The 57,671-nt window shown below is 55.4% G+C and carries 40 protein-coding genes (1 of these 40 running past the window's edge); 20 read left to right on the top strand and 20 right to left on the bottom strand.

The genetic code is table 11. The annotated features are described in order from the left end of the window. Positions 1 to 1,782: SusC/RagA family TonB-linked outer membrane protein (locus M3089_RS11680; protein ID WP_249084281.1), on the bottom strand; the 1,782-nt coding region annotated here is incomplete at its 3' end. 611 nt (positions 1,783 to 2,393) lie between these two features. Between M3089_RS11680 and lysS the strand changes: the two genes are divergently transcribed. The 4 genes from lysS to M3089_RS11700 all read left to right on the top strand — a co-directional run bounded on the left by lysS (position 2,394) and on the right by M3089_RS11700 (position 7,387). After that, positions 2,394 to 4,124 carry a lysine--tRNA ligase gene (lysS, locus tag M3089_RS11685; protein ID WP_205108275.1) on the top strand — a complete coding sequence of 577 codons (1,731 nt, stop codon included), beginning with the start codon at positions 2,394 to 2,396 and terminating at the stop codon, positions 4,122 to 4,124. 76 nt (positions 4,125 to 4,200) lie between these two features. Next, entirely contained in the window at positions 4,201 to 5,196 is a 996-nt protein-coding gene (locus M3089_RS11690) for an NAD(P)H-dependent glycerol-3-phosphate dehydrogenase (RefSeq protein WP_205108273.1), read from the top strand. A 79-nt stretch (positions 5,197 to 5,275) separates the two neighbouring features. Continuing rightward, positions 5,276 to 6,634: a glucose-6-phosphate isomerase gene (locus M3089_RS11695; RefSeq protein ID WP_249084283.1), complete on the top strand. Its 1,359-nt coding sequence runs from the start codon at positions 5,276 to 5,278 to the stop codon at positions 6,632 to 6,634. Between the two features lie 18 nt (positions 6,635 to 6,652). After that, positions 6,653 to 7,387 (top strand): HAD family hydrolase, encoded by a 735-nt coding sequence (locus tag M3089_RS11700; RefSeq protein WP_249084284.1) that lies wholly within the window; start codon positions 6,653 to 6,655, stop codon positions 7,385 to 7,387. A gap of 304 nt (positions 7,388 to 7,691) precedes the next feature. Here the strand turns inward: M3089_RS11700 and M3089_RS11705 are convergent, their stop codons facing one another. Continuing rightward, positions 7,692 to 8,240, bottom strand: coding sequence for a DUF4738 domain-containing protein (locus tag M3089_RS11705; protein ID WP_249084285.1), 549 nt, complete (start codon positions 8,238 to 8,240; stop codon positions 7,692 to 7,694). 380 nt (positions 8,241 to 8,620) lie between these two features. Next, positions 8,621 to 9,091 (bottom strand): DUF4890 domain-containing protein, encoded by a 471-nt coding sequence (locus tag M3089_RS11710; protein ID WP_249084286.1) that lies wholly within the window; start codon positions 9,089 to 9,091, stop codon positions 8,621 to 8,623. Between the two features lie 354 nt (positions 9,092 to 9,445). On the opposite strand from M3089_RS11710, the gene M3089_RS11715 reads away from it, so the two are divergent. Both M3089_RS11715 and M3089_RS11720 read left to right on the top strand, forming a co-directional pair. Continuing rightward, positions 9,446 to 10,120: a DUF4230 domain-containing protein gene (locus M3089_RS11715; protein WP_249084287.1), complete on the top strand. Its 675-nt coding sequence runs from the start codon at positions 9,446 to 9,448 to the stop codon at positions 10,118 to 10,120. Beyond that, the gene (locus M3089_RS11720) at positions 10,117 to 10,722 is read left to right on the top strand and encodes a DUF4230 domain-containing protein (protein WP_249084288.1); all 606 of its coding nucleotides are present in this window, start codon (positions 10,117 to 10,119) and stop codon (positions 10,720 to 10,722) included. Before M3089_RS11715 ends, M3089_RS11720 begins: the two co-directional genes overlap by 4 nt. A gap of 7 nt (positions 10,723 to 10,729) precedes the next feature. On the opposite strand, the gene tsaA is transcribed toward M3089_RS11720, so the two are convergent. The 3 genes from tsaA to M3089_RS11735 form a co-directional block, all read right to left on the bottom strand. Beyond that, positions 10,730 to 11,410 (bottom strand): tRNA (N6-threonylcarbamoyladenosine(37)-N6)-methyltransferase TrmO, encoded by a 681-nt coding sequence (gene tsaA, locus M3089_RS11725; protein WP_249084289.1) that lies wholly within the window; start codon positions 11,408 to 11,410, stop codon positions 10,730 to 10,732. Between the two features lie 316 nt (positions 11,411 to 11,726). Further along, positions 11,727 to 13,925, bottom strand: coding sequence for a glycoside hydrolase family 3 C-terminal domain-containing protein (locus M3089_RS11730; protein WP_249084291.1), 2,199 nt, complete (start codon positions 13,923 to 13,925; stop codon positions 11,727 to 11,729). Positions 13,926 to 13,944: 19 nt separating this feature from the next. Further along, positions 13,945 to 16,854 carry a TIM-barrel domain-containing protein gene (locus M3089_RS11735; protein ID WP_394802283.1) on the bottom strand — a complete coding sequence of 970 codons (2,910 nt, stop codon included), beginning with the start codon at positions 16,852 to 16,854 and terminating at the stop codon, positions 13,945 to 13,947. A 675-nt stretch (positions 16,855 to 17,529) separates the two neighbouring features. On the opposite strand from M3089_RS11735, the gene M3089_RS11740 reads away from it, so the two are divergent. After that, positions 17,530 to 18,696 carry a glycoside hydrolase family 88/105 protein gene (locus M3089_RS11740; protein ID WP_249084295.1) on the top strand — a complete coding sequence of 389 codons (1,167 nt, stop codon included), beginning with the start codon at positions 17,530 to 17,532 and terminating at the stop codon, positions 18,694 to 18,696. Between the two features lie 245 nt (positions 18,697 to 18,941). On the opposite strand, the gene M3089_RS11745 is transcribed toward M3089_RS11740, so the two are convergent. The 6 genes from M3089_RS11745 to nusB all read right to left on the bottom strand — a co-directional run bounded on the left by M3089_RS11745 (position 18,942) and on the right by nusB (position 23,477). Continuing rightward, on the bottom strand, positions 18,942 to 19,961 hold the full coding sequence (locus M3089_RS11745) for a LacI family DNA-binding transcriptional regulator (RefSeq protein WP_249084297.1): 1,020 nt from the start codon (positions 19,959 to 19,961) through the stop codon (positions 18,942 to 18,944). Between the two features lie 142 nt (positions 19,962 to 20,103). Further along, positions 20,104 to 20,568: a DUF5606 family protein gene (locus M3089_RS11750; protein WP_205108249.1), complete on the bottom strand. Its 465-nt coding sequence runs from the start codon at positions 20,566 to 20,568 to the stop codon at positions 20,104 to 20,106. Positions 20,569 to 20,577: 9 nt separating this feature from the next. Then, positions 20,578 to 21,132: a dephospho-CoA kinase gene (gene coaE, locus M3089_RS11755; protein WP_249084298.1), complete on the bottom strand. Its 555-nt coding sequence runs from the start codon at positions 21,130 to 21,132 to the stop codon at positions 20,578 to 20,580. Further along, positions 21,129 to 22,109: a YbbR-like domain-containing protein gene (locus M3089_RS11760; RefSeq protein ID WP_205108245.1), complete on the bottom strand. Its 981-nt coding sequence runs from the start codon at positions 22,107 to 22,109 to the stop codon at positions 21,129 to 21,131. The genes coaE and M3089_RS11760 overlap by 4 nt, the downstream gene beginning before the upstream one ends. Next, positions 22,110 to 22,430, bottom strand: coding sequence for a preprotein translocase subunit YajC (yajC, locus tag M3089_RS11765; protein WP_205108243.1), 321 nt, complete (start codon positions 22,428 to 22,430; stop codon positions 22,110 to 22,112). 15 nt (positions 22,431 to 22,445) lie between these two features. Then, positions 22,446 to 23,477: a transcription antitermination factor NusB gene (gene nusB, locus M3089_RS11770; RefSeq protein WP_205108242.1), complete on the bottom strand. Its 1,032-nt coding sequence runs from the start codon at positions 23,475 to 23,477 to the stop codon at positions 22,446 to 22,448. 827 nt (positions 23,478 to 24,304) lie between these two features. Here nusB and M3089_RS11775 point away from each other — a divergent pair. The 13 genes from M3089_RS11775 to M3089_RS11835 all read left to right on the top strand — a co-directional run bounded on the left by M3089_RS11775 (position 24,305) and on the right by M3089_RS11835 (position 40,931). After that, a complete protein-coding gene (locus M3089_RS11775) occupies positions 24,305 to 24,907 on the top strand; it encodes a 50S ribosomal protein L25/general stress protein Ctc (protein WP_205108241.1) in 603 nt (200 codons plus the stop codon). Next, on the top strand, positions 24,907 to 25,476 hold the full coding sequence (pth, locus tag M3089_RS11780; RefSeq protein WP_249084299.1) for an aminoacyl-tRNA hydrolase: 570 nt from the start codon (positions 24,907 to 24,909) through the stop codon (positions 25,474 to 25,476). Before M3089_RS11775 ends, pth begins: the two co-directional genes overlap by 1 nt. Then, positions 25,477 to 25,896 carry an RNA-binding S4 domain-containing protein gene (locus tag M3089_RS11785; protein ID WP_205108239.1) on the top strand — a complete coding sequence of 140 codons (420 nt, stop codon included), beginning with the start codon at positions 25,477 to 25,479 and terminating at the stop codon, positions 25,894 to 25,896. Between the two features lie 39 nt (positions 25,897 to 25,935). Next, complete coding sequence (locus M3089_RS11790) at positions 25,936 to 27,045, top strand: hypothetical protein (protein WP_249084300.1); 1,110 nt, start codon at positions 25,936 to 25,938, stop codon at positions 27,043 to 27,045. Next, entirely contained in the window at positions 27,045 to 27,617 is a 573-nt protein-coding gene (gene purN, locus M3089_RS11795; RefSeq protein WP_249084301.1) for a phosphoribosylglycinamide formyltransferase, read from the top strand. Before M3089_RS11790 ends, purN begins: the two co-directional genes overlap by 1 nt. A gap of 304 nt (positions 27,618 to 27,921) precedes the next feature. Beyond that, a complete protein-coding gene (locus tag M3089_RS11800) occupies positions 27,922 to 28,185 on the top strand; it encodes a hypothetical protein (RefSeq protein ID WP_249084302.1) in 264 nt (87 codons plus the stop codon). 82 nt (positions 28,186 to 28,267) lie between these two features. Beyond that, positions 28,268 to 28,957, top strand: a complete 690-nt coding sequence (locus tag M3089_RS11805; RefSeq protein WP_205108235.1) for a queuosine precursor transporter — start codon at positions 28,268 to 28,270, stop codon at positions 28,955 to 28,957. A gap of 39 nt (positions 28,958 to 28,996) precedes the next feature. Further along, positions 28,997 to 29,488 (top strand): preQ(1) synthase, encoded by a 492-nt coding sequence (gene queF, locus M3089_RS11810; protein WP_249084304.1) that lies wholly within the window; start codon positions 28,997 to 28,999, stop codon positions 29,486 to 29,488. Between the two features lie 121 nt (positions 29,489 to 29,609). Beyond that, on the top strand, positions 29,610 to 31,880 hold the full coding sequence (locus tag M3089_RS11815) for a patatin-like phospholipase family protein (RefSeq protein ID WP_249084306.1): 2,271 nt from the start codon (positions 29,610 to 29,612) through the stop codon (positions 31,878 to 31,880). A gap of 343 nt (positions 31,881 to 32,223) precedes the next feature. Continuing rightward, complete coding sequence (locus tag M3089_RS11820; RefSeq protein WP_249084308.1) at positions 32,224 to 33,999, top strand: oxaloacetate decarboxylase; 1,776 nt, start codon at positions 32,224 to 32,226, stop codon at positions 33,997 to 33,999. 235 nt (positions 34,000 to 34,234) lie between these two features. Beyond that, complete coding sequence (locus M3089_RS11825; protein WP_249084311.1) at positions 34,235 to 34,780, top strand: HDIG domain-containing metalloprotein; 546 nt, start codon at positions 34,235 to 34,237, stop codon at positions 34,778 to 34,780. A 920-nt stretch (positions 34,781 to 35,700) separates the two neighbouring features. Next, a complete protein-coding gene (locus tag M3089_RS11830) occupies positions 35,701 to 38,628 on the top strand; it encodes a putative LPS assembly protein LptD (protein WP_249084312.1) in 2,928 nt (975 codons plus the stop codon). Positions 38,629 to 38,669: 41 nt separating this feature from the next. After that, positions 38,670 to 40,931, top strand: a complete 2,262-nt coding sequence (locus M3089_RS11835; protein ID WP_249084313.1) for a cation:proton antiporter — start codon at positions 38,670 to 38,672, stop codon at positions 40,929 to 40,931. Between the two features lie 117 nt (positions 40,932 to 41,048). On the opposite strand, the gene M3089_RS11840 is transcribed toward M3089_RS11835, so the two are convergent. From M3089_RS11840 to M3089_RS11875, 8 genes are all read right to left on the bottom strand, one after another. Then, a complete protein-coding gene (locus tag M3089_RS11840) occupies positions 41,049 to 43,043 on the bottom strand; it encodes an FG-GAP repeat domain-containing protein (RefSeq protein WP_249084314.1) in 1,995 nt (664 codons plus the stop codon). Positions 43,044 to 43,497: 454 nt separating this feature from the next. Beyond that, on the bottom strand, positions 43,498 to 45,159 hold the full coding sequence (locus M3089_RS11845) for a RagB/SusD family nutrient uptake outer membrane protein (protein ID WP_249084315.1): 1,662 nt from the start codon (positions 45,157 to 45,159) through the stop codon (positions 43,498 to 43,500). A gap of 13 nt (positions 45,160 to 45,172) precedes the next feature. Next, complete coding sequence (locus M3089_RS11850; protein ID WP_249084316.1) at positions 45,173 to 48,280, bottom strand: SusC/RagA family TonB-linked outer membrane protein; 3,108 nt, start codon at positions 48,278 to 48,280, stop codon at positions 45,173 to 45,175. Between the two features lie 16 nt (positions 48,281 to 48,296). Beyond that, a complete protein-coding gene (locus M3089_RS11855) occupies positions 48,297 to 49,865 on the bottom strand; it encodes a fasciclin domain-containing protein (RefSeq protein ID WP_249084317.1) in 1,569 nt (522 codons plus the stop codon). A gap of 6 nt (positions 49,866 to 49,871) precedes the next feature. Beyond that, positions 49,872 to 51,698: a fasciclin domain-containing protein gene (locus tag M3089_RS11860; protein WP_249084319.1), complete on the bottom strand. Its 1,827-nt coding sequence runs from the start codon at positions 51,696 to 51,698 to the stop codon at positions 49,872 to 49,874. Positions 51,699 to 51,729: 31 nt separating this feature from the next. Further along, the gene (locus tag M3089_RS11865) at positions 51,730 to 53,268 is read right to left on the bottom strand and encodes a RagB/SusD family nutrient uptake outer membrane protein (RefSeq protein ID WP_249084323.1); all 1,539 of its coding nucleotides are present in this window, start codon (positions 53,266 to 53,268) and stop codon (positions 51,730 to 51,732) included. A gap of 12 nt (positions 53,269 to 53,280) precedes the next feature. Further along, a complete protein-coding gene (locus M3089_RS11870; RefSeq protein ID WP_249084324.1) occupies positions 53,281 to 56,598 on the bottom strand; it encodes a SusC/RagA family TonB-linked outer membrane protein in 3,318 nt (1,105 codons plus the stop codon). Positions 56,599 to 56,602: 4 nt separating this feature from the next. Next, positions 56,603 to 57,671, bottom strand: partial view of a fasciclin domain-containing protein gene (locus M3089_RS11875; protein ID WP_249084326.1) — the final stretch only. The gene runs 1,484 nt beyond the window's last position; only the last 1,069 of its 2,553 coding nucleotides appear in the window; its start codon lies off the right edge, out of view — the gene reads right to left on this strand; it ends in the stop codon at positions 56,603 to 56,605.

Genomic DNA, 57,671 nt, shown 5'->3' on the forward strand with positions numbered 1-57,671 from the left:
GTTAGAGTTTGTCGACGAACCCGTCCACAGGTTGGCGCCCATCACGTTTCTGATGCTTGTGCCCAGATATGCTATGGGGTTGTCGGCGTCGGTTCGGTCGTCTTGCCTAACGCTGAAGTCGCTGTTGTATTCGAAGTCGTAGCCGGCCACGGCGTTTAGGTTCAGCTTGTCGGTGAGGTCGCGGTCGTATGTGGCCGTGGTCGACCAGTAGGCGTCGTAGCCGAATCCCGATGCGCGATAGGCGTTGATTGCATTGAGGTAAGGCGTCGACTTGTTGCCCGTGGCGGCAGAGCCAAATAGGTAGGCCGACTGATAGTAGTCTGTTTTCTGCGAGTTTGTGGCGAAGTCGACGGCCGACCTCACTGTGAGGTGCCTGGCCGGCTTGATTTCAACGTAGGCGTGGGTGAGCGTCCGCAAGGCCCATCTGTCGTTGTTGTTCTCGAGCAGGTTGCACACAGGGTTGCGCAGTTGCATGTTCAGTCCGTAGTCGGGTGTCCCGTTCTTCCCGGCGTAGTGCTGTGCCATCTGGGTGTAGTCGCCGTTTGGCTGGTATACGGGCAGTATCGGCGGGTACGACAGAGCCTCGGCAATGATGCCCTTGGCGTCTTCGGTGTTGCCTCCCGATGGCTGCTGCGAGCGTTTCTTGTTGTAGCTGGGCGAGAAGCTGGCGCCCACCTTTACGTGCTTGCCCAGCCTGGCGTCGAAGCCAGCCTTGATGTTTATTTTCTTGAAATAAGAGTTCAGCAGAATGCCGTCTTCGTTCTGGTAGTTCACCGACAGGCTGTAGGTCACCACGTCGTTGCCCCCCGTCACCGTGGCGTTTGCCCGGTAGTTTAGCGCATTGCGGAAAATGGCATCCTGCCAGTCGGTGTTGCAATAGTTGCCCGACTCGCGCAGTTTCACCAAGTCCGGGTAGTTGTTTATGGTGCCGTTGTTGGTCCGGGCCTCTATTACCATGTCCAGGAAATCGTCGGCTTCAAGCACGTCGACCTTGCGTTGCACCTGGCTTATGCCAACCTGCGTCGACAGGCTCACCGTGGGCTTGCCGGCCTTGCCCCTCTTTGTGGTCACGATGATCACACCGTTGCCGGCCTTCGAGCCGTAGATGGCCGACGAGGCCGCGTCTTTCAATATCTGTATGTCGTCGATGTCGCTTGGGTTGAGGTTGTTGAACAGTTCGGCATCGGTGGTCGGGTAGCCGTCGATAACGTACAGGGGGTCGTTGCCACTGTTTATCGAGCCCGCCCCGCGGATGCGTATCGAGGGCGCTGCCCCGGGCTCGCCGCTGGTCTGTTGCAGGCTTATGCCCGCCGAGAGCCCCGAAAGGCTTTGCGTGACATTGGACGTTGGCATGTCTGAAATGCTTGCCCCCTTGACGGTAGACATGGCTGTCGACACCGAGCGCTTGGTAATAGAGCCGTAGCCCACCACCACCACTTCGTCGAGCACAGCGTCGTTTGCCTTCAGCGTCACAGTCAGGGTGGTGTTGTTGCCAATGGTCATGGTTTGGGTGGCGAAGCCTACGTAAGACACGGCTATGGCCTGGTCGGGCTTCACCTTGGCCAGGGTGAACCTGCCGTCGATGTCGGTCACGCATCCCGTGCCGGTGCCCTTCACCGCCACGCTGGCCCCAATCACGGGCTCGCCATGCTCGTCTACCACTCTTCCTGTCACCCGTTGTTGGGCATTGGCCACAATGGCCGTCAGTGCAAACACGGCCGATGCAAGGAGCCTTGCATTGCAGTTTGCCCCTTGCCGGATAGTTGTTTTGGTTTTAGTCATGTAAAAATTTAAAATAATTATTGGTAATTGATTGGTCTGTTAATAATGGCAAAGTAACGAAGAAAAAGCAGGTTTGGATGCTAAAATTTGATTGGTTGGCATTAGTTTTTGTTAAAATATATGCCAATTGTGAGCTTGCTCGTCATATCGAACAATCGCGGTTGCATTCCGACTTGTGCTATGTGGCCGTATGCAGGCCGGTTTATTGCCGGTTCGGCAGATATGCCCGGCCCAAAAGCGCCTCGGCCGTTTGCTTGCGGGCCAGGCTGTGTGGTGGGGCGGGGTGGGCATTGCCTGAGGTTGCCTTGCGCGGTAATATAACCGTACAAACGCACGGTGGCTATGAGCCCGATGCCACAATGCGTTGCAAAACGGGCCGAACGGCAGTGCCAAACGGCACATTCCATGCTGCCGTACGGCCTGTTTTGCACTGCCAAACGGGCGGGATTGTAACATTGTGACAGTCACCGTGTTGCCGTTTTCTTGCCTCCGGGTAATGAAATATTACAAAAATGCCACTGCGGGTCAGGTGATAATAAAAGTAAAAAAGCGGGCACATTCAAAATAAATTCGTAAATTTGCAGCTAGAATAAGAAAGGCATTCAGACATTATGAACGTTTTAGAACTAAGTGAACAGGAAATCGGCAGGCGTCAGAGTCTGCAAGAGTTGCGTGACATGGGCATCGACCCATACCCCGCCGCGGAGTACCCGACCAATGCTTTCTCTACCGACATAAAGGAAAACTTTGTAGATGAGGGCGAGCCAAGGGAGGTTTGCATAGCCGGGCGCATGATGAGCCGCCGCGTGATGGGCAAGGCCAGCTTCGCCGAGCTCCAGGATTCGAAGGGAAGGATACAGGTTTACATCACCCGCGACGATATTTGTCCGGGCGAAGACAAGGACTTATATAATAAGGTATTCAAGCGCCTGCTCGACATTGGCGACTTCATCGGGGTGCGAGGCTTTGTGTTCCGCACGCAGACGGGCGAGATTTCGGTTCACGCCCGCGAGCTGACGCTGCTGTCGAAGAGCCTCAAGCCGCTGCCCATAGTGAAATACAAGGACGGCGTGGCCTACGACAAGTTTGACGACCCGGAGCTTCGCTACCGCCAAAGATACGTAGACCTGGTGGTCAACGACGGCGTGAAGGACACCTTCCTGCAGCGCGCCACGGTGATACGCACCATACGCCGCGTGCTCGACGAGGCCGGTTACACCGAGGTGGAGACGCCCACCCTGCAGAGCATAGCCGGCGGGGCGAGCGCAAGACCGTTCATAACGCACTTCAATGCGCTCGACTGCGACATGTACATGCGCATCGCCACCGAGCTATATCTTAAGAGGCTGATTGTTGGCGGCTTTGAGGGCGTCTACGAGATTGGCAAGAACTTCCGCAACGAGGGGATGGACCGCAACCACAACCCCGAGTTCACCTGCATGGAACTCTACGTGCAATACAAGGACTACAACTGGATGATGTCGTTCACCGAGAAGCTTCTCGAGACGGTGTGCATAGCCGTCAACGGCAAGCCCGAGCGCGAAATAGACGGGCGGGTAATCAGTTTCAAGGCTCCTTACCGCCGCCTGCCCATTCTCGACGCCATAAAGGAGAAGACCGGCTATGACCTCACGGGCATGGACGAGGCCCAGATACGCGAGGTGTGCGGCAAGCTCGGCATGGAAATAGACGACACGATGGGCAAGGGAAAGCTCATCGACGAGATATTCGGAGAGTTCTGCGAGGGCACGTTCATACAGCCCACGTTCATCACCGACTATCCCGTCGAGATGTCGCCGCTCACCAAGATGCACCGCTCGAAGCCCGGGCTGACCGAGCGTTTCGAGCTCATGGTCAACGGCAAGGAGCTGGCCAACGCCTATTCCGAGCTCAACGACCCGATAGACCAGGAAGAGAGGTTCAAGGAGCAGATGCGTCTGGCCGACAAGGGCGACGACGAGGCCATGATCATAGACCAGGACTTCCTGCGCGCCCTGCAGTATGGCATGCCCCCGACAAGCGGCATCGGCATAGGCATCGACCGCCTTGTGATGCTCATGACCGGCAAGACGTTCATACAGGAGGTGCTCTTCTTCCCGCAGATGCGACCCGAGAAAAAGGCGCCGCGCAGCTCGGCCGAAGAGTGGGCAGCACTCGGCGTGCCCGCGGAGTGGGTGCCCGTGCTCAACAAGTGCGGCTATTACCTCGTGTCGGACATCAAGGAGGTGAACCCGCAAAAGCTGCAGATGGATGTCTGCGGGGTTAACAAGAAGTATAAGCTGGGCTACGACAACCCGAGTGTTGATACCTTTGCCGCATGGATTGAGGCTGCCGGCAAATGAACATATTAGGCATGGCCGGTGGCGGAGGGGCTCAGGCCCGCTCCACCCGGCCGCCTGACATCAAGCTGATCAAGAAATGTTTGACTGCGGAAAAATAGCAATCATCGGTGGCGGCAGTTGGGCTACGGCCATCGCCAAGATAGTGGTGGGGCACACTCATCACATCGGCTGGTATATGCGGCGCGACGACCGCATCGACGATTTCCGCCGTCTGGGCCACAACCCGGCCTATCTCATGGGCGTGCGCTTTGACATTGACGAGATATTCTTCTCGAGTGACATCAACAAGATAGCCGACAGCTACGACACGCTTGTGTTCGTCACGCCATCGCCTTACCTCAAAAACCACCTCAAGAAGTTGCGCGTCAGGCTCAAGGACAAGTTTGTGGTGACTGCCATCAAGGGCATAGTGCCCGACGAGAACCTTGTGTGCTCGGAGTATTTCCATCAGGTCTACGACGTGCCTTACGAGAATCTGGCTTGCCTTGGAGGCCCCTCCCACGCCGAAGAGGTGGCGCTCGAGCGGCTGTCTTACCTCACCGTGGGGTGCTCCGACCGCGACAAGGCGCAGGCTTTTGCCGATGTCCTGTCGAGCGAATACATAAAGACGAAGACCAGCGACGACGTGGTGGGCATCGAATACTCGTCGGTGCTGAAGAATGTATACGCCATTGCCGCCGGCATTTGCAGCGGACTGAAGTTCGGAGACAACTTCCAGGCCGTGCTCATGGCCAACGCCGTGCAGGAGATGTCGCGCCTGCTTCAGGCCGTGCACCCGCTCGAGCGCAATGTCTACGACTCCGTTTACCTCGGCGACTTGCTCGTGACGGGCTACAGCAACTTCTCGCGCAACCGCACCTTCGGTACGATGATAGGCAAGGGCTACAGCGTGAAAAGCGCCCAGATCGAGATGGAGATGATTGCCGAGGGATACTTCGGAACGAAGTGCATGAAGGAAATCAACCGCCACCTGCACGTCAACATGCCGATACTCGATGCCGTATACAACATTCTTTACGAGCGCATCAGCCCACAGATAGAGATTAAGCTGCTCACCGACTCGTTCAGGTGAGCCTCATAGCTGGGTGGCATGGCCGTGGCACAGGCGTGGAATAATTTGACAAGGTATAAACCATTTAAACATAAAAGCAATGAATACAATCTGCTTAGACATCACCAAGGCTGCACAGTTCCTGGCAGACGGTGCCGTGAATGCTTATGAAGCAAAAGTGAACGACGCGCGCAAGGCTCTCGAAGAAGGCACTTGCCCGGGCAACGACTTCCTCGGTTGGCTTCACCTTCCGACGTCTATCACTCCCGCATTCCTGCAGGAAATACAGGATTGTGCCAACGTTTTGCGTGACAATTGCGAGGCCATCGTTGTCGCAGGCATCGGCGGAAGCTACCTCGGGGCGCGTGCCGTGATCGAGGCTTTGGGCAATTCGTTCGGCTGGTTGGTCGGCGACAAGAAGAACCCCGTTATCCTTTTCGCAGGCAACAACATCGGCGAGGACTACCTGTCGGAGCTTACCGATTACCTGAAAGGCAAGAAGTTCGGTGTGATTAACATCTCAAAGTCGGGCACAACCACCGAGACTGCACTCACGTTCAGGCTCCTCAAGAAGCAGTGCGAGGACCAGCGAGGCAAGGAAGAGGCCCGCAAGGTCATCGTTGCCGTTACCGATGCCACCAAGGGAGCAGCCCGCGCAGCTGCCACCAAGGAGGGTTACAAGACGTTTGTCATACCCGACAACGTCGGGGGGCGCTTCTCTGTGCTCACCCCGGTGGGCTTGCTGCCCATTGCCTGCGCCGGTTTCGACATCACGAAACTTGTTGGCGGCGCCGCCGACATGGAAAAGGCATGCGGCATCGACGTGCCTTTCAGCGAGAACCCGGCAGCTCTCTATGCTGCAGTGCGCAACGCCCTGTATGCCGAGGCAGGCAAGAAGATTGAGATAATGGTAAACTATCAGCCCAAGCTCCACTTCTTCAGCGAGTGGTGGAAGCAGCTTTACGGTGAGAGCGAAGGCAAGGATGGCAAGGGCATATTCCCCGCATCGTGCGACTTCACCACCGACCTGCACTCCATGGGGCAGTGGATTCAGCAGGGAGAGCGCACCATATACGAGACTGTGATAAGCGTTGAGGAGCCCAACAGCCACCTGCTTTTCCCCTCAGACGAGGAGAACCTTGACGGTCTCAACTTCCTTGCCGGCAAGCGGGTTGACGAGGTCAACAAGATGGCCGAGCTCGGAACGCGACTCGCCCACGTTGACGGCGGTGTGCCAAACATACGCATCAGCGTGCCGAAGCTCGACGAATACTACATCGGCCAGCTCATTTACTTCTTCGAGATTGCCTGCGGCATCAGTGGCAACGTGCTTGGGGTGAACCCCTTCAACCAGCCCGGCGTAGAGGCATACAAGAAGAACATGTTCGCCCTTCTTGACAAACCGGGGTATGAGGCCGACAGCAAGGCCATCAAGGAGAGGCTTGCCAATGAAATCTAACCAATCGTTTTGTGTTTTATGTACGACGATGAGATAAGTCAATACATACGGAAGAACGGCTTTGGGGCGTTTTGCCCTAAAGCCGTTCTTTTCGATATGGACGGCGTTCTCTACGATTCCATGCCCAACCATGCCTATAGCTGGCACAAGGCCATGGCCGGTTTTGGCATCGACATGCCCGAGGCCGAGGCCTATAAGTATGAAGGCATGCGTGGGGTAGAGACAATCAAGCTGAAGGCGCGCGAGCAATGGCACCGCGAGATAGCAGATGACGAGGCGCAGAAAATTTATGACGAGAAGTCGAGGGTGTTCTCCACATGCCCCCAGGCCAAGGTGATGGACAGCGTGATGCAGTTGCAGCAGGAGCTGAAGTCGGCCGGCCTGAAGATTGTGGTGGTCACAGGCAGCGGGCAGCACTCACTGCTCGAGAAGCTCGTAGACGACTTTCATGGCCTTGTCGACAAGCGTCTTATTGTGTCGAGCTTTGACGTCAGCCGTGGCAAACCCCATCCCGAGCCGTATCTCAAAGGCCTTGCCAAGGCAGGGGTTGAGCCATGGGAGGCTGTTGTGGTCGAGAATGCGCCGCTTGGTGTGCGCGCCGCTGTGGCGGCCCGGATATTCACCGTGGCTGTCAACACGGGCCCGTTGCCGCCTGAGGCACTGTTGGCTGAGGGTGCCGGACTGGTATTCAACCGCATGGCCGATTTCCTTTCCAACTGGCGGAAGCTGATTTTGCGGCCGGCGGCAGTGTGATGCCGTATGCCGCCAATTCAGCCGATGGAGGCATGAAAAGGCTTGCCCGACGGCCGGCGAAATGCCGTTGGCCGTCGGGCAAGCCTCGTTTTCCATCCCTGAATGGCGTTGAATTCAGAACCGTCACCATGCCGTCGCCGTGCATGGCGCATGTGGCCACAGCCCGGGGCGTGGCGCGCCATTACGTTGCGAAGCCGCAAGCAAGGTGGCAGCATGCGTGTATTATCGTTTGACGGGCGTGGCATGGAGGCTCAGGCAGCCTTCTGCCGGTCTGGCAAACGACAGGAGGCAAGGTGGAGTTGCCTTATTCTTCCTCCTCGCTTGAGCTGGTGTCGAGCTGCGTGTCGCGCTCAATGCCCAACTTGCCAGCCTTAGATACGGTCACGATGAGTGGTATGTACTCATCCGTCTGTGGGTGGCTCACACTGGCGGCAAACCTCAGTGAGCTTTCGTCAACCCTGTCGAAGACGAGCCCTTCGAGTATTCCCGTCTTGCGGTAGTCGTTGTCCAGGTACTGGTCGAAGGCCTCTTTGGTGAACGTTTTCTTGAAGAAGACACTCCCGTCGGCCCTTCTCACCACGAGCTCGATGCTGTTGTCCACAAACTTCTGCCCTGTTTCGTCGGTCACCATGGCCAGGCTGTCGTCGGCCGTGCGGCGTATTTCGCTCACCAGCCTGCTCCCGTTCCATTCTATCTCACGCGTTTGCGTGTAATCTTGCATGCGTATCGGTGCCGATGGTTTCTTCTTTTCAAGTTTCGGGGCGATGATGGTGTCGCTCTCTTTCTTGCCGCCACATCCAGCGACGGCTGCCGCTAACAGTCCTGCTGCGAGCATGGGAATGATTCTTTTCATCTGGGTCTTTGTGTTTGTTTGTCTGGAACGGATGGTGCAAACGGGAACCCTGCCATTATGCCTGCCATGGCCCGAGTGCAGCAAAACCTGTGCAAAGGTACGAAAAAAAAGCGACACTGGCAATGCTTCATGCCATGCTTATGGCCTTCGGCTGGCCATTATGGGCATCGCACGGGCTTTTGCGGCCATGACCACAGGGTGGAATGTGGCAACAGCCTTGGCGTTGGCATGTAAAAATAAGTGCGCCCCACAATTGTGGGGCGCACCGTGAGTTATCCTAAAAATACATTTTTTCCTAAACAACTTCTACCGATAATAACCAATTCATGGCACGCTTGCCATCCTATAACATATAATTAACCTAAATCACTATGTTCCTTTTATTTCCTCGGCCTGCGCTGCAAGAGCTTTTCCATGTCGGCCGTGTAGCTTTTGTATTGTTCGTCAGACATTATCGCTTGCAGCTCCTTGTTGTAGGCTTCGCGCTGCTCTTTCATCTGCTTGCGCCTTTCGTCAAGCCTGGCCCTTTGCTCTTCGCTGAGCCTGAACCGCCCCAGTGCCGCCGAGTCGCCGTTTTCAGGCCGTGCCCCGAAGTTCGATCCGGGCCTTTGCCTCATTGCACCGCCATTGCCGCGGTTGCCGCGCATGCGCATCGACGGCCCCATAATGTCGGCATACTTGGTGTTGAGTTCGAGCAGCTTTTGCTTTTGCTCGTCGCTCAGTCCGTATTTCTTGGCTACCGACTCGGTGCGTTTCTGTATCATCTCGCTCCTGTCTGCAACCTGGCTTTGAGCCATTGCCGTAGCGCCAATCGTCATAGCGGCCATCAGTCCTAATATTATCTTCTTCATGACTTTGCTTTTTTATTCGTCAAATGTTCTTGTAAATTATATTGGCTGCAACCATTACTATGACGTTTATGGCTTCTATTGGTTTAACGTGAGATTCAAAAAATTATTGTATATGACCGAAAATGTTTTCCGTTTTTCTGTCTTTTGGCGCCCAGAACGGCAATAAATCATGGCTGGTGTGTGCCCGATACCGATATTTTCAGTATATTTGCAGTCAACAACCACGGCTTCGGCAGCAGTGCCACCCGGCCTTCCAGCTCCCCGGTTGCCGGCTTCCGGGCGTCATGCAGCCCGGCAAGCAGCGTGCCGCCGCCGGCCCGTTGCCGCCGGCCGTGCATCAACCAATGAATGAATATGAGACGTTTTGCACTTTATGCCATGGCGGTTGCCTTTGCGTTGTGTGGCTGCACGCAGCGCAAGGAGGCCAAGCCAAGCGCCGAATACAGGGCCATCGACACCATACCCATGCTAATCATGCAGGTACAGAAGTGCTCGCGGCTGTACACCGCCGAGTATAACATACACAAGATTGTGACTTACGACGACATAGTAAGGCTCAAGGGGAGCGTGCTCAAGCGCGACTTCAACGTGAAGCTGCCCCTCGGCGACCGCAAGATAGCCATCCCCATGGACGCCACACTGAAGGCATACATCGACTTTGAGGGCTTTTCAGAGCGCAACATCGAGCGCCGTGGCAACAAGATTACCGTGATACTGCCCGACCCGAAGGTGGCCTTGACAAGCAGCAAGGTAGACCACAAGAACACCAAGGAGTATGTTTCGTTCACACGTTCGCACTTCACCGATGCCGAGATGGCCAGTTTTGAGCAGCAGGGGCGGGCGTCGATAATTGCGAGCATACCGCGTCTGGGTATCATTGAGACGGCTCGCGACAATGCCGCACGCGTGCTTATACCCATGATAAAGCAGATGGGCTATGCCGAGAGCGACATCACTATAGCTTTCCGAAAGGATTTCACAGAGCGTGACATAAGCGTTTTACTTGACAACTCAACCGTTGAAAGATGAAAAAACTGCTCAATAACATATCAAAGGCCCGCATTGTGGCAGTGGCCGTCATTGCCGTGGCTGTGCTTGCAGCTTTCTTTTGGGTGGGCCACACGGCCCACAACAGCACGGTAAGCATAGGGTCGGACAAGAAGATTGACATAACGCCCGAGCAGATACGCTCAATCAAGGCCATAGGGCAGTGGGAGTTTCTGTCTGTGACAGACGAGGAGCTGGTGGACACCGTGCGTCGCGGCATTTTCAGCGACGACCACCTGGTGCGCATTTATTACGGAACGTTGCGCTTCGGCGTCGACCTCGGCCAGGCAAAGCCCGGCTGGATAGTGGCCAACGGCGACTCGGTCACGGTGACGCTGCCGCCCATCAGCCTTCTCGACCACGACTTCATAGACGAGGCCCGAACCAAGTCGTTCTTTGAAAGCGGCCGTTGGTCGGCAGCCGACCGCGAGGCCCTGTACCGCAGGGCCTACAGCCAGATGTTGAGACACGGGTTTACCGAGGCCAACATAAAGAGCGCAGAGAACAACGCCGACGCCCAGTTCCGCAACATGTTGCGCGCCATGGGCTTTGAGAACATCGTTGTCAGGTTTGCCAAGCAGTAGGCCGCCGTCACCGGCTTCCAACTATCTCGACTATTGTCAGTATGCCGTCGGCCACCCTGAAGCGCACGTCCCACTGCCCGTAGGGCATGCCGTAGATGCGCTGAGGGTCGTCGTGGTATTGCGGGCGCGGGTCTTGCTCGAGCACCCGCAGCAGTGCCTCGGCCTCGGCGCCGTCCATGCAGCCGAGCGTTTCCTTGTCGTATTCCACCTTCAGCGTGCCCCATCGCTCGGTGTCGGCAAAGCCGCTGCGTGCGGCGGCGTGGCTGTCGGTGAACGCCACGTAGGGCTTTATGTCGTAGATGGGCGTGCCGTCCATGAGGTCGGCGCCCGAAACGGTTATCACGGCGCCTTCGGCCGTGTCGACACTTATGCCTTCCAGTCTTACCGATGACAGGCCGAGGCCGTTTGGCCGGAATGGCGACCGGGTGGCAAACACCCCCATGCGCGCATTGCCGCCGAGGCGCGGAGGGCGCACCGTGAGGTGGACGGGGGCACCGGCGTTGGCCGAGAAGCCCCAGACGAGCCACAGGTAGTCGAATCCGTCGAGCCCGCGCAGTGCCTCGGCCGAGGCATATTGAGGCTCCATTATTATCCTGCCGCGCAGTTGCGGCACTATGCCGCTTTGGCGCGGTATGCCAAACTTGGTGGCGAAGGGTGAGCGGAAGTGTGCTATCGGTTTTATCTCCATTGCTTTATGCAGATGCTTTTTCGTGGTTTTCGCGTGCGGCCGGTAGCCGTCGGCGGTTGTTGCGGCCATGCAAAGTTAGTGATTTTCCACTTTAAATTTACATCGGTTGCCCCGATTTTTGTGTAAAACAGTTTCGCCATGGTTGTCGCAAGGATCAATGTGCTGATTGACAGTGGGTTGCGAAAAAGGCCGTTTTGACTTGCAAAACGGCCTTTCCCAGGGTGCCAAACGGCCTGTTTGGCGGGGCCACGGGGCCCGTTTGGCCCGGCAATGGGACCATGGCGGGGCCGCGGCGGCGTTGATGTTGTGTTTTTTCTCAGTGCAGGCTGAACCCTGCCGTGCCCCTGACGTCGGTCTGGCTGGCGCACACATAGGCCTTGAAGCGGCCGGGCTCGGCTGTCCAGCCATGCGTCTTGTCAGACCAGAAGCTCAGCATTTCGGCTGTGATGTCAAACCTTACGGTCTTTGTCTGGCCCGGTTCAAGCTCCACTTTCTCAAATCCTTTCAGCTCTTTGTCGGGCCTGTCAACGCTTGCTTCCTCGTCGCCTATGTACAGTTGCACTGTCTCTTTGCCCTTGCGGCTGCCCGTGTTGGTCACGTCGACGGTCAGCGTTATCTTGCCGCCGGCATCCATGCTGTCGGCCGAGAGCCTGGGGCGGCCATACTTGAAGGTGGTGTAGCTTAGTCCGAACCCGAATGGGAACTGCGGCTCCACGCCCTTGGTGTCAAACCATCGGTAGCCCACGTAGATGCCCTCTTTGTAATACACCTGCCCGTCGACGCCCGGATAGCCCTCGGCCCCATATCTGAAGCAAGGGTAGTCTGACTGCTCACGGGCAAACGTCACGGGCAGCTTGCCGCTGGGGTTGACCTTGCCCGACAGCACGTCGGCCAGCGTCTGCCCCGACATGGAGCCGAGATACCAGCAGTGTAACAAGGCTTTCACCTTGTCGAGCCATGGCGTGGCGTAGGCGTTGCCACCGTAGGTGACCACCACAATGTTCTTTTGCACGGCGGCCAAAGCCTCTATCAGTTCGTTCTGGCCGTAAGACAGGCCGTAGCTTTTGCGGTCAGAGTTCTCGCAGTCTTCATACCCGTTCTTGTTCATTCCGCCTATGAAGATTATCAGGTCGGCCTGCCTGGCTTTTTCAAGGGCCTCGTTGCGCAGTGCCGCCAGCGAGTCGGGATCCAGCTTGTCGGCCTTGGCATACAGCGCGCGCCCGGCATAGTAGCCTCTGGCGAAGTCTACCTTGTCGCCATATACGGCCCTGAGCCCTTCGAGGGGCGATATGTCCATGCGCGTCTTCAGCTCTGAAGAGCCGCCCCCCTCGCTCATGTTTCTCACGGCATTGTCGCCCACCACGAGTATGCGGCCATAGCGGTCGGCGTCGATTGGCAGCATCGAGCCCTTGTTGCGCAGCAGCACCACCCCCTCTTCGCCTATGCGGCTGCAGGCCTCATAGTGGGCTTCCGAGCACATGGAGCCCACGGCCTTCTTCGGGTTCATGGCCGTGCGGAATATCGTGCGCAGCACCCTTGCTGCCTTGTCGTCGAGCGTAGACATGGGCACCTTGCCCTCTCTAACTAGCTTCTCGAAGGCGTCGGCCAGGTAGTATGTGTTGTAGCCCAGGCTCTTGTCGGTGGTCTTGCCGTCGGTGCCCGTGCCCATCTCAAGGTCGAGCCCTCCCGTTGCCGCCTGCCAAGTGTCGTGGGTGCCGCCCCAGTCGCTCACCACGGCGCCGTCAAAGCCCCATTCGCGCTTCAGTATTCCGTTCAGCAGCGAGTCGTTGTGGCAGCAGTGTGCGTTGAGCCACTTGTTGTATGAGCCCATTATAGTCCACAGGCCGCCTTTCTTTACGCATTTCTCGAAGGCCGGCAGGTATATCTCGCGCAGGGCGCGCTCGTCGACGTTGACGTTCACCGTCATGCGCCCCACCTCCTGGTTGTTGAGCGCGAAGTGCTTCAGGCAGCATGCCACGCCGTTGGCCTGGGCCGCCCTTATGTAGCCGGAAGCCAGCTCGCCGGCCAGGAAGGGGTCTTCGCCCATATACTCAAACGCCCTTCCGTTGAGCGGCATGCGGGCTATCGTGGTGCCCGGGCCGAGCATGATGTCCTTTCCGCGGTATGCAAACTCCTCGCTCACGGCGTCGCCGTAGAGCGTGGCCAGGTCGCGGTTCCATGTAGCGGCAAGGCACGTCAGCGACGGGAACGCCACACACGAGTCGTTGGTCCAGCGCGCCGGGCTCCACGAGTTCCACTCTATCTCCTCGCGCACGCCGTGCGGCCCGTCGGCCATGTTAAGCTGCCTGATGCCGAGCCTGGGCACCCCGGCCGACGAAAACTTGCTCTGTGCGTGCAGTATCTGCACCTTCTCGTGCAGCGTCATGCGGCTCAGCGCGTCCTGTACGCGCTCCTCCACCGTGGCCCCGGGGTTGAGGTAGGTGGGCGTCTCGGTCTGTGCGGCGGCATGTAGCGTGGCTGCCGCGGCAATGATTTGCAATAATATTCTTTTCATATTGTGCATTGTTGTTGTTTCACAAGTCAATGGTCACCTCGCTGCCGCTGTATTCAGCCATCCTGCCTTCACTGGTGTCGGGATTCATGGGCACAGGTTTCCCGGCCGTCACATACACGATGCGGAAACTGCGGCGGCAGGGCATGCCGTCAAACGAGCCCTGCCTCGGCCCTATGGTAAGGCGCCGCGAAGAGTCGTCGTAGGCAATCCTGATGGTAGAGTAGAGCCCTTTCTCATAGTTGTAGTTGGTGCCTTCGTCTTCGTAGAGCATGAATTCGCCGTCGGCCCCGGCATATACGTAAAGGCATATCGTGTCGGCCTGTCGTTCGTCGCTCCACTGTATGGCCGGCCCGAATGGCACTATTGCGCCCTCACGCACAAAGACCGGTATGCGGCCGTAGGGGGCGTCGGCGGTCAGCTTTTGCCCTCCGGCTGTGCGGCGGCCCGTGTACAGGTCGTACCAACCGCATTGCCTTGGCAGGTAAACCTCGCGGCTGCGCGCCTTGTATCGGCTCACAGGGCATGCCATGAGCGCCGGGCCGAACATCCATTGGTCGGCAATGTTGCGCACGGCGGGGTCGTCGGCAAAGTCCATGGCCAGTCCGCGCATCATCGTATAGTCCTTCAGCCACACCCATCCGGCCATTGAGTAGAGGTAAGGCATGAGCCGGTAGCGCAGCCTGTGGTAGAAAGTGATGCTCTCGTAGGCCGGATGCCCTTCGGGGGCAATGTTCCACGCCTCGCGCAGAGGCCACTGGCCGTGGGCCCGGTAGAGCGGTATGAAGCAGCCAAACTGGTTCCAGCGAGCCTGCAGCTCGCGCCATTCGGCCAGGTCGGCGTTCTCCGTTCCGGTCTTGTCAAACAGTTTCTGTGCGGCCACATACCGTTTCTCGACGCAGAAGCCGCCCTGGTCCATGCCCCAGAACGGTATTCCCGACATGGAGAAATTGATGCCAGCGGTCATTTGCGCGCGCATGTCTTCCCACCGGGTGCCAATGTCTCCGCTCCATGTGGCGGTGCTGTAGCGTTGCAGTCCGGCGAAACCGCTGCGCGTAAGCAGGAACACGCGGCGGTCGGGGGCGGCAGATCGCTGCCCGTTGTAGATGGCGTCGGCGTTGACAATGGAGTAGGCGTTGAAGTATTCGTCGCTCGTTCCCAAGGCCGTGGGGCCGCAGAGGGCCTTGCGGTAGCCTATCGGGGTGCAGTCGCGCACGTTGGGTTCAGATGCGTCCATCCACCATGCGTCTATTCCCTTTGCGTATCTTGAGTATAGGTTGTCGTCCATCTGTTTCCAGAAAAGCCTGCGCGCCCCGGCCGAGTAGGCATCGTAGAACGAGCCGACATAGCCCGGCCCTACCCAGTCGCGTATGGAGTCGGCCACTGCCCGGCGGTATATCCAGCCGTTGGAGTCGAGCTGTCTGTAGTTGTCGGTGTTGCAATAAAACTTGGGCCAGACAGATATCATGAACCGTCCGTGCATGGCATGCACGCTGTCGAGCATCAGCTGCGGGTCGGGATAGCGTTTGGGGTCGAAGCGGTGGCTGCCCCACTGATCGTCTTCCCAGTAGTTCCAGTCTTGCACAATGTTGTCTATGGGTATGCGCCTGCGGCGGAACTCGGCGAGCGTCGACAGCACCTCGTCCTGCGTCTTGTAGCGTTCGCGGCTCTGCCAGAAGCCCAGCGCCCACTTGGGCATCACCTGGGCGCGGCCCGTAAGGCGCCTGTAGCCGCTGATGATGCTGTCCATCGAGCTTCCGGCAATGAAGTAATAGTCCATCGACGGCGACATTTCGCTCCATATCGACAGGCGCCCCTGCTGCTCGTCGGTGAGCGGGCTGGCAGCCCTCAGGCCGCAGTACGACGTGCCCCCGTCGGGCTTCCACTCTATGCGGAGCGCCACGGGGCGGCCCTGTGTGAGCCTTGCTGTAAACTTGTATGAGTTTGGGTTCCATGCCGTGCGCCACCGCTCGGCCACCGCCAGGCTGTCGTCGAGATACACTTTCACGTAGCCCGCGTAGTACAGGATGAAGTGATAGTTGGCTGTCGTTGGGGCTTCTATGGTGCCTTCGTATATCACCGACGACCCGTCGAGGTTGAATCCTTTCGGCAGGTTGCCTATCACGCCTGAGTGCTCAAAGTAAATCGAGTCTTCATGCCTTGTCAGCGTGCGCCCCCGTTTGTCGGTGTATGTGCCGGTGAGCGCCCCGGCCTGTCCGTCCTTGTCGCGCAGCTTGAAAGCCCGGCCCAGCTGTAGGTAGTCGTCGGGGTTGCCCCACCTGCCATACGAATAGCTGTCCCAGAGCAGGCCGTAGCCTCGTGTGCTCATTACAAACGGCACCGACACCTTGGTGTTATACTGGAAAAGCTCTTCGTTGCGACCCTTGTAGTTCATCTCTTCCGACTGATGCTGGCCCAGTCCGTAGAACGCCTCGTCGGCCGGACTGTCAAACAGCGCGTGCCAGGAGTAGCCCGTACGGTCGGCCTCGGTGAGCCGGTTGAGGTGCTCACGGCGGCCCCAGTTGACTTCGTCCGGCGCCGACGGTCGGTAGTTGGGGGGCAGCGTGGTCTGCGGCGACACGTATTTGGTGAAGCTCTTGCCGCCATTTGCCGTTTCGCGCAGCAGCACACGGCCCGATGCCCTGTCGCTGAACACGAGGGCGCCCGTGGCCTTGCTCACGCTGACGAGCAGCGTGCGGGTAGCCAAGTGTACGCTGTCGCCCCGCTCGGTGCAGTCGAATCGGCCGCAAGGCTCTTGCGGAACCACCATCAGGCTGGCACGCGGTGCTGGCAGGCTGTCGCCCGGCACGGCCTCCACGCGCACGATGTTGTCGGTTATAACGCTTAGTCTGACCACTCCGGCCGACGCGGACGAAGCGTCTGCCACGTAGATTTCAACGCCACGGTCGGTGGTCTTAACGTTGTCGGCCATTGCATGCGATGCCCCGGTGAACATCATGCAGGCCAGTAAGATTTTTCCTGTTTTCATTCGTTTTAGTCTTCTGTGAGCATAGTCATGGCTGATTATGCTTCTTGTTGTTTATGGTAGATAACAGTGCCGGCTGCCTGTCGGCCACTCCTGTGAGGGCCTTGCGGCTTAGGCTTCGGGCTCCTCTGCCGGGCACTCCGGCAGGCGCCGAAGCCCAGTCATGGCTGTAGGGCTGGTGTGCGGCAGCGGCTTATGCAGTTGCAAAGGTAGCAATTTTTCTGCAATGTGACCTCGTTGCCGTGGCTTTTTGTGGTGTTTTGCCGTGCCGTGCAGCCCACCGCTAAGCCGGTTGCCGTGCGTTTGTCTGCCCGAACTTGGTCATACAATATGATGTTGTTGCAAACAACGACGCGCTTACCGTCGTCTGTTATCGTTAAACAAAATTAAAAGCATCGCCTTTTTCCGGTGTTTGCAGGATTAAAGTAGTATTTTTGCAGAAAGAGCGGCCGTGCTGATGATGGTGCCATGTGGGGCATCTGGCGTCTGTGACGGGGCTCGGATGTAATGCAAATCAAAAAATGCCGGCTGCACACAGCTTAAGTGCGAGCCCGCCACATTATTATAATTATTAATCGGAAACTATAGAACAATAATATTATAAATGTTAATTCAATCGTTATGAAGCTGAAGAAAATCATCACTCCGGTGCTTTGTGCGACTCTGTTTGCCACGGCGTTGCCCGCCGCGGAGACCAATGAGGCAAAGCCGTCGAAAAAGAGCGTGATTACGGCCATGCGTGTGGCCAACGACTATTTCATGAATAAATGGAGCGATCCGGGGCAGGTCATACCTTATCCCTCGCGCAAAAAGAACTATGAGGCCAACCTCTGGACGCGCGGATATTATTTCGAGGGGCTCATGGACTTGTATGAAGTAGACCCGCAGCAGCGTTACCTCGACTACGCCATTGAGTGGGGCAACAAGCACAACTGGGGCTTGAGGGGCACTAAGAACGGGGTGCTGCCACGCAATGCCGACAATTTGTGCGCCGGGCAGACGTACATTTACCTGTATCAGCTCGACCCTAAGAAGCCCGAAAAGTATATCACTGCCATACGCTCGGCCATCGATTCGATGATGGCTACCAACAAGATTGACGACTGGTCGTGGATAGATGCGGTTCAGATGGCTATGCCGATATTCGCCCAGATGGGCAACCTCACGGGCAACAAGGCTTATTACGACCGTGCGTACGACATGTATATGTTTACCAAGACAAAGCACGGCGACAACGGTCTGTACAATCCGAAGGACTCGCTGTGGTGGCGCGACGCCGACTTCGACCCACCATACAAGGAGCCTAACGGCGAAGACTGCTACTGGTCGCGCGGCAACGGATGGATTGTGGTGGCCATGGCGCGCATGCTCGACCTGCTGCCCGAAGACGAAAAGCACCGCAAGGAATACGAGACTATGCTCGTGTCGATGTGCAAGGCTTTGAAGCCGTTGCAGCGTGAAGACGGTTTCTGGAACGTGAGTCTGCACGACCCGTCGAACTATGGCGGCAAGGAGCTAAGCGGAACGGCCATGTTTATATATGGCATGGCTTACGGAGTGAACCACGGTCTGCTTGATGCCGCAGAGTTCTCGCCTGTGATTTACAAGGCATGGAACGCCATGGTGAAGGACTGCCTGCACCCCAACGGTTTCCTGGGGTATGTTCAGGGCACTGGCAAGGAGCCCAAGGAAGCCCAGCCTGTGACTTACGACCGCGAGCCGGACTTCGATGATTTCGGGCTCGGGGCGTTCCTCATGGCCGGTTCGGAGATAACTAAGATGAAGTGACAATCACTGCATAAATGCCTTACAAGACAGCGGCAAGGGTCGTAAAACTGTTTGGTGGGCAGGATATAAATGTAGAGTAAAACCCCGGTGGCCTTATGGCCGATTCGTGGTAATTGCAAAATGGCTGCGCCATCTTGCGTGAAATGAGCGGCGACGTGCACAGTCCTGCTCGGTGTTCACGGCAGGTGGCGCAGCTTCGTTTTGTCGTGGCGCTGGTCGGCTTTGCTTTGGCAGGCCTTTGGCGTTTACCGTTTTTTGCAGCTGCTTTCGCGTACTCTCTGTATGGTCGGGATGATTTTCTTTACCGGGGCAGGCGACCCGTTGATGTGGTTGAGCAGAATCCTGCATGCCGTTTCGCCCATCAGGCGGCTTTGGTCTTCAATGGTTGATAGTGAAGGCGAGACGTATTCGGCATACTCGACATCGCTGAAGCCAATCAGTGTCACGTCGTCGGGCATGTCCAATCCCTTGTTCTTGATGGCTTTCATGGCCGCGAAGAGCAGCGTGTCGTTGAGTGCAATGATGGCGTCGGGCCTTTCTGGCATCGACAGCAGCCTCTCGGTGGCCTGCATGGCGGCCTGAGTGTTGATGTCGCTGTATGCCACGTATTCCGGCCTTACGAGCAGTCGGTTGTCGTGCAGCGCCTCGATGTAGCCGTGCTTTCGTTCGGTTACCATCTTCAGGCGGTTTGGGCCGCACAGTATGGCTATGCGCCTGCAGCCCTGTTCGATGAGGTGGCGCGTGGCCCTGTGGGCCGCCTCGACGCTGTCGGCCGTCACCGACGAGTAGTTGCGGGTGGGGATGTCGCGGGCAACGAAGACGACAGGAAGGTGCTCTTTGGCAAGCGCGTCGAAGTGGCTGAAGTCTTCCGTCTCCTGCGTCACGCTGGCTATGATGCCCGCAACATGCAGATTCTGCAAGCTTCTCACGTTGCATCGCTCTTCCTCGTAGCTCTCGTGGGAGTTCATGTTGATGACCGCGTAACCGTCTTGTGCCGCGACTTGCTCTATGCCGTCGAGCACAGAAGAGTAGAACAACGTGACGGCGTGGGGCACGATGACGCCTATCACCGGCAGCTGACCGCTTCTAAGGCTGTCTGCAATGAAGTTTTTCGAGTAGTTCATCTCCCTTGCCGCCTGTGCCACCCTTTCCCTCGTGGCCTTGCTTATGGCCGGGTTGTCTTGTAGGGCACGGCTCACCGTGGCTATGCTTATGCCCAGCTTAGCCGCTATGTCTTTGAGTGAAGAACTGTTTTTTGCCGCCATTGTCACTGTAGCTTTTACATTAGGGTAGGGTGGTCAGGGGGATATTGAAGCAGTCCATTGGCGTGAAGCGGCGCCCGGATGAATGGCACGGCCATCGCCAATGGACTGCATGCTTTATGTGAATGAAGCGTGGCAGAGGGCATTATGCCTCTTCCTGCTCTTCTTTTTTCTCAAGGCGGTTGTCTATGTTGTCGCCTTCGGTGGGCTTCATTTCCTCGTCAAAGTTGGTGATACCGTTGTTTACAAGTATGTTGTACCATTGCAGCAGCTTCTTGATGTCGCTGTTGTGTACGCGGTCCCTGTCGAAATTGGGCAGCACCTTGGCAAAGTACTCACGCAGTTCGTCGTTGTTTGCCTTCTTGTAGTTTATCGAGGCGGGCTTCCCTTCTTCCAGGTTCTTGATGCTGGTAAGCACTTTGTGCAATGGCACGTCGTCGGTATCGGTGTACATTGCTATGTCGGCGAGCGACGTAATCCTGTCTGCCGCGAATGCAGGCATGCGGCGGTGGGTTTCGTCGATAGCCTCGACGATGAGGCTGTTTTTGGCTCTTGACACGAGTTTATAGAGCCCGGGTTTGCCTGAAATGGCTAAGATTGTCTGTAACATGATCTATTCTTATTTCAGTTTATTGATTAGTTGGTCTATTTGCTTGTCTATGTCAGACTGTCCGTCGTTGACGATGACGAAGTCCGCCAGCCTTTCCACCTCGTCCTGCGGCATCTGCCGTGAGAGCCATTCGCGCGCCTTGGCCTCGGTGATGTTGTCGCGTGCCATCACGCGCTGCAGGCGGACGTGCTCAGGGGCGGTCACCGCCACCACGAAGTCTACCAGGTTGTTGAATCCCGATTCGTAGAGTATGGCGCATTCCATCCACTCTGCCCCGCTCCTGTTGAAGTCGTCGGCCACTGCCGGGTGCACAATGCCGTCTATTGCCTTGGCATTGGCCTCGGAGGCAAGCAGGAACTCGGCCACCCTGGCCTTGTTCAGCCTGCCGTCGGTGTAGGTGTCGGGGCCGATGAGGCGCGACAGTGCTTCCATTATGGCGGGCGAGGTGCGCATGAGCCGCTTGGCTGCGCTGTCACAGTCGTACACGCTTATGCCCCGTGCCGCCAGGCGTGCGCAGACGTAGCTTTTGCCGCTGCCTATGCCGCCGGTGATGCCCGTTTTCATTCTTCTTCTATAAGGTAGTCAACTTGTTTTATGTTTAGCGACGGTCGCGAAATGCCGTTGGGCACCGACTTCAGGTATATGTTGCACTTGTCGGATGGGTTTTTCATTATCTCGGCATAGTCGGCAACTACCACGAAGTCTTGCGCCTTGATGTTTCTGAACTGGCTTACTCCGGTGACAAACCTCACCGTCACTTTCGACGGGAACGTGCGCAGCACCTTGCCTTCTGGCATGTTGATGCCCTTGACGGGTATGTCGCTGATGCTTTCTTCGGTGAGGACGTCGGTATGGAACGCCACTTTCACCCTGTCGGGAACGGCCTTCACGCCGCGTATTTTCTGTAGCTTGCAGGTGACGGACAGTGTGTCGCGGAAGTTGGCATAGTTGAGTTGCTCGGTGTATATCACCTTGATGCTGTCGAGTTTTTCTTGCGAGGCGTAAATGCTGACGCTGTCGGGGAAGTACTCGACGTGCGAGATGAAGTACAGGTGTTCGGGTATTACCCTCCCGGTCCATTTCACCGGCACCCTCTTGCTTAGTCCGTAGTTGAAGAAAATCTCCAGTTTGTCGGGCTTGGACCCCACAATCTTGGTTGATGCCGACAGCTGCTGGTATATCAGCCGCTGCAGTTCGGATGCCGGTATGGCACTGTATCCGTTGCCCTTGGCGTAGGTCTTGAAGTTTATTGTAAGCGGGCGCATGCCTTCGCCGTAGAGATAGCTTATGAGCATCAGGCCCTTGTCGCGCAGTGTCACCTTGACGGTGTCGAGCTCGTCGGAGGTGAGCACCACGTTCTTGGGCACGTTGACGATGCGCACAGGTATCTCCACTTCTTTCTCGTATGTCTCGTTGAGGGTCATCATCAGCCAGAAGACGCCCGACAATGCGAGGAAGAACAAAAAGGTCAGAAACTCCTTATTCACTGAGCTGAATAGGAAGTTCCTGACCAGTTGCTTTATGTCGCGCCGGCTATCCATTTACTTTGTTATCTGCGAGCTGGTCGGGTCTTTGAATATGTAGCCCTTGTCGACCTTGATGACCACGCCGCGTGCTATTTCCACCTCGACGATGTTGGCAGCCAGGTCAATTCGCTTTACGGTGCCGTAGATGCCGCCGCCGGTAACCACAGAGGTTCCCTCGGCGATAGAGTTCTGGAATTTCTGTATCTCCTTTTGCTTCTTCTGCTGCGGCCTTATCATAAAGAAGTACATGATGGCGAACATTGCTATCATCAGGATGATGAAGCTCATGCTGCTTCCGCCTTGTGCGGCCTGTGCGGCCAGGATAGTCGTTGTCATTGTCGTTACTCTTTTTTATTGTTTGTTTTGTTCGTTGTTTTCGCTCTCGTCGGCCGTTTCGTAGCTGTTGGCTTCGTTGCCGTTGTCTTCTTTGGCCTTGTCGCGCTTGTTGCGTGGCTCGTCCATGTGCTTCATCAGCCGTCCGGTCTGTATCAGGTGGCGGGCTATGGCGTCGAGCATCCCGTTGATGTATCCGCCGCTGCGTGGCGTGCTGTAAAGCTTTGCTATGTCTACGAACTCGTTGATGGTGACGCTTATGGGTATGGTGGGGAACGTCATGATTTCTGCGAGTGCTATCTGCATGATCACGATGTCCATGTATGCCAGTCGGTTGAAGTCCCAGTTGTGTGACGCCTCGCTCATGTACCGCTGGTATTCGTCGGCATTCATGATGGTGGCGCGGAACAGTTTGCGAGCGTAGTCGCGGTCTTCCTCGCTGTCGTATTCGGGCAGCAGTTCCTGCTTGGCGGCGTTTTTCTCGTCGAACCGCTTTATGGTCTTGAGCACAAACGTGTCGACAATCTCCTTGTCGTCGTTCCAATAGAGGCTCTGTTCCTCGAGCAAGGCGTCGAGCTCCTCGTTTTCCTGTATCAGCGTGCGGTATATCTTGCGCCACAGCTCCCTGTCGGCTGCATACGAGTCGTCGGTGTCGGCCATGTAGTCTTTGTATATCTGGCTTTCCGTTATTTGCTTGTACAGCTTCCTTACAAACTCGATTTCGTTGTCCCACGTCTTCTTTTGCGTTTCGATGAAGTCGTTGAGCATCTTGTTTTCCTCGAGTTGCAGCGCGAACCTGTTGTATGCGAATTTCTGCGAAGGCATGTCTGTGCCTTCCCTCCTGGCCCTGCTCTGCACTATTTCAATCTGTCGGCGTGCTTCCTTGGTTATGCTTACGATGAGCGCCAGCATGTAGTTATACAGGTCGTAGGCTTTTGAGAGGCTGAAGAACAGCTCCTTTTCTGCCGAGTCAATATTCTTGTTGCCGTTTTGATAGTAGGCGTAGGTTAACTGGACTATCTTTATCCTTATTATTTCTCGATTGATCATACTTTTCTAAATGTAGACTCTCTAATCCTTACGTGCCGCAGGCAGGCTTCTGCCCACTAACGAGTGCAAATTTAGATAAAAATCTTTTATGTTGCAAGAATTATGTCGTTTAATTGAGTTTTTTTATGAAAGTGGATTGTTGGTGGCTGCCGCCGCGGGGCCGTCGGGCTGCCGCGGGGCTTGCCCTTGCGGCCGCTGGCAGGCCATGTCGCCGCCGGCACGCGATGCTGCGGCTGGCTGGCGGTGGCTGGCGGGGTGGGGTGGGCTGCCGCACGTTTTTGAATCTTTTACAAATAAAAGTCGCAAGGCAGGTGCCCGCGGCTGGTCTCGGCCCATGGCTATGGCACCGCATGGGTCGGTGGCCGGGCCCGTTGCGCCGCCGTCGGGGCCGTTTGGGCCTGCCGTATCATGGTTTTTGACGGCCGAAACGGCCTCCGCCGGATGCCGATACGGGCCGTCTTGGCTTGCCGAACGGGCCGTTTCACGCCGGCGCGGCGTTGCCTTGGCTGGCTGTTTTGGCTGTGCCCGGCGCGAAACGGCTGTAAGCCAGCGGGTTGGCTCGTTAGCCCGCATTTGGCCATCCTGGCTGGTTGGGCCGCCGGCCGGGGCAAATGACGCGCTGTCGGGCCAGATAATCCTTGCTCTGATCAGGCATGCAAAGTCTCGTTGCGTGGCCGTCGGTATGTTATTTTGAGTGAAATGCTTGCGTGATTGAATAAAAACATGTAACTTTGCACCGCTTTTTCAGACACATCGAAATTAGCATTCGTGTGATGGTGAATTAAGCACAACAATGTAAAAACTTAATTTAGAGTAACACTTACAAGATGAAAGAAATCGAACTTAAAGGCACAAAGCGCACCGAGACAGGCAAGAAGGCCACAAAGTTGCTGCGCAAGGAAGGACTTGTTCCGTGTAATGTTTATGGCGAGAAGAAGGGTGAGAACGGGCTTCCCGAAGCTCTGTCGTTCGCCGTTTCAATGCGCGACCTCCGCAAGATTGTCTACACGCCCCACATCTATGTGGTCAACCTCGTCATCGACGGCGAGAGCCACACGGCTGTGATGAAGGAACTGCAGTTCCATCCGGTTACCGACCAGGTGCTGCACGTAGACTTCTACGAGGTTAACGACCAGAAGCCAATCACCATCGGCATCCCCGTCAAGCTCAACGGACTGGCTCAGGGTGTGCGCGACGGTGGCCGCATAAACCTCTCTATACGCAAGATCAACGTTACTGCTCCCTACCAGGTTATCCCAGAGCATCTTGACATCGACGTCACTTCGCTCCAGTTGGGCAAGAGCATCAAGGTGGGTGACCTGAGCTTCGAGGGCCTCGAGCTGGCTACTCCGGCAGATGTGATCGTATGTTCGGTTAAGGCCACACGTGCGTCTCGTTCGGCCGCCGCAGCAGCTGAAGCAGGTAATTGATGGATAAGTACTTGATTGTTGGGCTGGGCAATGTCGGACAGAAGTACGACATGACCCGCCACAACACAGGATTCATGGTATTGGACGCTTTTGCAAAGGCGTCCAATATTGTTTTTGACGACCGCCGTTACGGCTTTGTGGCCGAGACCAGCCTGAAAGGGCGCAAGATATTCCTGCTCAAGCCGACCACGTTCATGAACCTCAGCGGCAACGCCGTGCGCTATTGGCTGGCCAAGGAGAAGATAGACGTCGAGCGGATGCTCGTCGTTGTCGACGACCTGGCCCTGCCGCTGGGCTCGCTCAGGCTCAAGGCATCGGGCAGCAATGCCGGCCACAACGGCCTGGGCAACATACAGTCGGTGCTTGGCACCGAGCGCTACTGCCGCCTGAGGGTGGGCATAGGCAACGACTTCCCCCGCGGTATGCAGGTGGAGTGGGTGCTCGGGCGCTACAGCGACGAGGAGATGAAGGCTCTCGCCCCGGCCATCGACACGGCATGCGAGATGATAAGGAGCTTCGTGCTGGCCGGCGTCGACATCACTATGAACCAATACAACAAGAAAAGATAGATGGCAGAAGAGGCAAGGATAGACAAATGGCTGTGGGCGGCGCGGATATTCAAGACGCGCTCCATCGCTGCCGACGCATGCAAGAACGGCCGCGTCACGGTGGGCGGCACCAACGTGAAGCCCTCGCGCATGGTGAAGGTGGGCGAGACGGTGAGCGTGCGCAAGCCTCCCATCACCTACTCGTTCAAGATATTGCAGGCCATAGAGCAGCGCGTGGGGGCAAAGCTAATACCCCAGGTATACGAGAATGTGACCACGCCCGACCAATACGAACTGCTGGAGATGACCCGCATAAGCGGGTTTGTCGACCGGGCCCGCGGCACAGGCCGCCCCACGAAGAAGGAGCGTCGCTCGCTCGATGCGTTCATCGGCCCGTCGCTCGAAGGCTTCGACGACTGGGACGACGATGGTGACTATTGATTTGAGACAGTCGTAATAATTAAAAACTTTCTTACTAATATGAAAAAAATCAAGGATCTTGTGTTGGCCCTGTTGGCCGTTGCCATGCTCTCGTCGTGCATGTCTGACGGCAATTCCTATGCCGGATTCTTCGGGGTCAACGCCAATGGCGGCAGGCCCGTCTATGCCAACACGGCGTATGCCTTTCTTACTTTCGGCTCTTACGGCGCATGGCACATCGACCAGGAGTCGGGGGCCGATTGGTGCAAACTAGACCTCATGCAGGGCAATGGCGGGGCGTTCTATTCCATACCGGCCCGGTTTACGCTCAACACGACGGGCGAGTCGAGGGTGGCCCGCTTCGTTGTCAGGGACAACAGCAACGGCGACGACGCCTACGGCACGTTCTATTTCTCGCAGTATGCCACCCGCGGCGACGGCAGCCTGGGCAACGCTTCGCTCGTGACTGGCATCAGCGGCGACGACGGCAGCGCCATAACGATAGAGTATGACACGCTTTGCCGGCCGACGTTGCTCGTGATGGAGAAGAACGGCGAGCAGCTTCGCAGGCTGACCATCGGCTATCATACCAGCGACTCAACGGTGTCGGTGAGCGACGGTTCGTCGACCCTCACCGGCGTCTATGACCTTGGATACCAGACCGACCGCCTGCAGTCTGACCGCGACACCGTGGGATACTATGAGCAAAGCTTATTTGCCGGCGACGCCGATGCCTTCAACGTGGAGGAGCACAAGTGGGGCGGCGAGTACACGGTGCAGGCATTGCTCTATACCAACGGAAGCCTGCGCGACGGCAACCCCGACGGCGAGTATGTGGCCGACAGCCTGCGCTACCAGCGTGGCAACGCCGAGGGAATTGTCTATCGCGAGATGCTCAAGCTGAGTTACAGCGACAACAGCAACCGCTGCCAGTCGGTAGACGTCAACCAACTGCTGCTCGGCATAGAGGAGTGCAACCCCTACCAGCTCGTAGCCATGTTCCGCGACGCCCGCAACAGCAAGATAATCTCTGAGGCATCTGCCGCCGACGGCAAGTTTGTTGTTGAGACAACGCTCAACTCCGACAAGAGTGTCAGCACCATGACCGTCACCAACAAGCAGGGCGCCAAGGTGAAATACACGTTCACTTACTCCAGCACTCTGCCCTGATGGTCAACGTAGCGATATTCGTCTCGGGCAGTGGCACCAACTGTGAGAACATAATCCGCCACTTCAGCGGCAGCGGGTCGGTTCGCGTTGCCCTCGTGCTGAGCAACCGCGCCGATGCCTATGCCCTTGTGCGCGCGTCGAACCTGGGCGTGCCCACCGCGGTCATGGCCAAGGCTGATTTCGCCGACGAGGCCAAGCTCATGGGACTGATGGACAGTCATCACATCGACTTCATCGTTCTGGCCGGCTTCCTGCTCATGGTGCCGCCTTTCCTCACGGAGCGCTATCCGCGCCGCATTGTCAACATACACCCGGCGTTGCTGCCCAAGTATGGGGGCAAGGGGATGTATGGCCACCATGTCCACGAGGCGGTGAGGGCGTCGGGCGACACCGAGACGGGCATCACCATACACTACGTAAGCAACGTGTGCGACGGCGGTGAGATAATATTCCAGGCCAAGACCCCGGTCTTGCCTACTGACACCCCCGACGACATAGCTGCCTCGGTTCACAAGCTCGAGCAGCTGTATTTCCCCGAAGTGATTGAAAGGGTGATAGGCGAGGTGTTCTGACTTTATTCTCAGGCGTACGACATTCAAGCAATGCAAGGGCGTGAAAGCATATTTCACGCCCTTGCTGCGTTGTGTTTCCGGCCTATGTCTTGTCCATTGTGACTTCGCTGACGCAATGTGGCGTTCATGGCGTCACGCCGTTTCTTTGCCCTTGTCCGGCCCTTTGTTTCTGTTGTTGATGGCATTGCCATGCAAGCGGGGGGCCATGTTGTTGGGCTCCAGTGGCTCAGCCCTGCAAGCGCTTTCCACATTATATTATATGCGTTTGTGGGATATCAGCCTGCTGTAGGCGTGGTAAAAGAACATGGCAGGTGACATTCCGCCTTTCATTGGCAAGTTGTTGGGAGCTCAACTTCAGGCAAAGGCTGAGGCGTTGTCGTCCATGTTGTGGAAAGAGCAGGCAATATTCTCTGCAGCTTTTGCCTGTGCATCTCAATGCAATATGGCATGGCTGGTTGGCAAACCGCGGCACAAGAAGCATGGAAAAACATTTAAAACAGGCGTTCATTTGGGGCTTGTGGAAAAGTATTTGGCTAAAGGTTGCAAGATGCTGGAAGTTTTTTCGTAACTTTGTGCGCTTAAAATAGTGTGATCATCCCGCCACGGTGGCGGGTGGAGTGCTTGCCTAACCTCCATCAATAAAACAAGGAATGAACAAGAAAAGAGAACAAGTGAGTGTGCTGTTCATGCTGTTCGGCATACTGTTTTGCGTTTGCCTGATAACGGCAAACGTGCTTGAGACAAAGCAGATGGCCTTCGGGCCGGTGACGATTACCGGCGGTTTGCTGGTGTTCCCGGTGTCATACATCATCAACGACTGCGTTTGCGAGGTGTGGGGATTCCGCCGGGCGCGGCTGCTAATATGGGTTGGCTTCGCCATGAACTTCCTTTTCGTTATGTTCGGGGCCTTGGCCGACGCCATTCCCGGTGCCCCCTATTGGGATAACGACGAAGGGTTCCATGCCGTGTTCGGGCTCGCGCCTCGTGTGGCGGCAGCCTCGTTTGTGGCTTTCCTGGTGGGTTCGTTCATCAATGCCTACGTGATGAGCCGCATGAAACTGTCGCAGGGAGGCCGCCATTTCTCCGTCAGGGCGGTGGTGAGCACCGTGCTCGGCGAGTCGGCCGACTCGGTGGTGTTCTTTCCTCTTGCCCTTTCAGGCGTGGTTCCGATGAGCCAGATGCCCTCGCTAATTATCTCCCAGGTGGTCTTGAAGACCCTTTACGAGGTGCTGGCCCTGCCGCTCACCATCCGCGTGGTGGGCATCACAAAGCGGCATGAGGGCGAGGATGTCTACGACAACGGCATCAGTTACAATATATTTAATGTGCGCAACATCTGATGAAGCGCCACGACAACATTATAAAACATACTTAAGGCAATGGCTGATTCAGGCAACAGGACAACCGAAGGGCTGCATGCTCTCGGTTCGAAAACAAAATATTCGATGGACTATGCACCGGAAGTGCTTGAGACTTTCGTCAACAAGCATCCGGAAAACGACTATTGGGTGCAGTTTAACTGCCCCGAGTTCACTTCTCTCTGCCCGATAACCGGGCAGCCGGACTTTGCCGAAATACGCATAATGTATATCCCGGGAGAGCGCATGGTGGAAAGCAAGAGCCTGAAACTATACCTGTTCAGTTTCCGCAACCACGGCGATTTCCACGAAGACTGCGTAAACATAATAATGAAAGACCTCGTAAAGCTCATGCAGCCCAAGTACATCGAGGTGACCGGTCTGTTCACTCCGCGCGGCGGAATAAGTATCCATCCATATGCCAACTACGGCATGCCAGGCACCAAGTATGAGGCTATGGCAGAGCGAAGGCTGGAATCCTATGGCGGAACGCCGGTTCCGTCGAGGCCGTAGAGGGGGCTGTCGGCAAAATGCCGGCAGGCCTTTGCGCACAGCAAGTGCCCCGCCAGCCCATCTGGCGAGCCTCAGGAGCTGTTTAGGCCGGAGCCATTCACCAAACATATAATAGTTGTATATGCCGGTAATACACCAACATAGAGCATGCATCGCCAGCGTGTCAAAGTCGCCATGTCTGTCATCACGTGGTGGCTTGAGGGCGTTGTCGCTGCTCATAGCCGCTCTTTTCGCTCTATGCTCGTTTGCCGGCGAACGCAAGAAGGTGGCGGTGGTGCTCAGCGGCGGTGGCGCCAAGGGCATGGCCCACATCGGGGTCTTGAAGGTGATTGAGCGCGCCGGCATACCCGTCGACTACGTCGTAGGCACCAGCATGGGCGCAATAGTGGGCGGACTGTATGCCATCGGCTACGACGCGCCTACGCTCGACTCACTCGTGCGCTGCCAAGACTGGCGCTACCTCTTGTCCGACATGGTTGAGCCACGCAACCAGAGCATGCGTGAACGATACAACCAGGGAACCTACCTCTTGTCCCGTCCCATCATCCGAACCACCGGCCTGATGCCCGAGGGCGGGCTTGTATCGGGCCACAACCTCTCAAACCTCTTCTCGTGGCTCACCGTTGGCTACCACGACTCCATCGACTTCAGGAACCTGCCCATACCGTTTGCCTGCGTGGCTACCGACATGGTGGACTACTCTGAGGTGGTTTTCCGCAGCGGATGGCTGTCGCAGGCCATGCGTGCGAGCATGGCAATACCCGGCGTCTTCACCCCGGTGAGGATTGATTCGATGGTGCTTGTCGACGGAGGGCTGAAGAACAACTACCCCGTAGACGTGGCCCTTGACATGGGCGCCGATGTAGTGATAGGCGTGACGCTGCAGAAGCCCGCCCGCTCATCAAAGGAGTTGAACACTGCCGTCGACATTATCATGCAGCTGGTAGACTTCAGTGTGAAGAACAAGTTTGACGATAACGTAGGCCATACAGACGTGCAGATAGCCGTAGACACCAAAGACTACTCGTCGAAGAGTTTCTCGCCAAGCGCCGTCGACTCGCTGATAACCCTCGGCGAGCAGGCCGCCATGGCCCAATGGGATTCGCTCATGGCCCTCAAGCGCGCCATAGGGCTTGACTCTTCTTACGTGCCGAGGCGCTTGCACCGTGCGGCCGTGGTATTCAAGCCTCAGCGCATGAAACTCGCCGAGGTCGACTTTGAAGGTGTGAACCAAGCGGACAGCAGCTACATCACGCGCAAGTTCGGACTTGTCGAGGGCGACAGCGTAAGCCATGAGACACTCGAGAGCGTCATGGTGTCGCTCCGTTCAGACCTGATGTACTCATCGGCAGAATACTCACTGCGCCAGATGGCAGGCGGCTATTGGCTCCGCATCGTGGCCGGAAGGCGCAAGATGACCCAGCTCAACCTTGGTGTGAGGTTCGACACGGAAGAGACCGTGGCCCTGCAGGCCAACAGCGACTTCCGGCTGCCTATCCGGCTGCCTGTCGAGGTGTCGGTAACCGGCAGGCTCGGGCGGCGCTACATGGCCAACGTGTCGGCCACGGTGATGCCAGCCAACAGGCGCAACTGGACGCTGGACTACACATTCCGCTACAACGACATCAACATCTACAACGGCGGCAAGCGCGACTTTAACGTGACATACGATTACCATTCGGTAAAGTTGGGCATAATAAGCTTCAACCTCCGCAACTTCACCCTCGACCTGGCCGCGCGCTGGGAGAACTTCAATTACGGCACAATGCTCATCGGCGACGAGTTCAGCGGCATGGTGTTCGGCGACGAGCATCTGTACAGCTACAACCTCTGGCTGCACTACAACTCAGAGAACGACCGTTATTTCACCACCCATGGCGCTTCGCTCGAGGCCGGCTACTCAATGTATACCGACGACTTCGTCCACTACCGCTCGTCTTCCCCCGTCCATGTCGTCAACGGACGGTGGCGTTTTGCCGTGCGGCTGACCGACCGCCTGACGCTCCAGCCGGCCGTGTATGGGCGCATATTGCTCGGCAACGAGATGCCGTGGTGCCTGAGCAACTTCATTGGCGGCGACTATGCCGGCCATTACGTGGAGCAGCAGCTGCCCTTTGCCGGCATCGGCAACATCGAGGTGGCCGACAACGCCTTTGTGGCTACAGGCATAAAACTGCAGCAGCGCATCATGGACAACAACTACCTGATAGCCCGTGCGGCGTTTGCGCTCAACTCAGGCAAGATACGCAATCTCATTGACAGCCCGCTGTTGCACGGTTACCAGCTGTCGTGGGCATACAATTCCATGTTCGGCCCCGTCAATGCAAACATCGGTTACTCGAGCAAGACGCGCCGCGTGTTTTTCTACCTCAACCTCGGCTATGAGTTCTGACGCAGCCCGCTGAGGGCTCATATTGCGCCGCATTAATGCCCGGCGGCAGTGCACCGGAATGCCAAGCCGGGGTGGCAGAACCACGCCACATACTGTTTGCATTGTATCTTTTACCGATTTATTTACAACCGACAGGCAAAATAAACGCCTACCTTTTATGCTTTTCAAATAATAATTCCTATATTTGCAATCGGATAGGCCATTGCGCCATGTGCCTTCAGATTACCCTCTGTGCACTTGGGTTAATGTCTTTCCGCCAGCCACGTGGCCGCACGATTGCCAACCAATGAATCGCTAGTGCGGCCGGTGGGTAAGTATCACGGTTTAAATTAAGGAAAAGGTTATGAAGAAAAGAATCCAGTTCAGTCTCGTTTACCGCGACATGTGGCAATCTTCCGGAAAGTTCCAGCCACGCAAGGACCAGTTGGAGCGCATCGCTCCAGTCATAATTGACATGGGCTGCTTTGCCCGTGTGGAGACCAACGGCGGTGCATTTGAGCAAGTCAACCTGCTTGCCGGTGAGAACCCTAATGCAGCCGTGAGAGCATTTTGCAAGCCATTCAATGAAGTCGGCATCAAGACCCACATGCTTGACCGCGGCCTCAATGCCCTGAGAATGTATCCTGTGCCCGACGACGTGCGCCGTCTGATGTACCGGGTGAAGCATGCCCAGGGTGTCGACATACCCCGAATATTCTGCGGTCTCAACGATGTGCGCAACATCATACCGAGCATCAAGTGGGCAGCCGAGGCCGGCATGACCCCCCAGGGCACGCTCTGCATCACCACATCGCCCATACATACGGTTGAATACTACAGCAACATAGCCGACCAGCTGATAGAGGCCGGCGCCCCCGAGATATGCCTCAAGGATATGGCCGGAATAGGTCAGCCGGCCATGCTGGGCGCCCTGACCAAGGCTATCAAGACAAAGCACCCCGACATAATCATACAGTACCACGGCCATTCGGGCCCCGGCCTGTCCATGGCCTCAATACTTGAGGTGTGCAACAACGGTGCCGACATCATCGACACGGCCATCGAGCCGCTCAGCTGGGGCAAGGTTCACCCGGACATCATATCTGTGCAGAGCATGCTAAAGAACGAAGGCTTCGACGTTCCAGAGATTAACATGAACGCATACATGCAGGCCCGCTCGCTCACACAGGAGTTCATCGACGAGTGGTTGGGCTATTTCATCAACCCGGCCAACAAGCACATGTCTTCGTTGTTGCTCGGTTGCGGACTGCCCGGCGGCATGATGGGCTCGATGATGGCCGACATGGGTGGCATACGCAACGTCATCAACGGCATATTGCGCGGCAAAGGCGAGAAAGAGCTGAGCATGGACGACATGCTGGTCAAGTTGTTCGACGAGGTGGCCTATGTATGGCCTCGCGTTGGTTACCCGCCACTGGTCACGCCGTTCTCGCAGTATGTAAAGAACATCGCCCTGATGAACCTGCTCACCCTGACCCAGGGCAAGGGCCGCTTCGTGATGATGGACGACTCAATGTGGGGCATGATACTCGGCAAGAGCGGCAAGGTGCCCGGAACCATCGACCCGGAGCTCATCGCCCTGGCCGAGAAGCAAGGCCGCAAGTTTACAGACGACGACCCGCACACGCTGCTGCCCGACGCCCTCGACGGCTTCCGCGAAGAGATGCAGAAGAACGGGTGGGAGGCAGGACCCGACGACGAAGAGCTCTTCGAACTGGCCATGCACCCCGAGCAGTACCGCAACTACAAGAGCGGACAGGCCAAGAAAAACTTCCTTGCCGACCTGCAGAAGGCCAAGGACGCGCGCCTCGGCTCACAGCTGACGCCCGAGCAACTGGCTGCCCTGAAGCATGCCAAGGCCGATGCCATAGTGGCCCCGTTGGGCGGACACCTGTATTACGAGTTTGGCGGCGCCAGCGAGTGCGCTCCTTGCCTCGAGCCGTTCATCGGACAGCACTACAAGGAGGGCGACACCTTCTGTTACATCCAGGCCAAGTGGGGCGAGATTGTGCCGGTGCCATCCGACCTCGGCGGCAAGCTGGTTGAGGTAACCGCACGCCAGGGAGCCAACGTTCGCCGTGGCGACATACTCGGCTGGATAGAGCGCGACAAGGATTAAAGCCCGGCTGTGGCCGGCGCAATGAAGTCGGGAACCGTGCCTTGCGGTGTGTGGCTGCAGCCTGTCATGGGGCTGCCGTGCGGCGTCGGGCCGCATGATGCCACACTGCGCGGGGCGGTTCCCGGCTGCCGTCTTTGCCCGGCTGCCGCGATATAGTCTGCCAAAGGCTGCTACAAGGAGCTGCAGGCTGCAGTTAACAGTTGACAAAAACCAACATACAGCAATCATATCAGTTATGCAATCACAATTTGTGACAGACATCATAAACAAGTGTTATCCCGAAGACAACGAGTTGCGCAGGCTGTTGTTGAGGCACAGCCGCGACGTTGCCGACCGCGCCTTGGCCATAGTGAAGAAGCACCCCGAGCTGGGTCTCGACGCCCAGTTTGTTGAAGACTGCGCCATGCTTCACGACATTGGCATCTTCAAGACCGACGCCCCGAGCATCCACTGCCACGGAACGGAGCCTTACATACGCCACGGCATTTGCGGGGCAGCCATAGTAAGGGCAGAGGGATGGCCCGACTACGCCAGCGTGTGCGAGCGCCACACCGGGGCAGGCATAAGCCGTAGGCAGGTAGAGGAGCAGCGATTGCCGCTCCCGCCACAAGACTATCTGCCGCTGACGCTTACGGAACAGGTGGTTTGTTATGCCGACAAGTTCTTCTCAAAGTCGCACCCCGACCGTGTGCGCACTGTCGATCAGGCAGCCAAGAGTCTGTCGAAGTTTGGTGACGAAGGCTTGGGGCGGTTTATGCGGTGGGCCTCGATGTTTGAGTGACGGGGGCTTGTTTCAGCCCCCACTGGCGGCCCTTGCCTTCCGCTTGCCTCCCGTTGCGGTTGGCGGAGTTGACAGTCAAGGGCCTCGCCAGGCTGCCATCCCACGTTGAGCAAGGCCATACGGTTGTGATGGCCTTGCCCGTTTATAGCCCGCGTGCAGCCGCAGGCCAATGCCATGTATGCCATCCTGCCTGCGGCCGTGCCTCCCGCCAGCCACCATCCCATAGCCTGTCTCTTGCCGGCAACCATGCCTTGCGGTGGCCCGTTGCTCCTTGGGCCACATGGGCGGCCAATCACGGCGGCAACACAATGCAATTGTTGCGGGAACAGGCAAACCGCTCTGTTGCGCTGTTTTTCCGGCATCTTAAGTCCACCCGGCAAGCGCTTTCACCTACGACTTTCCCTTCAGTCTTTCTGCATCAGTGCCGTCGGTTTTCAATATGTGCCGTTTGACATTGCAATATGGCCCGTTTTGCACCACCGAACGGGCCGTTTTGCAAGGCCATACGGCCCGTCTTGCGCCCAGGCTCGGTTGGCGGCCCTGCCACGGGCCGCCCCGGTGGTCTGCCGTCACGCAGCCCGCTTGCCATCAAGGCGGTAGCGTGGCGCAATGATGTGGCTGTGCCATTTCCAAAATAGCCGCCCGGAAACCTCCCCAAAGCCATTGTTCCCCCACAGCGTCAGCATGGCCGCCTGGTGAATGTGATTGCATTTTGCCAAGCCGCCAAATAGCTCCCGCTCCCTTGCCGGCAACCGGCGCGCCGTCTGTGCCCATCGGCTGCCGTGGCCAATGCCGTCGTGGCTGCCGCCCGCGGGCCGTGGCGCAGCACGGCGTTGGGCTAAGTCAAAACCGCAGGCTCATTAACGTTAAATATTTGAAAGCAATGTGTTATTCGCCATTTTATAATTAATTTTGCAGCCGTGAGAAAAAAGACATTGATATTTTTGATGCTTTTCGCCTTCATTTTTGTGATGGCGGGGGTGCCGCTTGCCCCGATGGGCAGGTCGGTTCAGGGCGTGTCGGCCCCCGATTCAGGCAGCAAGGCAGGCGACTCACTTGTGCTCAGGCATGTGGCCCCTGTGTCGCTTTACGACAAGGGCGCCCTGGCATCGCTGCAGGGCGTTTCAGTCAGCATACCCACGGCCCTCGGCAGTGACGCCGCCGCCCAGGGCCCCGACACAACAAAGATGGACTCGCTGCAACTGGCCATATACCATCATAACAAGGCTATCGACGACTCACTGGCTTTCGATAGCCTTAACCGTCAGAAGAAAAACGGCATCGACGCCCCTGTTGTCTACTCGGCCGAAGACTCACTGATATACGAAGGCGCCACGGGCCTGGCCTATCTCTTTGGCGATTCTCACGTGAAATATGAGAACATGGACCTCACGAGCGAGAAGGTATACATGTCGATGGACAGCAGTCTGGTGCATGCCACCGGCGCACGCGATTCGTCGGGTGCCATGTTCGGCACCCCGGTGTTTGTCATGGGCAGCGACACCTACGAGAGCGACACCATGGCTTTTAACTTCAAGACAAAGAAAGGACTCATCAACGAGGTGTATACGGCCCAGCAAGACGGATTCCTGACCAGCGAGCTGTCGAAGCGGGCATCGTCGGGCGAGCTTTTCCTGCAGCACGGCCGCTATACCACCTGCGACCAGCCACACCCCGACTTCTACATAGCCCTGTCGAGGGCAAAGGTGCGCCCGGGCAAAGACGTGGTGTTCGGCCCGGCATACCTTGTCATCGCCGACGTGCCGCTGCCGCTTGCCGTGCCCTACGGCTTCTTCCCGTTCACCAAGAGCTACTCAAGCGGATTCATCATGCCGACCTATGGCGACGAAACCGAGCGTGGCTTCTATCTGCGCGACGGAGGCTATTACTTTGCCATCAGCGACAAGATGGACCTCAAGTTGCTTGGCGAAATATACACCAAGGGCTCGTGGGGACTGTCGGTCGCCTCCAACTACCGCAAGCGCTACCGATACAGCGGCAGCTTCTACGCCAGCTACCAGAACACAATCAACGGCGAGAAGAACATGCCCGACTACTCAAAGCAGACGAGCTTCAAGATACAGTGGAGCCACCGCCAAGACGCCAAGGCCAACCCCTTCCGCACGCTGTCGGCAAGTGTCAACTTCGCCACGAGCAGCTACGAGCGCAACAACCTGACCAGCATGTACAACCCGCAGAGCTACACGCAGAGCACGCGTACCTCGTCGGTCAGCATGACAAACACATTCTCAAACATCGGGCTGACGCTGAGCACCACCATGAACCTCAACCAGCGCATGCAAGACTCAACCATCTCGCTCACGCTGCCCGACCTGAACATCTCGCTGAGCCGCATATACCCATTCAAGAGAAAGAAGATGGCAGGCAAGGAACGGTGGTACGAGAAGATATCGCTGAGCTACACCGGACAGCTGAGCAACTCTATAACGACAAAGGAAAACAGGCTGCTGCACTCCAGCCTTACGCGCGACTGGCGCAACGGCATGCAGCACAACATACCCATCAGTGCCAATTTCACGCTCTTCGACTATCTGAACATCAATCCGCAGTTTACGTTCACCGACCGCATGTACACCAACAAGATAATGCGTTCGTGGGACACGGAGAACCAGCGTGAGGTGACCGACACCATCGACGGATTCTACAACCTGTACAACTGGCGCCTCAGCGTGTCGGCATCTACCAAGCTCTACGGCATGTATGTGCCTTGGCGCAAGCTCTTCGGCGACAAGATTGTAGCCATCCGCCACGTGTTCACGCCGCAGGTAAGCTTCAACTATGCGCCCGACTTCGGCGCAAGCCGTTACGGCTACTATGAGACTTACCAGCGCACTGACGCCGACGGAAACGTGTCGCTGGTGGAATACTCGCCGTATTCCAACGGGCTCTTCGGAGTGCCGGGCAGGGGCAAGACGGGAAGCATATCGGTAGACATATCTAACAACATTGAGATGAAGCTGCGCTCCGACGACGATTCAACCGGGTATAAGAAGGTGAGCATCATCGATGAGCTTGGGGCGAGCATGTCGTACAACATGGCTACCGACATCAGGCCGTGGAGCGACCTGAACACCCGGCTGCGCCTGAAGCTGACAAAGAACTACACCTTCAACCTGAACGCCACCTTCGCCACATACGCCTACGAGCTCGACGAGAACGGCAACCCGCGCGTGAGCGACCACGTGACGCGCTACAGCCAAGGCAAGTTCGGACGCTTCCAGGGCATGTCGCAAAACATATCCTACACCCTCGACAACAACAAGGTGATGAACTTCATAAAGTGGCTCAAGGGAGAGAAGGTGAAGAAAGACGACGATGAAGACAAGCCCGCCGAGGAGGAAGAAGACTATCTCGACCCCGAGACCAACGAGGACAAGACCCTGCAGGAGGGTCAGAGGGGGGCAAAGAAGAAGGATGCCGGAAAGGCCGAGACCGATGAGGACGGCTACATGAAGTTCAGCATACCATGGTCGCTTAGCTTCGGCTATGGCATATCCATGCGAGAAGACGTGGGTGGCAACTTCAACTACGACAAGATGCGCTATCCCTACGCGTTCACCCAGACCCTGAACTTCAGCGGCAACATACGCCTCAGCGACGGATGGAACATCAGCTTCTCGTCTGGTTACGACTTTGAGAACAAGAAAATATCCATGACCACGGCATCACTCGGCCGCGACCTGCATTGCTTCAACATGTCATGTTCGGTTGTATTGTCGCCATACACAAGCTATAACTTCTCGTTCCGCTGCAACGCAGCCACGCTCACCGACGTGCTCAAGTACGACAAGCGCAGCAGCTACAGCAATGCCGTGCAGTGGTATTGACACTACCGGAAGGGGTGTCCCTTTAATTACAATTTGCCGTTATGTCCGAATTAGATCCGCTGATAAAGGACCTTGCGCTCATTCTCGTTGTGGCAGGCATCGTGACGCTGGTCTTCAAGCGGCTCAAGCAGCCGTTGGTTTTGGGTTACATCATGGCTGGCTTTGTGGTCAGTCCGCAGTTTCCTTATACAATATCTGTTGTCGACATTGACAACGTTAGGGCATGGGCCGACATCGGGGTGATATTCCTGTTGTTTGCGCTCGGCCTCGATTTCTCGTTCAAGAAGATTCTGAAGATGGGCATGGCCCCCGTCATCGCAGCCTGCACAATCATATTCTGCATGATGGTGTCGGGCATGACCGTTGGCAAAATGTTTGGCTGGACACACATGGACTGCATTTTCCTCGGCGGAATGCTGGCCATGAGCTCTACCACCATCATCTACAAGGCATTCGATGACATGGGTTTGCGACAGCAGCGTTTCACCGGTCTGGTGATGAGTGTGCTCATTCTCGAGGATGTGCTGGCCATAGTGCTCATGGTCATGCTGTCTGCCCTGGCCCATGGCAGCAGCCCCGACGGCGGCGAGATGATAGGCATAGTGGTGCGCATACTGTTCTTCCTTGTGCTGTGGTTCGTGGTTGGCATCTTCCTCATACCAATGTTCCTGAGGCGCATGAGGGGCGTCATCAACGACGAGACGCTGCTTGTGGTGGCCTTGGGCTTGTGCTTCCTCATGGCCGTAGTGTCGGCCGAGGTGGGCTTCAGCAGCGCTTTCGGTGCGTTTGTCATGGGCAGCATACTTGCCGAGACGATAGAGGCTGAGAAGATAATAAGGGTGGTAGAGCCCGTCAAGAACCTGTTTGGGGCCATATTCTTCGTGTCGGTGGGCATGCTGGTCGAGCCGAGCGTCATTGCCGAATATGCGGTGCCTATAGTGGTGTTGGTGCTTGCCATACTCCTGGGGCAGGCCGTGTTTGGCTCGTTTGGCTATCTCATAAGCGGCCAGCCGCTGAAGACGGCCATGAAATGCGGTTTCTCGATGGCACAGATAGGTGAGTTTGCATTCATCATCGCCTCGCTCGGCCTGTCGCTCGGCGTCATAGGCAAGTTTCTCTATCCCGTCGTGGTGGCCGTGTCGGTGATAACCACATTCCTCACGCCGTACATGATACGTTTTGCCACGCCTTGCTACACGCTGATGGAGCGCCGCTTGCCGCCGCGGGTCATTGCCACGCTCAACGGCATCACGCTGAGCCGCCCTTCTACGTCGGCCGCAAAGAGCAAGTGGAAGAGCCTGCTCACCCAGATGGCAACCAACACGTTGGTATACTCCATACTGTCGTTTGCCGTGATATTCCTAATGTTCACGTTCTTCCTGCCGTTTGTCCGCCATTTGCTTGTAGGATGGCACTGGACGGCAAACTTCATCTGCGGGGCAATCACGGTGATGGTCATGTCGCCATTCTTGCGTGCCATGGTAATGAAGAAAAACCACAGCCGCGAGTTTAAGGCGTTGTGGGCCGAGAGCCGCAAAAACCATCTGCCGCTCATATTCACCGTTATTGTACGCGTGGCCGTGGCCTGCTCGTTCGTGTTCTACGTTTGTAATTATCTCAGCCGGTTTACCAATGCGCTTATGATAACCATTGCCTTGGCGGTGGTTGTGCTTATGGTGCTTTCGCGGGGGCTTAAGATGGAGAGCATCAGGATGGAGCGTATGTTTGTGCAGAACCTGCGTTCGCGTGACATTGAGGCCCAGGTGCGCGGCCGCAAGCGCCCGCTTTACGAGGGACATCTGCTCGACCGCGATGTCCACATGGCCGATTTGGACATTCCTGCCGCTTCGACGTGGGCAGGCAAGTCGCTGCGTGAACTTGAGTTGCGCAACCGGTTCGGGGTTCATGTGAGCAGCATACTCAGGGCAAACAGGAGGCTGAACATACCCGATGGCCATTCGGTGGTTTTCCCCGGCGACCGCTTGCAGGTGATAGGCAGCGACGAGCAGCTGTCGGCCTTGGCTAAGGCAATGAGGCAGGAGGTCTATGGCGACGACGCCGACATGGAGAAACGCGAGACCAAGTTGAGGCAGATGGTGGTCACGGCCGGCAGCCCATTGCTCGGAAAGACATTGCGCGAGAGTGGCATACGCGATGTCTACGGATGCCTGGTAGTGGGCATCGAGGAAGGCAAGGAAAACCTTTCGCAGCCCGATCCGTCGCGGACTTTCGCCCTGGGCGACGTCGTATGGATAGTAGGCGAGGACGATGCGCTCGCCAGGCTCATGCACAACGATGGGTGAGCGTACACGCAGCATAGGAAAGAGGCAGAGCCACGGCTCTGCCTCTTTCCTATGCTGCGCCTTGCGCCCCTTGTGTTTGCGTTGCCCACAGCCAACGCATGGGGTGCGGCTGCTGTTTTATTTCACGACCTTAGTCGTCTTGTTGCCTTGCTTTACTATGTATATGCCGCGTCCCAGGCCTTCGGTGGTGTTGCCCATGTACACTCCGTTTACATCGTATACAGTGGTCGTTTCATCCTTTACGGCTTGTGCGCTTTGTATGCCTGAGGATATGCTGATTTCTGCCTTAGTGAATTCGCTTGTCGTCCAGTCGTTCTTCACTGTCTGCACACCTACCTCATAGTCGCCGTCGGGCACAGAGATGGTGTAAGCCATCTCGGCCGGATTGTCGCTGCGCAGCAGTGCCTGCAGGCTGTGGAACACTTTCAGCTTGCCTGTCTCGGGGTCGGCGGGGATGATCATCGACATTGCGCCGGTGGCCTTGTTCTTAACATATACGTTGTAGGCGTTGCCCAGTTCAAACTCGTCGCCGACGAACCTCACTGTCAGCTTGCCGTTTTCTGTCGACTCGGCTTTTACGTCTGTCGGTGCGACGGGAGCCTGTATGTTGTCGGTGCACAATCCGTCGTAGTACTCGTAAGCAGTGCTGTTCGAGCCGGCTATGCTGAATCCGTAGCCATCGCCGATGAGGTCGATGGCACCGTCGCCGTTGAGGTCGGCAACCTCATAGGCTCCTCCGTCAAAATGGCGCAGCGTCTGTTGGAGTGAGAACGTGCCGTCGGGGTTCTGGAACTGTATTCGTGTTCCCCACTGCTTGTTGTCTACGTTGGTCCATCCACCGTCGATGATGTCGACAAGCCCGTCGTGGTTGATGTCAACAAGGCGGAGTGTAGACTCGGCCGAGCCGTAAATGCCGTTGCCGGCATCGACAGAGCTGAGTGTGAAGTTGAAGTCGCCGTCGCAATTGTTTAGGAATATGTCGCCGCGCTTGGGGCTGTTGGGTGTCGGGTCGGTGCCGAACGAAACGATGTCGAGCCATCCGTCGTTGTTTACGTCGGCCAATGCGAGGTCGCTCTCGTATACAGGCACGAACGCCTTGCCTTTCAGGTCGAGCTCCTGGAACGTGCCGTCACCGTTGTTCTTGTAAATGTAGAAGCAAGGGCCGTCGTTAGAGTAGCCGCTGGCCACGATGTCGAGCCAGCCGTCATTGTTGAGGTCGCCCATGATGGTGGCACCGTGCGACATGGGCTTTGCTATCATCGTAGGCTTCATGGTGCCCGATTCCACGTCGGCCTCAAACAGGTCTGTGGGCATTGGGTTCTGCTCGTAGGGTATGGGGTTGAACACATGCTGCTCTGTGAAAGTGCCGTCGCCGTTGTTCTTGTAGAGTGCCAGCAGGCGTTTGTATTGCATCACCCGTCCGTCATCGCCATCCTCGGCCCAGCGCTTCATGCACTGAATCAATATGTCTGTATAGCCGTCGTTATTGTAGTCGCCGAACGACAATGACGAGTTGTTCATGCTCGGCAGGTTCTTCTCGTTGTCGCCGGTGGGGAACGTGCTTATGTCGGCGAACGTGAACTTTCCGCCTTCGTTTTTCATCAGGTAGGTGTAAAAGCCCTTCTGGTCGCCAACATTCTCGGCCGGCTCAAATCCCATCTCGTTTTTGCCGGTGAGGTAGAGGTCGAGCAGCCCGTCGTTGTTGAAGTCAAGCCAGCGCCCGTAGTTGAATGTCGAAGGCGGCAGGCCGAGCAACGACGAATAGTCGCCCTCGGGCGATCTTGCGCCGATATACCTGGACCATGTCCACTTGCCCGGAGCGGTGCTTTGGTAAAGGTAGCCGCTGGTGAGCCAGTTGAGGTCGAGCTTCTCTTTTGTCTCGGGGTCTTCCCATGCCCATTTTGAATCGGCGCCCTCAAATCCCTGGCCACCGTAATAGAAGTCGGGCGTGCCGTCGTTGTTGACGTCGCCTATGATTGGCGTGCTACGGTGAACAGGTGACAGTTCGGCCGACTTCTCTTCGTTCAGCTGGAATACCTGCGCTTGGGCAGACGCTGTTGCCCCGAGCGCCATTGCTATAAGCAATGAGTTTGTCAATGTAGAATGTTTCATAACAATGCTGTTTTATGTTACAATTATTTATACGTTTCAGGTAGTGTACGTTTGGGTTTCTGCTGCAAAGCTATCAAATAAAAGATATATTTGCCGCAACTATTGTTGCGAAAGATGCAAAGGATGTGTCTAAATTCCGATAAAACATATTTGGTAAGACAAATTTTGTATTTCGGGGCTGTTTTTCGGCAATTTGAAGTTGCTGCCGTCTGCCAGCGGTTATGATTTGTGTTGTGGCTGATTCAAGTGTTTGCGTGCTGGTGGGGAAGTGGGCAGGCCAGTTACGCGGCTTGTGCATTGTCCCTTGGATTGCCCGCAATCATTCGGGCCATATACCTTTGCGCCTTCATAGCGGCTGGCGCCGCAGCGGCGATGCAGGTATATGGCCCGGTGGTTAAGTGAGCAATGTGGGCGGATGTGGTCCGTTGCCGTCAGCGTAAGTTGGGGTGTCTGCCTATCTTGCAAACCACGCCGATATGTTCATAAGCCTTTGTTTCATGGCCTCGCTGTCGGCATGTTTGGCCGCAACCTTCTCTGCCATTAGTGCGGGGTGGTCATGGCGGTGGTGTGAAATGCGAAGTAGGTCGAAAAACCTGTTGCCTTCGAAGCATGTCTCGGCAGCCATCTCATTGAGTATGGCCTTTTCAACAAAGTCGGTAGTGTCGGCATCTGCCGGAATTACGTATTGCTCCCTGTCCCATACAATGCCAAGTCCAAGACCCCTTGCCGCCGTGCCGATGTTCTGGTCGTATTGTGCGGCTTGGAAATTGATGTATGCCGGATAGCGTTTAACCTCGTTTGAGTCTACCCTGTGCTGTATGGTGTCATACATATTTTTGTTCAGTCCGTACTTGAGAACGGCGAAAGCTGTTGTGGGATAGCCGGCGCGATTGATGGCTTCGGCATATCTAAGGTATATGGTTGACGGGCGCACCATGGCCAGCGACAGTAGGGGGCGTTGTTCGAGCGCGTCGGTGACCGTTCCGCTAAGGTTGTTGTAGAACTTTGTGATTACCATTTCTTGTGGGTTGGCAGCCGGCAGCTGGGCCAGGTCGGCATGCCCGAAGGCGTCGGCCGTCAGTGCCCCTGAGGCCATTTCGGCCGCCCCTCGCAAGTCGCCGTTGAAGTAGCGCGATATAGCCTGCCCATTGTCGGTGTGGAAATGCGTCCTCGACATCATCCATTCAGTAAACTGAGCTGCAGGCAACAGGCTTGGTTTATCGCTGTATGTGAGCTTGCGCATCTGGCTGTGTGTGGCACGAAGATCGGAGTTGAATATCTGTCGGGTGACAACATCGTTTTTGTAGGCCTGCATATTGCCCGTCTGCAAGTTCTGCCTTGTGGCCGACTCCCACGTGTTGGCGTATGTTCTGCTTACCACGATGTTGCGGTTCGCAATGAGGCTGTAATAAGCCTCGGCGGCTTTGTCGTACATATTATTATAAAGGTATAAGTCGCCGAGCAGCATCTTTGTCGGGTAAAACAGTTCTGTAGACGTCCAGTTGTCTATCGTTCCGTAGTCGAGCGGTCGTGCATCGGCTATGGGGCTTATGTCGGCAATGAGTTTCTGTGACAGTTCGTCGATGCCGATGTTTGCGTCAGCCGGAACCATGCTGCCAATCGAAGTCAAAGGCATTGTGAAATAATTCACCCTTCCGAAGATCAGTGCCATCTGCCAGTAAGTGTAAGCTCTGAGCGTCTTAACCTGTGCGTACTCCGGCATCATCACTTTGTTCTGGCCTTCAGTGATGCTGGTGTCCATGCGTGCAATGATATAATTGCAATTGTTTATTATGGAATAAAAGTCGCGGGCAATGGCATAACTGTTGTCTGCCGCGAAGCTGATGTCGTTTATTTCCTGCAGGTCGGTCGATGCATATTCGTTGTCGACAGTCATCAGGTCGCCACGCAACTCGCCCATGATCAATATCCTGTCGGCCACTTGCTGCAACTGAGCCAAGACCCCTATGACAGAGTAAATGGAGTCGTTAGGGTTGTTCAGTTCGTGCTGGTCGTCGTAAGCAATACGGCCGGATTCAGTGTCCATCATGTCCTCGCAGGCCGTGGCACAGCAGATGAGGAATATGCCGCATATTACGTTTATTATCTTTTTCATATCGTTTGCTACGTTAAAGGTTAAGTTTTATTCCGAGGTTATACGTGCGGGTCTGTGGCATGAGGCCGGTGTCAATACCCTGGCAAAGAGCTTGCGACCCATAGAAGAACTCGGGATCGGTGCCCAGGTATTTGGTCATTGTGAAGACGTTGGTTACAGATGCCCACACCTGGACGCCTTGGATAAACCTTGGCTTGACTGGCAGGCTGTAGCTTAGGCTCACCTGCTTCAGCTTGAGGTATGACGCATCTTCTATCCAACGGTCGCTGAACCTGCTGTTGCCCATAGGGTCGCCATAGGTGGCCCGTGGGATGTCGGTGGCTTGACCGTCGCCCGTCCATCGGCGAAGCATGGCTTCACTCTGGTTGTTCAGCGAGCTGCCGTTCTCCATCTGCTGGCGCATGGCGTTGAAAGCGTCGTTGCCCAGCGAATATGTGAATATCGCATCTAACGAAAGGCGTTTCCAATTGACGTTGAAACCAAACGCGCCATATATGTCGGGATTGGGGTCGCCGATGATGGTCATGTCATGTTCGTCAATGATGCCGTCGACTTTGATGTCGGCAAAATGCATGTCTCCGGCGCCGAATCTCAGGTTGCGACCGGTATTGTCGACAACAGACAAGTTAGCTTTGCTTGCATCTTCCATGTCAGTAAATACGCCTTCAGACTTGTATCCGTAGAACACACCAAGCGGGTTGCCTTCGGCAGTGAGCACGTTAGCGCCCATGACATTTGTTATGAAGTTGCCGTCGGTCAACCGTTCCACCTCATTCTTATAGTGTCCCATGGTCACATTGGCGTTTAGCTGCCAGTCCTTGGTTTCTACGATCCTGCCGCCAACGCATACTTCAAAGCCGCGGTTTCTCATGCTTCCGTCGTTGGTCCAATAGTTTTGCAAGCCATATTCCTCGCGGAGCTGTTTGCGCACGAGCAGGTCTTTGGTGGTGGAGTCGAAGTAGTCGGCGCGTACAGACAGGCGGTTGTTGAGCAGGAGCATGTCGATTCCTACGGTAAACGTGCCCGTGTGCTCCCATTTCAACTTGTCGTTGCCGATGTTGCTAAGTGCCAAGCCTTTGGCCAGTCCGGCATAGCTTATGGCTTCAAAGTAGGTGCGGGTGGCTGCTGAAGGCAGGTCGTCGTTGCCTGTGATTTCATATCCTGCATGTAGCTTCAGGAAATTGATGCCTTTCACCTTGCGCATGAACTTCTCGTTGGTTACCACCCATGCTGCATTGAACGACGGGAATACGCCCCATGCCACACCTCCGATGTTAAGTCCGCTGCCTGATTTGCGGCCAAATCGACTGTTGGTTTCCATGGCTGTCTGTACGCCGGCAAAATAACGGTTCTTCCAGTCGAAGTCGGCTTGTGCGTACCACGCCATGTCCCGCCAGTCTTCGTTGACACCATCGATTGTGCGAAGGTTGGCATTGGTTACCGACAGGCTGCGCAAATTGTCGCTGCCTGTGTTGTAGCCTTGCCCGTAATCACTCTCAAATGTGTTGTTGATGAATCTGTAGCCGCCGGTTATCTTGAGGTTTGAAGTATTCGAATTGATGGCATTCCAGTCTGCATGAATGTCTACTGTCAGGGTCGAGTGGCGAGTCATCAGTGAGGCTATGCTGTTGTCTCCTTGGGCATACCAGTCGCCTTGTGCGTTGACAAGCTGTATGGCAGGCAGTCCGAAGTCGGGTGTAAACTTGCTTTCCTTTATTTTGTCCCAAGAGAATCCGACGAGGGCCGACAGACTTAGGCGGTCGTTGAATGTGTAGGTAGGCGCAAGAGTTGCGGTGAAGCGGTAGTTCTTGTTCTTGCCTTCCGAGTTGTCTGTTACAGCCATTGGGTTGCCAATGCCCAGCTCGTCTACGTCAGCCAGTCGGTCGTACATGTTGCCTTGCGAGTCGAATTGGTTGGGGCTGTACAGCGGCGACTTGATGTAAGCCATGTATCTGGGCGATGTCTCACTGAGGATGCCGTCATCAAAAATGTTCCTTGTAACTTGGGCAAATGCTATGTCGGCACGCGTCTTCAGTTGTCTCGTCAGATTTATGTCACTATTGAAGCGCACGTTGAGCCTGTCGAAATTAGTATTGCGCACGTAGCCGTCATTGTGTGAATAGCCGAGCGAGAAAGAGTAGAGGGCAATCTCATCGCCGCCGCGCACGGATATGCCGTAGTTCTGCGTCATGGCCGTCTGTCCAATCTCGTCGTTCCAGTCGGTGTTGTTGTGGTTGGCGTTATAATACGATTTTGTCGGGTCGTCGTCCATGAACTGGAAGTTTCTGTCCTGTCCTGGCATTCCTCCGATTAGGTCGGTGGCAAGTATACGGTAAGCGTTGGCGTTGAGCATGGGCAACGTCTTGCCTTTTTGCTTTATGCCCATAGACAGGTTTACTTCTATTTCGGTAGCCATGTTGTGGCTGCGTTTGGTGTTTATGATTATGACGCCGCCTGCCGCCTTCGCTCCCCAGACGGCGGTTCCGTTCTTTAGTATCTCAATGCTTTCGATGTCGTCGGGTGAGAGCAGCGACAGGGGATTGCTGAAATACCCTTCGCAAAGCGAGCTTATGTTGTCGTCCGACTGCCATATCTGCCCGTCGACAATGAAGAGCGGCTGCGACTTCATGTTGATGCTGTGCATGCCCCTCACAAACATTGCCATGCCGCCGGCATCAATGCCACTGTGGCTTATTGCATTCACGTCGCCAAGCAAGTTCATCTGTATGTTCTCGTCTGCTCCCACGGTTGCCGGGCGCATCGATTGGGTCTTGGCTGTTGTATAAGCGCTAAGTGAGTGCTCATTATATGCCGGGTTGGCTTTGGTTGTAGGCTGCATCTTGATTGACAGACTGTTGCGCCCCAATATGGGGACAAGCTGCTGGTCGAACCCTGGAGCCTCGATGCGCAAGATTCCCTCCAGCTTGCTGACATTGAGCTCGAAATTACCGTCTTCGTCGCTCATGGCCACATTGTCTGTGCCGATGAGAGTGATGCGGCTGCCTGCAAACTTTTCTCCGGTGTTGCTGTTGGTCACCGTGCCTTTTAGGTTTATCTGTGCAATGGTTGCCAAAGGCAGCGACGAGCAAAACAGAGCTAAGGTTATATATCGTATGTTCATTGGTTGTTGGCTTAATTTATTTTTTAACGGGTTCAAATATTATTCTGTCCAGCCTGAATGTACGTGACAGTTCGCCAGAAGAAAACTCGCGTGACGTTACATTGGTGGCAACGGTCAGCTGGGTGGTCACCGGAAGCATGCTCGGGTCGTGGGTCTTGTCCATAAGCCATAGGCGGTCGGTGGTGTTGCTAACGGGGAGTTCCAGCTCTTCGAAAGCGAGCATCTTGACAGGTTTTGAGCCCGAGGTGAGCAGTGTGCGGCTGTTGTTTCGCTTTGATGTTGAGCGGCCGTTGCTGTTCATGTATGCGACGGTGAACGTGATTCGCGTAGAGTCAAGTTCTGTGGTTGGCCCTTCAACAGTTGCTGGCAGGAACACGGCGTATACATTATACTTGTCGGCAAGAGTGTTTGGTATGTCGAATATGACGGTAGGGTTGGTCGACGTGGATATCGGCATCACCTCAATGTACGAGTCACCGCTAACGCCGCTTACAATGCTTGCGGCAGTCACATTGCGCATATATACTGATGTCAGCGTGTTGTTATATGTACGTCCGTTCTGCTGTTCGGCTTCCACGCTTATCGGTTTGTTCCACGTCTCGCTGTTGTCGTAGTTGAGTGTGGTGGCGGTGAACAGCATTCCGTTTGAAGCCGACAGTTCTTGGGTTCCGGAAATCAAGTCGGCAGGAGAGTGGATTACGCTTCCTGTTGTCGACACAATGGAGTCGGCCCGGGCAATGCTTCCTCTGTACACGAGGTCATTGACGATTGCTAGTTTTGTGCGTATGTCTTGTATTGAGTCGGCCACGTGTGCATTTGTATCATACACCTTGAACGAAGGGGCGATGCGTTCGTAGGCTGCGGCCCAAGCCTCGTTGGTCGGCACGACCATCGAGTACAACGAGTCTTCGCTTTTGATGTGTCCTATGCCGTATGCCTTGTCTTCAAGTAGCCTGTTGTAGCTAACCATCACAGAGTCAAAGACAGGGCGTCCGTTGTCGTCGATGTCAATCTCTGTGCTGGCATCAGGGTCGAATCGAACCTCATCAAATGAATGTATGAACTCATAGAGCGCTGACATTTCGCTGCTGGCCTCAATGTGCTCATAGATATTGTTGGCGTATGGTATTTGAGCATTGCTTAGCTTGTGGACGAGGCCGTTGGTTGCCTTGATGTCATGTTGTGCCATGGTACATCCGCCAAACATATCACTGCTGTTGAAATAATATATCTTGCCATTGAGCATTCTGACGCTTGTCGTCACAGGGGTCGACGATGGGTAAGTCTGCCTTGCTATGTGATTGCTTACCATTCTCCTTATTGAAGCCATGTCGGCATTTGTGTCCGGGCCCATGGCGTCGGCTGGCGGGGCAAACACCGTGAACGATTGGCTAGAGGAAAGCAGGTCGGCATATCCTGATTTACTGATGAGACCGGCAAATGCCTTGGTCGCATCATCTTGTTCAAGCAGTTGCATTACGGTGAGTCCCGAGCCTTGGGCTGGACCTTCTTCATAATGGTCGGCCCATTCTGTACATCCCGTTATGGCAACCGAGATTAATATTGTTGATAATAACTTCTTCATGTTTTATTAGTCTTTGTCTTCTGTATCAATGATGCTTGTGGGAACGTATTCAAGGTAGTCGAAGTGGAACTCGCCGTTTTCCGACTCAATGTTCTTGACACGGAAATAGTGGGGGCCATATTCTTGGAACGTGAATGTACCTACAATGAAGCGCAGGGCGCTGATCTGTTGGCGCAAAGTCTTTTGTCCGTTAGGGCTGTATACCGAGTTCGGGCCTTTCATATATCCACGGTTGCGCATCATCTTGTCGTTTTCAGCACCGTTGTCTGTTGTCTGGTCGTCGCTGACCCAGCCAATTTGCGGTTGCTCTCCCGTGTAATTGAAACTCACCGGTATGCCAATGATGCCGCCGTCTACGAAGAGCTGTGCTATCCCTCCCCATGAGCGGGCAGAGTATCCGAGGCGAATCTCATAAGTTCCCGGTGGAACAGGCAGCATGCGCACTACCACGTCATACCAACCGCGTACCGATATCTCGTCTGCCTGGTAGTTGCTCCATGTGTCTGAAGCCCACATGATAAACTTGGATGCGTCGTTGAACTTGATGTAGTCTCCGCAATAGTCGGGTGACATGGTGTAACCACCGAAGCCATCAAGATTGGTCAGCTTCCACCTGATGTTGTTGTTGGTAAGTTGCGGTGCAATCGAGTACGCGTCGAACCGGATGCGTTTGTTCAGCACGTCACTTACCATCACATCCTCGTCGTAGACAAGCATGTTGGTCAGAGAGTGGATGAAGCCGTTCATCCCGTCTATGTTTGAGGCACTCTCGTTGATGCCCACATATTTTCCGTTGCTCTGTTCGTTGATGTGGTTTCCTGCCTTTATCTCCATCAATCTGTTTTCGAGCATTGTCTCGTAATACTCATATCTTTTGTCCATATAATAAGAAGATGTGCAGGGTCCGCTGTATATGAACGAATTGGTAGACATCTGCCGGTTGAGCATATGGTAAGATATGAATTTGTTGAGAGCGTTGTTGCGGCTTGTCGGATCGTCGGCGTCTTGTGTGCCGTAATACTTCCGAGCATATTTTATCAAGTCGTCGATGCTGTGTATTCCCGATGCCTCCATCACAGAGTTTGGCTCGGCAAACATGGTGTAGCCCAGGCGGCGTTGCTGCAATGGCTTCATGGTGTAGCCGAGGATGTTGACATACTCAGTAGAGTAGGGGCTTTCATAGCTCATGTCGTACGTCTCGGTGATAGAGTCGTTAAGGTGGGTCAGGCGCATAGCTTCGGCGAAGTAGCTGTATTCCGGCATTCCGTTGAGAATGCTTCCTAGAGTCTCTTCGCTGGGAACGAGTACGTGGTCGATGACGTGAATCACCCCGTTGTGCACTTCGATGTCTGGCATGATTATTTCCGACTGTTTGTTCACCATTATCGAGTTGCGTCCTTGGCCGTTGGCTACATATGATATTATCATATATCTGTTGTTCATGTTAGATGTGCCTAACGCTCCTTCTGTGAAGTCTTTCGTCTTGTAGTCAATGGCGGTCGAGCGTATTATGTGGTTGTACACAATCTCTTTCTTCTCTTTGGCCGTCAGTTGTTCCATCGAGGTATTGTGTTCCTTGAAGTATGCATCAAATGCCTCGTTTGTAGGTATGAATGCCGTATAGTGTCCGTATGTGGCCAGCAACGACTCTTCGCCGGCGTCTTTCACAACCTGCGTGAATACCGAGAACGAGTCGGGCCTGTTTTCGATGTATGTTGCCACAGTCTCTCCCTTGAATGTATAGTAGCTGTCGCCCGAAAGGTCGTCACTGTCGCAACAGCACAGTATAAACACTGCCAATGGCGCCAGAAGAGAAAATATGAATCTTTTCATTGCTTTTTGCTTTTTCGGTTGGTTTATTAAGTCAATTCCTGTCAATGTCGCCCGTAGTTGCATAGAACGGGTTTTGCTTAAGAAGTTTGTTAACCTTCAGCTCGTCGCGGTTTACGGGCAGGTATAATGCGTTGAGAGTGTTGAGCCTTGTCATTACGGTTGCCTGGTCTTGGCTTTCATACTTTCTGAGCAGATAAGTCGACACTATGTTGTTAAGGTCGCCGTGGCGCCTTACGCGTCGCAATATGTCAAAGTATCGCTTGCCTTCGAACAGGAACTCGCGTTGGCGTTCGTCGAACACCAGGTTGCGCATCAACTCCTGGGAGTTATAGTTCTGCAACTTCAGCGAGCCAGTGCCTCGTGACGGATTGGCTCTGTCGTATGTGTTGCTTACCAGTTGTATTGCTTTCTCGAGGTCTCCACCTGCATTACGCTCCACCAGTGCTTCGGCTTCCATCAGATAAACGTCAGCCAGGCGGTAGATAATCCAGTCCTGAGTGTTTTGGTTTACTATGTAGTCTGAGGCGCTCACTTGGTTGCCGCTGCTCTCCAGTCGGTAGGTAACATACTTGCGGATTGGTATGAAAGCCGCCGACGAGCTGCCGTAGAAGGCGTCGTACTGCCGGATGTCGCTTCCGTCGAATAGCTGGTATTCGCCGAAGTCGAGCGATGACAGGTGGTTGACGCTCGAGCGCCCTCCTGTTGTTCCGTACATCTCATTGACAACATAGTTTGGCGTGTATGTGTCGAACTGCAGTTCAAAAATGCTTTCGCTCGAATTGCCTGCCCCGAAAACCTGCTGGTTGTAGCGTGTTGACGGTTCAAGCTGCAGAGGGTTTGATTGCGTTTGCTGTATCCGTTCGCACATCCCGATGCACTTGTCGTACTCATTGCGCCATAAATACATGTCGGCCATTAGCGCCCACAAAGCCTTTTGGGTTATTCTCCCCTTTGTGTCGCCCGTGTTAGAATACACAGCCTTGGCGTAATTATCGCTTATGCTTTCCAGTTCGCCGAGCAGTTCGTCGATAATGTCGTCACCGTCGGTTTGTGCCAGCTGGAACGGACGTGTATCGTCTTTGTATGACAGAGTGGTGAATGGCACATCCTTGAACGTCCGCACCAGGTAGAAGTAGCATAGGGCGCGCAGCGTGATGGCCTCGGCCTGATACGCCCTCAGTTCACCGGCTTTGAAGTTAGGGTCGCTTTGTTGCACGGCAGGAGCTTTTTCAAGCACTGTGTTGCAATAGTTGATAACCCTGTACACTGGTTCCCATTTTGTATATCCGTTGCTTGCATCGACATTGGCCGTCAGAATGTAGTAAATGTCGTTGCTGACATTAAGGCCGGTCAGCACGTTGTCAGAGCGCACTTCGCCCCAAACTATAAGCCGTTCCATCATGTCGGGTTCGAGAAAAGCGCGATAGCAGGCCGCCACAGCACTTTCCACGTCGCTTTTAGATTGCCAGAAGTCGTTGCTTACCAGTTCGGTCTGTGGCTTGATGTCAAACCATTCTTCGCACGAGCTGAGGCCGCAGGCGATGCACAATGCGCATATTATCTTTTTCATGTTTTGTTTTCTTTATAGTCCGATAGTTATACCAAAGGTGAAATACTTCGAGCGTGGCGTTTTCGACCAGTCGGCGCAGATGCCCTTGTCGTCATAGCCCACCTCGGGGTCGACGCCCGAATACTTTGTCCATGTTAGGATATTGTTCAGCGTGAAGTAGAGCGAGGCAGTGTTCAGGCCTATCTTCTTTATTGTCTTCGGATCGAACTGGTAGTTCAGTGTCAGCTGTTTCCATCGCAGGAATGAGCCGTCTTCAACGAACCTGTCGCTCCCCATCCAGTTGCGCCCGTCTTGATATAGGGCCCTTGGCATGTTGGTTATGTCACCGTCTTTGCGCCAGCGCCAGTTCACCGATACGCATTGGTTGTCATTGGTGTACATGTTCTCGGCATTCATACGTGCGTAATTGATTACCTTGTTGCCATAACGGAAGTTGAAGAAGCACGTCAATGACAAGCGTCGGTTGTACCTGATGGTGAAGCCGAAGCCGCCGTTGAGTTTCGGGTTGCAGTTGCCAAGGTAGACAACGTCAAGTTCGTCGATGGTGCCGTCTTTGTTTACATCTTCATATATGGCGTCGCCACCTCGGAACCTCCGTGAGTTGGTGGTTCCGTATGCAAAGTACATCGGCACAGGTTCGCCATAGCTGTCAAACACCACGTTGCCGTTTTTGTCGCGCACCACAGGGGCGTTGGGGCCACTCACTCCCGGCACTTCTTTCTCGCTGTACTTGTCGTACTGGTAGACACCCAGCGACCGTAGCCCGTAGATAGACCCGAACGAGTTGTTGGTCTGCACTCGGGTCAGGTAGTTGCCGTTGTTATAGTCGAATTCTCCGTTGTATGAGTCGAGAACATTTTCGTCGAGCGCCCTGATTGTGTTCTTGTTGTTCGAGAGGTTTGCGTTCAGGTCGATAGTGAACTTGCCTATGTTTATCAGGTTGTTCGTGTTCACGTTAAGTTCCCAGCCGTCGTTGTCCATGGTGCCGGCGTTGATATAGCTTAGCGATCCGAAGCCTGTCGACGAAGGTATGCGCTGGTCTTTGAATAGCATGTCTTCAGTTCGGCGGTGGTATACGTTGAGGTCGAGGTAGAAACGGTCGTCTAACAGTCCGAGGTTTAATCCCAGGTTAACGCTTGTCGAGCGTTCCCACTTGAGGTTGGTCAGTTCTATTGAGCTTGGCTTTATGGTTGGCGTACCGTTGTAGTTGTTGCCACCCGTGCTCCACGACCCGTTGTATCGGGCGAAGTACAGGTATTCCCTGTCGGGCATGTTGCCTGTGATGCCCCAGCCGGCCCTGAGCGAAAGCTCCGACAGCCACTTTTGGAATGACGACATAAACTTCTCGTCGCTTACTATCCATTTGCCCGATACCGACGGGAATGAGCCCCAGCGGTTGCCCGGGCCGAAGCGTGTCGAGCCGTCCCATCTCATGGTTGCATCGAGTATATACCTGCCTTTGTAGGCGTAGTGCAAGCGTCCCAGCACAGCCATCGAGCGCCATTGTCCGAGTTCGGAGTTGAGGTTGTTGATGTTTCCTCCGGCCGTTGTGTCCGTTATGCTTTCAGACGGCGAGCCATAGGTTGTGAACTGCTGGTTCTGAGAGTTGCCGCTTGTCATTTGCCATGAGCCGTAGAGCATCAGCGAGTGGTCGGCCCCAAGGTCGGGCATCCATGTTATGTTTTGGTCTGTCATTATGGTCAGGCCTTCGTTTTCTTGCTCTTCGCTGCGGTTTATCCATTCGTTAAGCCATGTCTTCGGTACTATTTCCTTAGGTAGGAAACGTTTTATCTTGTAGTTCTCAATGTCGAAAGTCACATATCCGTTATACCTCAGTCGCTGGTTGTCGGTGGGTTCGATGAAGTCATATTGTATGCGTAGCGTGGGTATGACGCGCATGTTTTTCTGTACGTTCCTGGCCAGGTGGGCCACAGCAACGGGGTTTAGCAGGTCTTGCTGCGACGAGGCGAGGTTCGATGTTGGCAGTATGTTGTAATACACGTCAGTATCGTTGCCGTTGGCGTCTTGCCTGTAGATGCCCACGTTGGGCAGCTTTCTGTAAGCCACGTCGAGCAGTCCCATCGTCTTGTAGCTGTCGTAAGGGTCTTGTTGTTCGTAGTTTCGGTTGTTGTTGGTGTATGTCATCGAGAAGTCCGAGGTGAACTTAAGCCTGTCGCTCACCTGGTATTCCAAGTTCATGCGTGTCGACAGTCGGTCGAGCTTCTGCTCTATCACCGTTCCGGTCTGGCTGTAGTATCCTATCGACGCGCGGAACTTGGCTTTCTCGCCTCCTCCGCTAATGGCGAGCGTGTGGTCGTGTGTCCACCCGAACTGCGACACCTCCTTCACCCAGTCGGTGTTGTTGTTGTACTGCTCGTATTCAGAGAAGTTTTGGTCGTAGTTAAACTCCGGTATGTTGCTTTCGCTTTCGTCCTGGTTGCGGTTGAAGTAAGCCTGCTTCATGAGCATTGTGTAGTCGTCGCCGTTGAGCATTTCCATGCCTTTGGGTTGCCACGAGCCCGACAGACGGTACGAATAAGTCACACGCGTAGGGCCGGTGACGCCTTTCTTCGTCTTTATCGATATGATGCCGTTTGCGCCGCGTGCTCCCCATATTGCGCATGCAGCTCCGTCTTTCAGCACCGTTATTTCCTCAATGTCGTCGGGCGATATGCTCAGCAGGGTGGCAAAGTCATCGTTAGACGCAGTGTTGTAGTCGAACGAGGCGTCAACCTGGCTGTCGAACGGAATGTCGTTGAGAAGGATTAGCGGTTCGGAGTTAGAGTTTATCGACGTTGTTCCTCTCACCCTCAACGAGCTGCCGCTGCCAAGGTCGCCGGAGTTGCCCACAATGTCGAGACCTGCTATTCGGCCCTGCAGGGCTTCGTCTACCGATGCCACAGACATGCCTTCAAACGTCTTCATCGAAATAGTTTGCTGTGCTCCCGAAATCTCTCTCACCGGTATGCTGAACCCGCCTTCGCTGGTGCGTTTCCTGCCTTTCACCTGCACCTCGGCAATGGTCTGGCTGTCGTCGTTGAGTTTTATGTCGAAGCGCCGGCGCGCCTTTATGGGCAGTGTCTGCGGCTTGCAGCCCACATACGTCACCTTCAGTGAGTTGTCGGGGTTCTTCAGTTGCAGCGAGAAGTTGCCGTTGATGTCGGTGACTGCCGACGACACAATGCGGCCTCCCTTGTCTTGCTCCACCACGGTGGCTCCTATGCACTCGCCGTCGGTGGTGGTCACTTTTCCTGTTATCATCACTCCCTGCGCCTGTGCGGCCAATGCCGTGACAGCCAGTAACATGATTGTCAATATTTTCTTTTTCATATTATTATTCTGGTATTAATGCTCGGTCTACCAAGTGAATGACTGATTGCGACGAGGAAACCAGCTGCGTGGCTGTCCGGTAGTCGTTGCTGTTAACGATGATATCGCGGCTTTGCAGGTTGTACAGCCCGGCTGTCTTCACCACGTGGGCCACGTTGCCCTTGCTGTCGGTGATGCTCAGGTTCTGCCCGTTGCTGCTGATGTCTATTTTCTGGAATCGTCCGCTGTTTGAGCGTGCCGCCGTTTCAAACGTGCGCGTGCCAAAGGGCTGCGAGTCGACGTAGGTAGAGTTGTCCACGAAATGGTATTTCAGGAAGCGTATGAGCCTCAGGGCCCATTGGTGCTGTGTCTTTGTGTCGGTCTGTTCGGCAATCTCGTTCCAGGTGTGCAGTGTAGGGTCTTTGGCAAACGCCTCGTCTACGGCCTCGTTGGTAGGCACGAACACAGTATATTGGAAGTTTCCGAACGAGCTGACCACATTGCCGAGTCCCGACGACGACGACGTGGTGTTGAGCGAGAAAATGCTTTTAATCTCAGGGTCGTCCTCGAATATGCGGAAAATCATGTCGTTGCCGTTGAGCAGTTCGAAGAACTTGGAAAACTCCTTGTGTGCCTGCATGTTGGCGTATACAGAGTTTACAGGGTCGTGAATCATGCGGTCTATGACATAGCAGCGGCCGTTGTCGGCGTCGTAGCGGCTTACCTGCCTTGCGGCAGGCATGCCCTGCTCGATGTCGCCGCCACCGCTCACGGTCATGTTGGCACCCGTGCCGCTGACGCGTATCGTGCTCCCGCCCTTCGACTGGTAGAAGTGGTGCGAGCCGTCGTCAACAAATCCGCTCATTGTTCCGTCTTCGGCTTTCTCGCCAACTATGATGTGGCAGTCGCAGATGTCGTAGAGCCTGTTGCGCAGTATGGCGGCATCTTCAATCGTGCGCTTGTATTCTCCCTTAGAGCCGTCGTCATTCACCGAGTATACATCTGCCGTCACGGGTTGGTCTTTGGTGTCGTCGTAGCGGAAAGCCCATATCTCCCTTTGGCTGCGCCCCTTGGCCCAGCTCAGCGGGTCGCGG

The organism is Marseilla massiliensis (genome assembly GCF_023336985.1).
Lineage (GTDB): Bacteria > Bacteroidota > Bacteroidia > Bacteroidales > Bacteroidaceae > Prevotella > Prevotella intestinigallinarum.

Coding starts and splice junctions, on each gene's coding strand:
- coaE (WP_249084298.1), bottom strand. CDS start 21,132: ATGAAAACGGGCATCACCGGCGGCATAGGCAGCGGCAAAAGCTACGTC.
- M3089_RS11775 (WP_205108241.1), top strand. CDS start 24,305: ATGAAAGAAATCGAACTTAAAGGCACAAAGCGCACCGAGACAGGCAAG.
- M3089_RS11735 (WP_394802283.1), bottom strand. CDS start 16,854: ATGGCCGACAACGTTAAGACCACCGACCGTGGCGTTGAAATCTACGTG.
- M3089_RS11815 (WP_249084306.1), top strand. CDS start 29,610: ATGCCGGTAATACACCAACATAGAGCATGCATCGCCAGCGTGTCAAAG.
- purN (WP_249084301.1), top strand. CDS start 27,045: ATGGTCAACGTAGCGATATTCGTCTCGGGCAGTGGCACCAACTGTGAG.
- M3089_RS11745 (WP_249084297.1), bottom strand. CDS start 19,961: ATGGCGGCAAAAAACAGTTCTTCACTCAAAGACATAGCGGCTAAGCTG.
- M3089_RS11710 (WP_249084286.1), bottom strand. CDS start 9,091: ATGAAGAAGATAATATTAGGACTGATGGCCGCTATGACGATTGGCGCT.
- M3089_RS11840 (WP_249084314.1), bottom strand. CDS start 43,043: ATGAAACATTCTACATTGACAAACTCATTGCTTATAGCAATGGCGCTC.
- M3089_RS11720 (WP_249084288.1), top strand. CDS start 10,117: ATGAAAAAACTGCTCAATAACATATCAAAGGCCCGCATTGTGGCAGTG.
- M3089_RS11845 (WP_249084315.1), bottom strand. CDS start 45,159: ATGAAAAAGATAATAAACGTAATATGCGGCATATTCCTCATCTGCTGT.
- M3089_RS11870 (WP_249084324.1), bottom strand. CDS start 56,598: ATGAAAAAGAAAATATTGACAATCATGTTACTGGCTGTCACGGCATTG.
- nusB (WP_205108242.1), bottom strand. CDS start 23,477: ATGATCAATCGAGAAATAATAAGGATAAAGATAGTCCAGTTAACCTAC.
- M3089_RS11750 (WP_205108249.1), bottom strand. CDS start 20,568: ATGTTACAGACAATCTTAGCCATTTCAGGCAAACCCGGGCTCTATAAA.
- M3089_RS11715 (WP_249084287.1), top strand. CDS start 9,446: ATGAGACGTTTTGCACTTTATGCCATGGCGGTTGCCTTTGCGTTGTGT.
- M3089_RS11705 (WP_249084285.1), bottom strand. CDS start 8,240: ATGAAAAGAATCATTCCCATGCTCGCAGCAGGACTGTTAGCGGCAGCC.
- M3089_RS11855 (WP_249084317.1), bottom strand. CDS start 49,865: ATGAAGAAGTTATTATCAACAATATTAATCTCGGTTGCCATAACGGGA.
- tsaA (WP_249084289.1), bottom strand. CDS start 11,410: ATGGAGATAAAACCGATAGCACACTTCCGCTCACCCTTCGCCACCAAG.
- M3089_RS11790 (WP_249084300.1), top strand. CDS start 25,936: ATGAAAAAAATCAAGGATCTTGTGTTGGCCCTGTTGGCCGTTGCCATG.
- pth (WP_249084299.1), top strand. CDS start 24,907: ATGGATAAGTACTTGATTGTTGGGCTGGGCAATGTCGGACAGAAGTAC.
- M3089_RS11785 (WP_205108239.1), top strand. CDS start 25,477: ATGGCAGAAGAGGCAAGGATAGACAAATGGCTGTGGGCGGCGCGGATA.
- M3089_RS11825 (WP_249084311.1), top strand. CDS start 34,235: ATGCAATCACAATTTGTGACAGACATCATAAACAAGTGTTATCCCGAA.
- M3089_RS11865 (WP_249084323.1), bottom strand. CDS start 53,268: ATGAAAAAGATAATATGCGCATTGTGCATCGCCTGCGGCCTCAGCTCG.
- M3089_RS11850 (WP_249084316.1), bottom strand. CDS start 48,280: ATGAACATACGATATATAACCTTAGCTCTGTTTTGCTCGTCGCTGCCT.
- M3089_RS11760 (WP_205108245.1), bottom strand. CDS start 22,109: ATGGATAGCCGGCGCGACATAAAGCAACTGGTCAGGAACTTCCTATTC.
- M3089_RS11700 (WP_249084284.1), top strand. CDS start 6,653: ATGTACGACGATGAGATAAGTCAATACATACGGAAGAACGGCTTTGGG.
- M3089_RS11835 (WP_249084313.1), top strand. CDS start 38,670: ATGTCCGAATTAGATCCGCTGATAAAGGACCTTGCGCTCATTCTCGTT.
- M3089_RS11695 (WP_249084283.1), top strand. CDS start 5,276: ATGAATACAATCTGCTTAGACATCACCAAGGCTGCACAGTTCCTGGCA.
- M3089_RS11730 (WP_249084291.1), bottom strand. CDS start 13,925: ATGAAAAGAATATTATTGCAAATCATTGCCGCGGCAGCCACGCTACAT.
- M3089_RS11820 (WP_249084308.1), top strand. CDS start 32,224: ATGAAGAAAAGAATCCAGTTCAGTCTCGTTTACCGCGACATGTGGCAA.
- lysS (WP_205108275.1), top strand. CDS start 2,394: ATGAACGTTTTAGAACTAAGTGAACAGGAAATCGGCAGGCGTCAGAGT.
- yajC (WP_205108243.1), bottom strand. CDS start 22,430: ATGACAACGACTATCCTGGCCGCACAGGCCGCACAAGGCGGAAGCAGC.
- queF (WP_249084304.1), top strand. CDS start 28,997: ATGGCTGATTCAGGCAACAGGACAACCGAAGGGCTGCATGCTCTCGGT.
- M3089_RS11740 (WP_249084295.1), top strand. CDS start 17,530: ATGAAGCTGAAGAAAATCATCACTCCGGTGCTTTGTGCGACTCTGTTT.
- M3089_RS11690 (WP_205108273.1), top strand. CDS start 4,201: ATGTTTGACTGCGGAAAAATAGCAATCATCGGTGGCGGCAGTTGGGCT.
- M3089_RS11805 (WP_205108235.1), top strand. CDS start 28,268: ATGAACAAGAAAAGAGAACAAGTGAGTGTGCTGTTCATGCTGTTCGGC.
- M3089_RS11800 (WP_249084302.1), top strand. CDS start 27,922: ATGGCAGGTGACATTCCGCCTTTCATTGGCAAGTTGTTGGGAGCTCAA.
- M3089_RS11860 (WP_249084319.1), bottom strand. CDS start 51,698: ATGAAAAGATTCATATTTTCTCTTCTGGCGCCATTGGCAGTGTTTATA.